The sequence below is a fragment of the Streptomyces sp. NPDC059832 genome, assembly GCF_042731715.1.
Taxonomy (GTDB): Bacteria; Actinomycetota; Actinomycetes; order Streptomycetales; family Streptomycetaceae; genus Streptomyces.
In genome coordinates, this window is record NZ_JBHWIY010000019.1 from 22,910 (window position 1) to 80,580 (window position 57,671).

Consider the following 57,671-nt stretch of genomic DNA (forward strand, 5'->3'; position numbering starts at 1 on the left):
GGAGGAGACCCTCCGTTGCCGGGGGGGGTGGCCCCACCACCCCGGGCAGCGGAGGTCGTGCGGGACGCGGACGCGACTCAGAAGGTCACATCCGAGCAGGCGTAGAACGCGTTGCCGGTGTCGGCGATCGTCCAGACTCCGAGGATCAGGTGCTTGCCCGACTTCTGCGGCAGGACTCCGGCATGGGTCACGGTGGATGCCGGCAGGCGGCCGCCGAAGGGCACGGTCAGGAAGGGCTGCGGCTCCAGGTCGGCCCGGGTGAGGGGCTTGGCGGGGTCGTAGCCGTCCTTGGTGATGTAGTAGCGGAAGTCGGTCGTGGCGTGCCGGGCCGTGATGCGCCAGCGGAAGGTGTAGCTCTGCCCGCCGGTGACCTGCGTCGCGGGCCAGGCGCCGCCGCGCGGGTCGTCGAGCTCGGAGAACCGGTCGTTGCCGCCGGCGCAGATCGTGCCGTCGACCGGGCCGCGGGCGGGGAAACCCTTCGGGCCCTCGACGCTCGGCGGCTCCCACTGGATCTGGCCGCAATTGCGCACGGTGCCGTTGCCGCAGAGCTGCTGACGGCTGACGGGAGCATCGGTGTAGCCGTGGCTCTGGGCGCTGCCGGTGGTGACGAGGAGGGCTGCTCCGGCGATTCCGAGGCCGAGAACGAACGAGGTGATCCTTCTGCGCATGCTTCGCTCCTGAGGGAGGTGTGGGGGCGCTGCGAGACGAGTGGGGAGGGCGCGCTCCGCCCCGCTAGGTCTAGACCAACTTCGAGACTAGCCAGGGCAATTGGTCATGTCCATACCAGCAATGCACCGCCGGGTGACCTGCCGGTAACCCTTCCGATCGGGCCGAAGGGGTGCCATCGGCATGGTGGCCGGTGGGCAAACCAGGCGTACGCTGGCAAAAACGCCTGTACACCGCGAATGAGCGATCGAGGCGGCCCATGACCGACCCGCACGGCTTCCTCAAATTCCCCCGCCGACCCGTCCCGGCACGCCCCGTCGAGGAACGGCTGAGCGACTGGAACGAGGTCTACGCGGGCCAGGCGAGGCTCCCCCTCGTGTCCGAGCAGGCCGGGCGCTGCATGGACTGCGGCATCCCGTTCTGCCACAGCGGCTGCCCGCTGGGAAACCTGATCCCCGAGTGGAACACCTACGCGCGGCGGTCGGACTGGCGGGCCGCGGCCGAGCGGCTGCACGCGACGAACAACTTCCCGGAGTTCACCGGGCGACTGTGCCCGGCCCCGTGCGAGGACGCCTGCGTACTGACCATCAACGCCGACCCGGTGACCATAAAGAACGTCGAGCAGTCCATCGCCGACCAGATCTGGGAACGCGGGTACGCGTCACCGCGACCGCCGGAGCGCCTCAGCGGGAAGACCGTCGCCGTCGTCGGCTCCGGGCCGGCGGGTCTGGCCGCGGCGCAGCAGCTCACGAGAATCGGCCACACCGTCGCCGTCTACGAGCGTGCCGACCGGATCGGCGGACTGCTGCGCTACGGCATCCCCGAGTTCAAGATGGAGAAACGCCATCTGGACCGCCGCATCGAGCAGATGCGGGCGGAGGGAACCAAATTCCGCACGGGGGTGGACATCGGTGGCGACCTCGACGCCGCCGAGCTCGCCGAGCGACATGACGCGGTCGTCGTCGCCGTCGGTGCGCGAGGTCAGCGGGAGCTGCCCGTTCCCGGCCGTGAGCTGTGCGGCATCCACCAGGCCATGGACTATCTGACCCTGGCCAACCGGGTCACCGAGGGCGACTGCGACGCGCCTGCCGTCACCGCCGAGGGCAAGCACGTGGTGATCATCGGGGGAGGGGACACCGGCTCGGACTGCATGGGGACCGTACTGCGCCAGGGGGCCGCCTCCGTGGTGCAGCTGGACATCAATCCGGAGCCCGGCGGCACCCGTCGGGACAACGAGCCCTGGCCCACGTATCCGAAGGTCTACCGGATATCCCACGCCCATGAGGAGGCGCGGGGGCGGAAGGGCACCGATCCGAGGGTCTTCTCCTCGGCCACCCTCCGCTTCGAGGGCGACCGGTCCGGGCGGGTGCACGCGTTGCGCCTCGCGGAAGTGGAACCCGAGGCCAGAAGGCCGCGCCCGGAGACCGAGCGGGGGATCCCGGCGGATCTGGTGCTGCTCGCCCTCGGCTTCTACGGCCCCGAACACGGCACGGGGCTGACGAGGCAGCTCGGGCTCACGCTGGACGACCGGGGCAACTTCGCCCGGAACGCCGGCTTCGCGGCCGAGACGGCGGAGCCGTCCGGGCGGGCGGCCCGTACCCGCAGGGACGGGATCTTCATCGCCGGTGACGCGGGGCGTGGCCAGTCCCTCGTGGTGTGGGCCATCGCGGAGGGGCGGTCCGCCGCCGCCGCGACGGACCGCTACCTGACCGGCTGCACAGTGCTCCCGGCCCCGATCGCACCGCAGGACCGGCCTCTGATGGCTTGAGTGCCCGGCACCGATCGCACCGCAGGGCCGGCCGTGGTGGCTTGTGCGCCCCGCCGCGACCACATCACCGGGCCGACTCTGGCCGCTTGTGCCCGGCCGCGCGAATCCGCCGATGTGCGGAACGGCCGCTGTCAACGCCCTTTGCTCGCCGCGTACTTCAGATCCCTCGCTTGTCCGGAGCGCCGGTGGACGCTCCGCAGACGGACTTCAAGGAGTCGGCCAGCGCGGCCGCGTGCAGTCCGTCGAGGTGCCTCTCGTGGCTCACGCGTTCCGCCGAGGCGGCCAGCGCGACGCGGCACAGCGGAGCGGAGCGGCGGTACGGTGCCGCGTCGGCGACGGCCCGGACGAGCGCCTTGTTGAGGCGGTCGACCGCCTTGCGCACCTCGTCGAGGCCGGGACGCTCGGTGGGTGCCTCGGACGGCCGGTCCCGCCACAGCCGGCGCAACCCGCGCTGCACCGCCTTGTTCGCCTCGATCTGGTCCCGGAAGACCAGCCTCATCAGCCGTGGGTCCGCTCCGATCCTCCTGGCCTGCTCGGCCACGGAGTTCAGTACCCGCTGTTCCCTGGCGGGGTCGTCGACCGGGGCTCCGGTGCCCCACTTGGCCGCGGCGACCAGGTCACCGGTGGCGATGCGCCGGGCGGCGAGCTCGGCCACGGGGAGCAGGGGAGGCCGCCGGGCCGAACCGCCGGGACTCGTCGCAGCCGTGGAGAGCGGTGCGGCCGCCACTCCGACGAGCAGCACCGCTGTGATCGCCGTGCTGGTCAGCAAGGGGTATGAGGGTGAGGTCCGTTGCACAGGTGTTCCTGTCGATCCGGGAGCACTTGCTCGAAAAAACGAAAAAGCTTATTGGTATTACTGATAATTCATATTCATGGCGGTCCGAATGGGCGGGGTGTCACCCGCGATTCTCGCCATGCTCGCCGCAGCGTATCGCCACGAGGCTTGAATTCGACGGTTGAGGTAGTCGATCGGGGAAAAATAAGTAGGGCGGCCCCCGGTGACGACACTCGGGTCCGCGGGGCCCATGAGGCGGCTCGCATTACACTTCAGCCCATCTTCCTCGCGCGTGACAGGTAACGTCCGGTGTGCCGGTCACGCGCGTCCGCGGTTAGTATTCAGTTTCTCTTTCACGGTCCGTGCACCCTTCTGTGCACTGCTCCGTGCTGGTTCCTTTCGTAAGGGTGCTGTGAGTGGAAAGTTGTGAACCGCTGCCCGGTGGTGATCCGGAGGTGAATTCCGGTAGGGTCCGGGGAAAAGTGGTGCCGGTACCGTCCGTGCGCGCTGTCCTGCGTGTGTCGGCGTACCCATTTCTGCTGGCGAGCACGGTTTCGGTGGCCGCTGCGGCGTTGTGTCTCGATTGGGATCCCGACCGTGTGAGCCCGCTCTTCCTGCTTGGCGTCATCTCTTATCTCACCGTGCTCGAACGTCTGATTCCGCACCGGTGGGCCTGGCACCCGAACGCCGGTGAGTGGCGTCGGTACGGGGTCTATTTCCTGTTGACGATGGTGGCCAGCGCCTTTGCCCAATATCTGGTTTCCACGGTCGTCTCCGTGGTGTCGCCGAACGAGTCGACGCTCAATCTCTGGATGGAAATACCCGCGGCGTTGCTGACCGGTTCACTGGCCAGTTATCTGGTGCACCGGCTCGGTCATACCAACGCGATACTGTGGCGACTGCATGGTGTGCACCATGTGCCGGAAAAGGTCAACGTCGCCAATAACGGTGTCAACCACGTCCTCGATATCGTTCTCGCGCAGGGAACCGTTCAGCTGGCTCTGGCGCTGGTCGGATTCTCCCGTGACTCCGTGTTCGTGGTGGGGCTTTTCGTGGCTGCCCAGGGCTATTTCGTCCACGCCAACATCGACGTGCGCATCGGGCGGCTCAATCATGTGCTCGCCAGCCCCGAACAGCACCGCCTGCATCACAGCACCGATCTGTCCGAGGCGGGCCACTACGGCTCGGACCTGTCGATCTGGGACCACTTCTTCGGCAGTTACACCTGGCGGCCCGGCCGCGAACCGGTCGCGGTCGGCCTGGGCGATCCCGCGTCCTTCCCCCGTACGGGGGAGATCGTTTCCAGCCTTCTCCACCCCTTGCGCCGTGCGAAGGGGCCCGGGACCGGTTCTGCCTGAACTGCCCTTCCATGCCGTGCCGCGGCGCCACAATCTAGGAGTACAGCCTTGCCCGACGTGAACAGTGCCTCTGTGAGCGACAAAGTAGCGATCATCGGCATGGGGTGCCGACTGCCCGGCGGTGCGTCGGACCATCGCGCTTACTGGCAGAATCTCATGGAGGGCAAGGACTGCATCACACCGACACCGGCCGATCGCTACGACGTCGGCAGCCTCGGCAGCAGACACAAGGAGAAACCCGGACGTCTGATCGGCGGTCGCGGGGGATACATCGACGGTTTCGACGAGTTCGACCCGGCCTTCTTCGGGATCAGCCCGCGCGAGGCCGACCACATGGACCCTCAGCAGCGCAAACTGCTGGAGGTCGCCTGGGAGGCACTGGAGGACGGCGGCCAGCGGCCCGCGGAGCTCGCCGGCAGCAACACCGCCGTGTTCGTCGGCGCGTTCACGCTGGACTACAAGATCCTTCAATTCTCCGACCTGGGCTTCTCGTCACTCGCCGCCCACACCGCGACCGGCACCATGATGACGATGGTCTCGAACCGTCTCTCGTACTGCTTCGACTTCCGCGGACCGAGCCTGTCGATCGACACCGCGTGCAGTTCCTCCCTGGTGGCGGTGCACCTCGCCTGCCAGAGCCTCAACAACCGGGAGAGTGATCTCGCGCTGGCCGGTGGCGTCCTGCTGCACATGGCGCCGCAGTACACCATCGCCGAGACGAAGGGCGGTTTCCTTTCTCCCGACGGCCGTTCACGCGCGTTCGACGCCGCGGCCAATGGCTACGTACGGGCCGAGGGCGTCGGCCTGGTCGCGCTCAAGCGACTGGACGACGCCCTGCGCGACGGCGACCCCATCCACGCGGTGATCCTCGGCGCGGGGGTCAACCAGGACGGCCGGACCAACGGCATCACCGTGCCCAACGCGGATGCCCAGGTCTCCCTCATCCGACGCGTCTGCGGCGAGGCCGGCATCACGCCCGGCGACCTTCAGTACGTGGAGGCGCACGGCACCTCCACGCCCGTCGGCGACCCGATCGAGGCGAACGCACTCAGCCGGGCGCTGGCCGTGGGCCGCCGACCGGACGCGCCCTGCTACGTGGGCTCGGTCAAAACGAACATCGGGCACACCGAAGCGGCCGCGGGCATCGCCGGCCTGATCAAGACCGTGCTCTGCCTCAAGCACCGCATCATCCCGCCCCACATCAACCTGGAGCAGCTCAACACCGCCATCGACCGGAGCTCCGCCCCGTACCGCATCCCGACCGAGCCGACCGCATGGCCCGAACACGAGGGACCCGCACGGGCCGGGGTGAACTCGTTCGGATTCGGTGGCACCAACGCGCACGTCGTGCTGGAACAGGCACCGGACAGGGACGCACCACCGACCGAGACCGGCGAACGAGCCTGGAATCTCCTCCCGTTGACCGCCCATACCCCGGAAGCCCTGCCGGAGCTGGCGGCCGGCATCCGCCGCGAGCTGGCAGGTGTCCACGGGCCGGGGGTGTCGCTGCCCGACCTCGGCCACACACTGGCCCACCGCCGTCAACACCTGGAGTCGCGACTCTCCGTCGTGTACTCCTCGCGGGCCGGACTGGACGAGGCACTCGCCGCCTTCCAGCGCGGTGAACCGCATCCGGGAGTCGTCCACGGCAGGCAGCTCGAAGCCGAACAGCGCGGGCTGGTCTGGGTCTTCACCGGAATGGGGCCGCAGTGGTGGGGGATGGGCCGCCAGTTGCTGGAGGGCGACGAGGTGTTCCGGGACGCGGTCACCCGCTGCGACCGGGCCATCCGCTCGATCGCGGGCTGGTCCCTGCTCGATGAGATGAGGGCCGACGAAGCCGGATCGCGGATGGGCGAGACATGGCTCGCACAGCCGGCCAACTTCGCCGTCCAGGTGGGCCTCGCGGCGATGTGGCGCCAGTACGGTGTGCGGCCCGACGCCGTGGTCGGTCACAGCACCGGGGAGGTCGCCGCCTTCTACGAGGCAGGGGTCTACACCTTGGAGGACGCGGTGCGAGTGGTGGTGCACCGCAGCCGGCTCCAGCAGAAGCTGACCGGCACCGGCACCATGCTCGCCGTGAGCCTGCCCGAGAAGGAGGCGCAGTACCGGGCGGCCGTGTTCGGGGACCGGGTGTCCGTGGCCGCGGTCAACAGCCCATCGGCGGTCACACTGGCCGGCGACCGCGAGGCGCTGGCCGAGCTGGCGGACGGGCTGCGCTCCGAGCAGATCTTCGCCAAGTTCCTCACGGTGCGGGTTCCGTACCACAGCGCGGGCATGGAGTCGATCAAGGACGAACTGCTGGCCTCGCTGGACGGTCTCGATCCCCGGCCGGCCAAGGTTCCGGTGTACCTGACCGGGCAGGAAGGCACGGCGCACGGCAGCGAGCTGGACGCGGACTACTGGTGGAAGAACGTCCGCCACCGGGTCCGGTTCCGCTCCGCCGTCGACCGGCTCGCCGACGACGGGTACGGACTCTTCCTGGAAATCGGCCCGCACCCGGTGCTCGGCCACTCCATCCGCGAGTGCCTCGAAGGCAAGCCGACAGCCGCACGGACCCTTCCGTCGATCCGCCGCCAGGAGAACGAACCGGAGCGCTTCGCCGTCTCGCTGGCTGAGCTGCACAACCTCGGCGTCCCCATCGACTGGGACACCCTGCACCCGGCGGGCAGACCGGTGGTCCTGCCACGCTACCCGTGGCGGCGCGACCGCTACTGGACGGAGCCCGCACCCGTCGCCCAGGTCCGCCTCGGCCGCGCCGACCATCCCCTGCTGGGCCGCCGCACCGTGGACACCGAGCCGACCTGGCACACCACACTGGACACCGAGCGGCTGCCCTACCTCGAGGACCACCGCATCCAGTCCACAGTGGTCTTCCCGGCAGCGGGGTATCTGGAGATGGCCACGCAGGCGGTCCGCTACCTGACCGGCGGCACCCATGTCGTGCTGACGGACATCGAGTTCCGCAAGGCACTGTTCCTGCCCGAGGGCGAGGACCGGGCCGTTCGGCTGACCCTCTCCTCGCAGAACGCGGCGTTCACCATCGCGTCGGCGGGGCAGGAGGAGGGCGGCCGGGCGGTGCACGCCAGCGGCGTCGTGCGCTCGGGGCAGCCGCGCCCGGCCGGGCGCCCCGCCGACACCGAAGCCCTCCGGGCGCGCGCCCGGCGCCGACTGGACGGCGAGGACTGCTACGCGGCGCTCGCCGCCCTGGGCTACCACTACGGGCCCGCGTTCCGGGCCATCGAAGAGGTGTGGATCGGTTCCGGAGAGGTCCTCGCCCGACTCCGTCCGCCTGCGGCGATCGGCGACGACGCCGCCGGACACCACATCCACCCCGTGCTGCTCGATGCCTGCTTCCAGTCGCTGCTGACGACACAGCTGCCCGAAAACGGAACCGAGACCGAGGCCGGCGTTCACGGCACGGGCGAATCGGAACGGCAGACCTCCGGGATCCGCCTGCCCCTGTCGATCGACGAGCTGTGCCTCGCCCCGGTGGGAGACCGGCCGATCTGGGTGCACGCGACGGTGACCCGCGGCGACGCGGACGAGCTCGTCGGGGACATGGCCGTGTACGCGGACGGCGGTGAGCCTCTCGGCGGCATCCATGGCTTCCGGGCAGCCGACGTGGAGAAGGCGTCCACCACGGTCGGCCTCGGCACGATCGACTCCTGGCTGGCCGAGACCGTGTGGATCGACAGCCCCTTCGATCCCGCCGCGGTTGAGGGCGGAGTCGGCCCCGACTCCCCGAGCCCCGTGTCCGCCGGTGGCGACTGGCTGGTGTTCGCGGACCGCCAGGGCGTCGGCGACGCCCTGAGTGAACTGCTCGCCGCGCGCGGTGAGCGCTGCCACCTGGTGCGCCCGGGTGACACGTACCGAAAAGGCGGCGAAGACAGCGGGTTCACGGTCGAACCGGGGTCCGTCACGGATCTGGAGCGGCTCTTCGCCGACCTGCACGAGGACAGGGACGGCGCAGACGGTGGCGGGGGGCCCGTCGGCCCCATCGTGCATCTGTGGAACCTCGACCTGCCCCAGATCGCCGAGGCCTCACCGCAGGACCTCGCACGGCACAGCGGCACCGGGGCCTACTCGCTGATCGCCCTCGCCCGGACGCTGCTCCGCCGCGAGTCGGCCGGCCGACTGCACATCGTGACCCGCGGCGCGCAGAACGTCGAGCCGGGCGAGGCCGTCGAGCCGCTGGGAGCGCCCGCGTGGGGAGTCGGCCGGGTACTCCGGCACCAGGAGCTGCTCTCCCATCCCGGCAAGCTGATCGACCTGGACCCCGGCGCGCGGAGCGACGAGGGACGCCGGGCCGAGGCACGGGCGCTGCTGCGTGAGCTCCGGACCGACGACGAGGAGGAGATCGCGCTGCGGGGCGCGGCTCGCCTCACCAGCCGGATCCGGCAGGCCGAACAGCTGACGCACCCCCTTCCGCTGCGCCTGCGCACCGATGCGAACTACCTGGTCACCGGTGCTTTCGGAGCGCTCGGCCGACTGCTCTGCCGCACGCTCGTCCGGCGTGGGGCGCGCAGTCTGATTCTGATCGGACGCACCGCACTGCCGGAGCGCTCCGCCTGGCGGGACCTGGACCCCGGCAGCGCCGCAGGCCGTGCCACCGCCTTCGTCAAGGAGCTGGAGGCGCTCGGGGCACGGGTTGTGCTGGCGCCGCTCGACATCACCGACGAAGCCGCGTTCACCTCCTGGCTGGATGCTCACCGGCGCACCGATCCGCTGCCCGTCCGAGGCGTGTTCCATCTCGCCGGCCAGGTCCGCGACACCCTCGTCGAGGACATGGACCGTCGGACGTTCGCCGAGGCCCACGATCCCAAGGCCGTCGGTGCCTACCTCCTGCACCGCCACCTTCGGGACGAACCGCTGGACCACTTCGTCCTGTTCGCCTCGATCGCCTCCCTGCTGACCACCGCGGGCCAGACCAACTACGCCGCGGGCAACGCGTTCCTGGACGCGCTGGCCCAGCACCGCCGGTCACTCGGGCTGCCGGGACTGAGCGTGGACTGGGGCCCGTGGGCCACCGGCATGATCGAAGAGCTGGGACTCGTCGACCACTACCTGCACAACCGGGGGATGAGTTCGCTCGCACCGGACGTCGGCATGGCCGTGCTGGAACGCGTCATCGGCCAGGACCGCGCCCAGCTGCTCGTCGCCACGGTCGTCGACTGGCCGGTCTTCCTGGCCTGGTACGCATCACCGCCCTCACTGGTCACCGATCTGGCGGCGGCGGCCCCCGCCGGAACGGCCACCGGGCCGGGCGAGGGCATCCTCGACACCTTCCGCGACGCGGACCCGGCGGAACGTCTGTCCCTGGTGACCGGGCGATTCATCACGCTGACCGCCTCGGTGCTGAGGACGGGCCCCGACCGGATCGATCCGCAGGCGGGACTCAACGCGCTGGGACTCGACTCGCTCCTGGCGATGGAGCTGCGCGCCCGCATCAGCTCCGAGCTCGGCGTCGCGCCACCCGTGGTGGCGCTGCTCAGCGGAACGCCCGTCGTCGAGCTGATCACCCAACTCCACGACGCTCTGGCCGAGTTGGTCGCCCACGAGGCCGGCGGTGCCGAAACGGCCGTGGTGGAGGTGTTCGAGGACGAACTCCGTCACCCGCTGACGCAGAACCAGAAGGCCCTGTGGTTCCTCAGGCAGCTCAATCCCGAGGGCTACGCGTACAACATCGGCGGCGCGGTCGAGGTCCGGGTCGCACTCGATCCCGACCTCATGTTCGAGGCCGTCCGCCGTCTGGTGGCGCGGCACCCCGCCCTGCGTACCAACTTCCTCACGGTGGACGGCGTCCCGCTGCAACAGGTGTCGCCGGAGGCGAGCGCGGACGTCGAGCTGTTCGACGTGCAGGACCAGGAGTGGGAGGACATCCACCGCACGATCGTGGCCGAGTACCGCAGGCCGTACGACCTGGAGCACGATCCGCTGTTCCGGTTCCGCCTCTTCAAGCGCGCCGACGACCGCTGGGTGATCATGAAGGCGGTGCACCACATCGTCTCCGACGCGATCTCGACGTTCACCTTCATCGAGGAGCTCCTGGCGGTGTACGAGGGGCTGCGCCAGGGCCAGGCCCCCTCGCTGCCGCCCGTCACCGCCCGGTATCTGGACTTCCTCAACGCGCAGAACCGCTTCCTGGCCGGACCTGCGGCGCCGCGCATGCTCGACTACTGGCGCTCGCACCTGCCGGCCGAGGTCCCGACCCTGGAACTGCCCGTCGACAAGCCCCGTCCCGCCGTGCAGACACACAACGGCGCCTCGGAGTTCTTCGTACTGGACACCGCGCTCACCGCCCGGGTGCATGCCCTGGCCCGCGAGCACGACGTGACCCCGTTCATGGTGCTGCTGAGCGCCTACTACGTGCTGCTGCAGCGCTACTCCGGCCAGGACCAGGTCATCGTGGGCAGCCCGGTGACCGGCCGTACCGAGCAGGAATTCGCCTCCGTCTACGGCTACTTCGTCAACCCGCTCCCGCTGCACGCGGATCTGTCCGGCGACCCCTCGGTCGCCCGGCTGCTGCAAGAGGTCCGCACCACCGTGCTGGGCGGCCTGGACAACCAGGAGTACCCGTTCGTCCTGCTGGTCGACGAGCTGGGGCTCCAGCACGACCCCAGCCGCTCCGCGGTGTTCCAGGCCATGTTCATCCTGCTCACCCACAAGGTCGCCACCGAGAAGTACGGCTATCGGCTCGAGTACATCGAACTTCCCGAGGAGGAGGGGCAGTTCGATGTGACGCTGTCGGTGTACGAGGACGAGGCGGAGCGCCGATTCCACTGCGTCCTGAAATACAACACCGACCTGTTCCTGCCGGAGACCATGCGGCGGATGGCATCGCACTACACCGAACTGCTCGACAGCATGACCCGGGCTCCGGCGGACCGGCCCGTCTCCCGGCTGGAGATGCTCGGCGCCCAGGAGCGCGAGCGGCTGGTCGGCGAGTGGAGCGGTGCCGGGCGCACCGCCCTGCCCACGGGGGCGGGGGACGGCGAGGCGGACGGCTTCCGCCCGGTGCACCGGCTGATCGGTGAGACCGCCGCCCGCTGCCCGGACGCGGTGGCCGTCACGGTCCCGGCGTACCACGGGCCGGCCCACCGGCTGACGTACGCGGAACTGGACCGCGGGTCGGATGAGTTGGCCAGGAGCCTGCGCGGGCTCGGGGTCGGTGCCGGGTCGGTGGTGGCGCTCTGCCTGGACAAGTCGCCCGACCTCGTCGTCGCACTGCTCGCGGTCCTCAGGGCCGGCGGCGCCTATCTCCCGATCCCGGCCGACCACCCGGCCGACCGGGTAGCCCACACCGTACGCGCCGCGGGTGCCTCCCTCGTCGTGGCCGAGGGCGGCGCCTGCCGCGACCGGATGGCGGAGCTGCCGGTCCGGACGCTGACGCTGCGGGAACTGCGTGAGGCGGCGCCCGCGGCGGACGACCGGCGCGGGACCGGATCCGGCGCCGAGGACCCTGTTGATCCCGACGCGCCCGCGTACATCATCCACACCTCCGGTTCGACCGGCCTCCCCAAGGCCGTGCGGGTCAGCCACCGCAATCTGTCCTCGGCGTACGAAGCCTGGCTCCAGGAGTACCGGCTGGACCGCGACGTCCGGGTGCACCTCCAGATGGCCGCCCCGTCGTTCGACGTCTTCACCGGAGACGTCGTGCGCGCGCTCTGCTCGGGCGGCAACCTGGTGCTGGTCGACCGGGATCTGCTCTTCGACACCGAGCGCCTGTACACCACGATGCGCCAGGAGCGCGTCGACTGCGCGGAGTTCGTGCCCGCCGTCGTACGCGGCCTCATGGATCACTGCGAACGCCGGGGACTGCGACTGGAGTTCATGCGCCTGCTGGTCGTCGGATCCGATGTGTGGAAGGTGGGCGAGTACCGGAGGCTGCAGGAACTGTGCGGCCCGGAAACCCGTCTGATCAACTCCTACGGGGTCACCGAGGCGACCATCGACAGCGCCTGCTTCGAGGGACCCGTCGACGACCTGGAACCCGGGCGGACGGTGCCGATCGGACGGCCCCTGGGCAACAGCACGCTCCATGTGCTCGACCGGCACGGCGAACCGGTGCCGCCCGGCGTGCCGGGCGAGCTGTGGATCGGCGGCGACGGCGTCGCGCTCGGCTACGCGGGCGACCCCGAGCTGACGGACCGGCGCTTCGTCACCCGGACCCTGAGCCGGGAACAGGATGCGGGCCCCGTACGCCTCTACCGCAGCGGTGACGCGGCACGCTGGGACGCGGACGGCCGGGTCCATCTGCTCGGCCGGGCCGACGACCAGATCAAGCTCCGGGGCCACCGGATCGAACTCGGCGAGATCGAGGCACACCTCGCCCAGTGGCCCGGACTGACCCGGACGGTCGTCACGGTGCGCCCCGACGCCCGGGGCGAGGACGTGCTCTGCGCCTACTGCGTACCCGCCGAAGGGGCGGCACCGGACCGGCGTGCCCTGCGCCGGCACCTCGCGGACCGGCTGCCCACGTACATGGTTCCGGCGCACTTCGTCACCCTGCCGGAACTGCCGCTGACCGCCAACGGCAAGGTCGACACCGCCGCCCTGCCGGCACCCCGGTTCGACGCGGACGACGAGCCCGAGGAGAAGCCGCGCACACCGTTCGAGGTGAGCATGGCCCGGCACTGGAAGGAACTGCTCGGACTGGAGCGGGTCGGCCTGACACACGAGTTCTTCGAGGTCGGCGGCAGCTCCATCAAACTGATCGAGCTGATCCACCGGCTGCGCAAGGAGTACGGCGTCGGCATCCCCGTCAGCCTGCTGTACCGGGTGACGACCCTGCACGGGATGGCCGCGTCGCTGGAGCGCATCGCCACCGGCTCGGACTTCGACGACCTGCCCTGCCTCAGCTTCAACAGCGATCAGGAACGGACCGTGTTCTCCTTCCCGCCGGCGGGCGGCCACGGACTCGTCTACCGGGAGTTCGCCGCCAAACTGCCCGAGTACCGGCTGATCGCCTTCAACTACGTGCCCGGCATGGACAAGGTGGCCCACTACGCCGACCTCGTCGAGTCCCACCGGCCCGAGGGCCGATGCCTGCTGCTCGGCTACTCGCTCGGCGGCAACCTCGCGTTCGAGGTGGCCAAGGAACTCGAAGGCCGGGGACGCGACGTCGCCCATGTGATCGTGCTGGACTCGCACCGCATCCTCGAACCGTACGTACCCGGCCCCGAGCACATCGAGTTCTTCGAGGCGGAACTGGCCGAACACCTGCGCAAGCACACCGGATCGGACGCCGTCGCCCGCGAAACCCTCGATCACGCCGCGGAGTACCTGGCCTTCTGCGGCCGCACACCGAACCTGGGAACGGTCTCCGCGACCGTCAGCGTGGTCACCGACGAGCAGAAGACGGATCTCTACGCCGCCGACGCACGCGGCACCTGGCACGGCAGCTCGATCACGGCCACGGCCGTGCTGCGCGGCTCCGGGACCCACGCCGACATGCTCGACCCCAAGCACGCGGCCCGCAACGCCGAGCTGGTGCGCGGCATCCTCCAGGACGGCGGCGCCGATGTCCGATGAGGCGGAGGACGAGTGGAGCACCCGCGACCCGGCGGGAGACGGCGGCCCCCGGGTCATCGTGATCGGCGCCGGCGTCGCGGGAATGTCCACCGGGTGCTACGCGCAGATGAACGGGATGCGCTCCCGCATCTTCGAGCGGCACGTACTGCCCGGCGGCTGCTGCACGGCCTGGTCGCGCGACGGCTACATCTTCGACTACTGCATCGAGTGGCTGATCGGCACGGCCGCCGGCAACGAGGCCAACCAGGTGTGGCGCGAACTGGGGGCGCTCGACGGCAAGACCATCACCAACTTCGAGATGTTCAACCGGGTCGTCGACGAGACCGGCCGTTCCGTGACCTTCTACAACGACCCGGACCGGCTGGAACGCCACCTGCTCGAAGTCTCGCCCGCCGACGCCCGGCTGATCCGCTCGTTCTGCCGTGACCTGCGCCGGTTCATCGACATCGAGCTGTACCCGTTCCTGACCGCCCCCGCCTTGCGGACCGTACGCGAGAGAGCGGCGCTGCTGCGCACCGTCCTGCCCGCGTTCCGGCTCTTCTGGCGCACGGCCGCGACGCCGATGCACGAATTCGCCGACCGGTTCCAGGACCCGCTGCTCCGCAGGGCGTTCCGCAACATCTTCTTCCAGGACCCGGAGGGCTTCCCGCTCCTCCCGTACCTGTTCAACATGGCCGGTGCCCACCACCACAACGCCGGTTTCCCGCAAGGAGGTTCGCTGGGCCTGTCCCGGTCGATCGAGGAACGCTACACATCGCTCGGCGGTCGGATCAGCTATCGGGCACGCGTCGAACGGATCCTGGTCGAGGACGGGCGCGCCATCGGGATCGAACTGCGCAACGGCAGACGGTACTACGCCGACCACGTCGTCTCCGCCTGCGACGGCCACACCACGATCCACGGACTTCTGCAGGGCCGGTTCACCGGTCCCCGGATCGACAAGCTGTACGACGAACTGCTGCACCGCCCCGGCACCCTGTTCCCCGCGGTGGTCTCCGCCTTCGTCGGGGTCCGCGGTGAGCTGGGCCCCGGCCGGCCCCACAGCACCACGTATCTGCTCACCCCCGAGGACGCCGTACAACTGCCCGGCGCGCTCCAGAGCAGTGTGGTGGTCCAGCTGCGCTCCGACTACTCGGACGGATTCGCCCCGCCCGGCAGCTCGGTCGTCCACTGCACCTACTTCAGCGACTTCGCGTACTGGAAGGCGCTGCGCGCCGCCGACCGCAAGGAATACCGCGCGAAGAAGCGCCAAGTGGCCGACTTCGTCAGGGAATTCCTGGAACGCCGGATGCCGGGGGTGGGCGAGCGCATCGAGCTGGTCGACGTCGCGTCCCCGGCGACCACCCGGCGCTACACCGGCAACCACGACGGCTCCATCCTGGCCTGGAAGGCGTTCTCCGAGGCCGACGACATCGCGGCCAAGCTGGTCGGAAAGGACCGCATGCGCCTGCCCGGTCTGAGCGGATTCTCGATGGCCGGGCAGTGGGTCGGCATGGGCGGACTGATCCGCGCCGCGTCCACCGGGCGCTTCGTCGTCCAGTACCTCTGCGACGAGCTGGGACGCGGGTTCACGGCGTCCGAGAGCCGGGGCACCGAGCCCTGGCACCCCGGGAAGCTGGGCCGACTGCCCCAGCTCGACAAGTGGTCCATGCGTGGTGAAAGCCGCACATGAACACCGAGGAGAACAGGTTCATGCCGCCTTCCGAACGACAGTCGATGATCATCATCGGCGCTGGGCTGGGCGGTCTCTCCACCGGCTGCTACGCCCGGATGAACGGCTACCGGACCCAAGTCCTGGAGATGCACGAACTGCCCGGCGGTTGCTGCACGGCCTGGGACCGAGGTGACTTCAGGCTGGACCCCTGCGTCAGCTGGCTCCTGGGCAGCGGCCCCGGCAACGAGATGCACCGGATCTGGCTGGAGCTCGGTGCGTTGCAGGGCAAGGAGGTGCGGCACTTCGATGTGTTCAACGTCGTGCGCGGCACGTGCGGCCGGGCGGTCTACTTCTACTCCGACCCCGACCGGCTCCAGGCCCACCTCACGGAGCTATCGCCCGCCGACTCCGCCCTGGTCAGGGACTTCTGCAAGCAACTGCGCGCCTTCCGTGAATGCCTCGCCGTCTATCCGTTCCTCAGACCGGTCGGACTGATGCCGGTGATGGAGCGCTGGCGCATGCTGGCCTCCTTCATCCCGTACTTCAACGTCGTGCGCAAATCCATCGGCGTACTCATGACCGACTACTCGGCGAGGTTCAAGGACCCCCTGCTGCGCGAGGCGTTCAACTTCATCCTGTACGAGAAGCATCCGGCCTTCCCCGTACTGCCCTTCCACTTCCAGCTCGCCTCGCACGCCAACCTCTCCGCGGGCGTCCCCGAAGGAGGATCGCTCGGACTGGCCGAGTCGATCGAGCGGCGCTACCGCAGGCTCGGCGGCGAAGTGACGTACAACGCCAAGGTCGAGGAGATCGTGGTCGAGGACGACCGCGCGGTCGGCGTGCGGCTCAGCGACGGGCGTGAACTGCGCGCCGACATCATCGTGTCGGCCTGCGACGGACGTACCACGATGATGGACCTGCTGAAGGGCCGCTACCTCAACGAGGCGTACCGACGTCTCTACACCCGGACCATCGAACAGCCCGGCATGGTGTTCCCCGGATACTTCACGCTCTTCCTCGGCCTGCGCCGCGAATTCCCCGATGCCGACCCCTGCACCACCTATCTGCTCGACGAGACGGAAGCGGCCGGACTGACCGGCATCCGGCACCCCAGCATCAACGTCCAGTTCCGCAACAGGCACTACCCCGAGCTGTCCCCGCCGGGGACGAGCGTCGCCTACGTCACCTACTTCTGCGACATCGCACCCTGGCGCGCCCTGGACGAAGGCCCCGAACAGGCGACCCGGACCCGCGGCGGGCAGGAACTCCACACGCTTCCGGTACGCCACGGACGCGGCTACTACGCGGCCAAGCGCCGGGCCCGCGAGACACTCGTCGCGTTCCTGGAACGGCAGCACCCCGGCATCGCCGACGCCATCGCCGTACGCGATGTGTCGAGCCCGCTCACCCAGGTCCGCTACACGGGCAACTACGACGGCACGGTGCTCGGCTGGCAGCCCTTCGTGGAGAGCGGGGAAACGCTGGAGAAGCTCATCAAGAAGCACGGCCCAGGCCTGCCCGGACTGCGCAACTTCTACCAGTCCGGCGTCTGGGCCACCACGGGTGGCCTGATCCGCGCGGCGGCGGCCGGCCGGCACGTCGTGCAGTTCATCTGCCGTGACGACGGCCGCGCATTCACCGCGTCCGTGGACGAGAGCGGTCCGCCACCGACCCATCGGGTCATCGAAGTGTCGCCCCGGCCGGTGTCACGGTCCGTCGTGGAGGGCCGCCCGGTCCTCGCAGAGAGGAAAGGAACCGGATGAGGGCCAGGAAGTGGGTGGTGCGCGAGCACATCGAGGGCGTCCCCGATGTCGAAAGGGTCTACGGACAGGTCGAGGAGGACATCGATACCGAGCTGGCCCCGGACGAGATGCTCCTGAGAACGCGCTACGTATCGGTGGACCCCTATCTCCAGGGCATCGCGCTGGACACCCCGCTCGGTGCGCACATGGGGGCCGACTCGATCATGGAAGTGCTGGAAGCGGGTCCGCAGGCGGCCCACCGTCCCGGTGATCTGGTGCAGGGGTTCGGCGGCTGGCGCACCCATCTCGTGAGCAACGGCGCGCCCACCCCTTGGCAGACCGGGACGTTCCCGATGGTCTTCCCGGCCTTCCGCCGCCTGGACCCCGGCTGGTACGACGACGCGCTGCCGCTGCCCACCGCGCTCAGCGTCATGGGCGGCCCCGGCATGACCGCCTGGGGCACCCTGACCAAGTTCATGTCGGTCCGCCTGGGGGACACCGTCGTGGTCAGCGGCGCCTCCGGCTCCGTGGGCTCGCTGGTCGGCCAGCTGGCCAAGCGCGCGGGCGCCCGGGTCGTGGGCACCACGTCGACGACGGAGAAGGCGGACTACCTCGACGAGCTGGGATTCGACGCGGTCGTCGTCTACCGCCACGGAGACAACCGCGAGGCCGTACGGGAGGCTCTCCTGTGGGCCGCGCCGGACGGCGTCGACAAGTACTTCGACAATCTGGGCGGCACCGTCACCGACGCGGTGTTCTCCATGCTCAACATCGACAGCCAGGTGGCCGTGTGCTGGCAGTGGGCCACCCAGGTGGGCCGCGACGTCACGGGACCGAGACTGCTGCCGTACATCATGTTCCCGCGCGCACACGTACGCGGCATCTTCTCGCTGGAATGGTTCACCGAGGAGAACTGGCGCGCGCTCCACGACGAGCTCGGCGGCCTGATCCGGCGGGGCGATGTGCGCTGCGGGCACACCCTCCACCACGGCTTCGAGAACATCCCCGATGCCTACCGGAGCCTCTACCAGGGCACCGGAGCCGGTCGGGGCAAGGTGCTGGTCGAACTCTGACGCCGGCCGCGCAACACCGCTTCCCGCCCTTCCCCGCCCAGCAGTTCGCCGTACTCGCGCAAGCCAGGAGGTTCCGTGTCCTGCCCCGCCGACGCCCATGTCCGCCCCGGCCCGTCCACGCCCCCGCTGCACCGGCTGGCGTTCGATCCACCCGGACCGCCCAGGCCCGTCACGTTACCCGACGGGACTCGGGCCTGGCTGGTGAGCCGCTACGCCGACGTCCGCAAGGTCCTGAACGACAGCCGATTCGGGCGCGCACGGCTCCACACGCCGGACTCCCCGTCCCTGTCCGGCGAATCCGGCCTGGTGAGCAGCACCGACCTGATCTTCAACCAGGACGGCGAGGACCATCTGCGCCTGCGCCGCACCATGCGGCGAGCCTTCACGCCGCGGGCCGTCGCCCGCTGGCGGCCCTGGATCGCGACGATCGTCGAACAGCGCCTGGACGAACTCGCGGACAGCGCACGCCCGATGGATCTGGTGGCCGGCTTCACCCTCCCGCTCCCGGTCGCGGTGATCAGCAGACTGATGGGTCTCGACACCGAGGCCCGGGAACGGCTGCGCCACTGGAGCCAGTACGCCTTCTCCGACGGCTCCCACCCCGAGGAGGAAATGGCGTCCGCGCTGACGGAGTTCGCCGCCTTCGGAGCGGAGCTGCTGGCTGAGCGACGCAGCGCACCGGGCGAGGACCTGACCAGTGTGCTGGTCGCCGCGGCCGATGCGGAGGGCGGTGTCCCGGAGGGGCAACTCGTCGACCTCGTATGCGGATTGGTCGTGGGCGGTCACGACAGCACCATGACCATGCTCGGCAATTCGCTCCTCTATCTGCTCGGTGAACGGCCGGAGGTCTGGTCCCGGCTCGGGGCGGACGAACAGGCCGCCGGGACACTGGCGGAGCGTCTGCTGCACCTGATTCCGCTCGGCGACGACCGGGGGACCGCGCGCTACACCGCCGCCGACACGGAGGTCGGCGGCGTGACGATCCCGGCGGGTTCGGTGGTTCTCGCCGACTGCGGCATGGCCAACCGCGACCCCGATCTGTTCGCGCCCCGCCAGCTCGACGACCTCTTCGCGCCCTTGGAGGCGCCCACCCTGGCGTTCGGCGCCGGCGCGCACTACTGCCTGGGCGCCTGGCTGGCCCGGCTGGAGCTCCAGCTCGCCCTGCACCGGCTCGCCGCCCGCTTTCCCGGCCTGCGTCTGGCACAGCCCGCCGACACCGTCGAGTGGCACGTGGGCACCACCTCCCGCAGCCCGCGGCGGATCGCCGTCACCTGGTAGGGGCGCTCGTACGCGGTGCGGGAGTCACGCGGGGGGCTTCGGCCAGTCCTGGGCGTCCGCCCACGTGGTGTAGGAGGTCCAGGGGACGGTGGGGAACTGTGTCCGCAGCGCAGCCATGTCCACCCGGTAACCGGCGTTCGCGAAGAAGCTGTACATGGCAAACATATCGGGGTCGGTGATGCGCAGGTCTTCCAGCGACGACTGACGGAACGCGACCGTGCCGCCCGCGGCCCGCCCGATCTCCGCAGCCATCCGGACCAGCGTGGGATCGTCGCCCGCCACCTCGATCCGCTGCCCGATCCAGCGGTCCGGATCGGCGACGACCGCGGCCACGACACGGCCCAGATCCTGCCGCGCCACCTGTTGCAGGTGAGTGCCACCGGGGACCGGCATGGTGAGGAGGCCGGCCGCCACCTCGTCCACGGAGCCCAGGGCATTGTCGTAGAAGTAGGCCGGTGCCACCACCGTCGCCGGCAGTCCCGAGGCGGCGAGCAGTTCCTCGGTCCTGGCCTTGGTCTCGAAGTGCGGGACACCCGTGTCCTGGTCCGCACTGGCGACGGATGCCATCACCAGATGCGGCAGCACCTTGCGCCCGGCGGCCTGTTCCGGTGCCATGAACGAGGGGTGCCGATGGTGACGCCGCTGCCGGTGAGCGAGGTCGCGTCGGCGGCGTGGGCGATCCGAGATCGATGACGCGGGGACCGTCGGCGGCGAGCAGCACATTGGACGGCTTCAGGTCACGGTGGACGATGCCCGCGGCGTGGATGACGTGCAGGACTGCACCTCCTGGGAGAACCGGCGGCGGAGTTCGGTGTCCTCGCCGAAGTCGGGCCGGATCACCTTGATGGCCACGGGCCGCCCGCCGGGTGTGTACGACAGGTACACCTTGCTCATACCGCCCGCGCCGAGCTTGGCGGCGAGCCGGTATCCGGCGATGGTGGTCGGGTCGTCTCCACCGAGCGGTTGGAAGACTTGAGAGGGCCTTCCCGGGTCGGACTGCTGACCACTCATGACTTACGTCTCCCATGCAGAACGCCGATATCGAACGGCACCTTGTACAAGGACGGGCTGTCGGTGCCCGTTCCGGCCAAGTGCTCAGAACCGGGAGGACGTTGTAGGGGATGGGCCCGGTTGCAGATCCGGGTTCTGAGGCAGCCTCCGCGCGGCGTACGTGCCCGCGCCCGCCGCCAGCAGCATCACGCAACCCGTGAAGATCAGCCCGGCCTGACGCAGTCCGAGCCAGGTGGCCATGGCGCCGACCCCGACCACCGGCACGGAGATCCCGGCATAGGCGACGACGAAGAACGCCGAGATGGTGCCGCCGCGGTGCTGCGCCGGGGCCACGCCGCTGATCAGGGTGAGCGCGGCACGGAAGGCAAGTCCCTGGCCGGTGCCGCCGCACAGGGCGCCCAGGACGAGCAGGATCAGGGATTCGGCGATCAGCGACGACGCCACCAGCAGCAGGCCGACGACGAGGATGCCGCAGCCGACCGGGAGCGCGCGGCGTGCGCCGATCCGTTGGGTCAGGGACTGCCCGACGGTCGAGGCGAGGAAGACGGAGAAGACCACGGCACCCGCGACAGCCAGATTGTGCACACCCAGCGTCTTCGAGGCGAAGCTCGGTGCGACCGCGGTGAACAGGCCGAGAAGAGCGAAGCCGGCGAAGGCCGCCAGAGAGGCGGGCAGGAAGACGCCCTTCACCTCGGGTGGAACGGACAGTCCCTGCGGCTTCAGGGGCGGGCGGCGCTTCGGCGCGGCAACGGTCTCCGGCAGGAGCCAGGTGATCCCGCAGGCCAGCACCACCAGTCCCAGGTGGACCCAGAACGGAAGGGTCAGCGGCCAGGGCGTGTACTGCGCGAGGATCCCGGAGAGCAACGGACCGCAGCCCAGACCGCCCATGTTCGCCGCGGTGGCGGCGAATCCCGCACGTGCCTTGTGCCCAGGACCCGCCAGTTCGATGACGGCCGCCGTCGCAGCGCCGCTCAGCAGCCCGGCCGCGCAGCCGGACAGCAGCCGCCCCGTGAAGAGCAGCGGCAGACCGCTTTCCAGCAGGAAACACCCCGCGCTCGCCGCCGACAGCGCCATGGCGCACAGGAGCACAGGTCTTCGGCCGACCTCGTCGGAGTAGTTACCCGCCACCAGCAACACCGTGATGACCGCGACGGCATAGACGGCGAAGACGACGGTCACCATCAGCTCGGAGAAGCCGATCTTTTCCTGGTAGAGCCCGTACAACGGGGTGGGCAGGGTGGTCCCGGCCATTCCGATGGCGAACACCAGTGCAGCGGCGACATAGCCCGGCCGCCACCTACCACCGACGTTCCATGCGCATTCGCGAACATTCACGCACATCACCTCGCGGCCGGTGTCCCGTCGCGGCCGGGCCCGGGACGGGTCAGTCCCAGAGCTCGTGTGTCACGACCCGCTCCGTGTGCGCCGGCCTGCCGTCGGTGTAGACGAGGTGGAGCCGGGTGAACTGCCGCAGTCCCGGATGGGTCTTCCAGGCCTCCGGGCGGTCGAGGCGCACGATGACGGGGTAGGTGTGGAACTTGCCGGCCGCGCAGTAGGGCTGGCAGTCGTTCACCGCGTCAAGTGCCGTGCCCGCGGCGGATGTCGGTCCCCAGTGGGACCAGTGGATATCGATGAGGCGGTTGTTGCCGTCCCCGCAGGCGAGCAGGAAGTCGCCGGGGCGCACCCGTGCACCCGAGAAGCAGTCGACAGCCACCACGTGAGCTGATGGGCGGGACTCCGAGGACGCGGATGCGGCTGCTGATGCGGAGGTGGCTGCGGAAGCGGATGCCGGTACGGGAATCGCCGCTGCGAGCGCTGTGGCGGCGCACAGCATGACCGCTGTCCTGAGGTTGCGTTTTTGCATGTCGGCTCCTCGGCTGCCTCATGTCGAGCCCACGCCGCCCGGAGCAGCCGTCGGTCGTGGCGCCCTTCTTCCAGCCGTCGTTCCTGAATCGACAATATGGCCACACCCAGTGATACACCACCCGTACGGGTCGGAACAGTGTAAAAATGGTGCGAAAGGTGTTCGATTCGTAGCCGGACGTCATTCGTTACCGGTCAGGAGAACCTTCCGGTCACTCCCGTCACTCCGGTCGTTCAGGTCGTTCAGGTGGCGTGGTCCGGATGTCCCATGGCCGACTCCCACTCCGCACGTGCGGGGCCGTCGAACGCGGGCGTGAAGTCCGGGTGTTCGCCCAGCCAGTGCGCCAGACGGGCGCGCACCTCTTCGGTGCCGTATGCCTGATCGGCGGTCAGGACGAGGTGGCGGACCTTCGCTCGTGCGCGCATGACCAGCGGGTCGTCGAAGGCGCAGGCGGCGAGGGCGGCCCGCTCGCGGCCGGCCGCGGTGGGAGGTTCGCCCGACACCCTTGTGGGATTGCTGAGTTGAGCCGCACTGGCCCGGTCCGCGGTGACCTGGACGTCGAACCACGGGCGCAGGGCTCGCGCGGCCCATCGGTGGTATTCGGCGGTGAACGACGCCGGGTCCGAGGCGGTGCCCGCATGGTGGGACACCCACTGTCCCGCCCGCAGGGCCATGGCGACTCCCTGCCCCATCGTGGGATTGGTGTACGCGAGTGAGTCCCCGATGCCCACGAGGCCGGTGACCACGGGCCCCTCGGCGTCGGCGAGCGCGGTCCAGCGATTGTGCAGGCCACCCATCGCGAGCACTCCGGAGACCGGCTCGGGCTCCAGGTCCAGCCAGGCCGCGATGGCGGGAAAGGTCCGGGCGGCCCGCTCGAACACCACGGGGTCCCGCAGGGCCGCGCGGGTGGGATCGGCGGTGGACACCGTCAAGGACGCCGCGAAGATGCCGTTGTCCGACGGGAACACTCCGCCGACCGCGAAGGCCGCGAAGGAGCCGGGTCTGACGTGTCCGGGGTCGCGCGGTCCATCGGGCCGCAGCCGGTACCAGCGGCAGAAGTAGGCGATCGGGACGCGGTGGTTCTCCACGACCGCCTCCCGGCAGCCCGCCTCGGTGAGCCACCGGGGCACCGGGGACCGGCGCCCGCCGGCGTCGAGCACCAGCTCCGCACGGTGAGCCCCCGATGCGGACCGCACCCCCGTGACCCGCGGAATGTCGCCGTGCCGGTCGACGAGGAGGCCGTCGACGGGCTCCCCTAGCCGCACATCGACGCCCGGCTCGCGGTGCACCGCATCGTGCAGAGCGGCCTCCAGCACGATGCGCCGGGTCCGGATCGTCACCAGGTCCTCGTCTCCCGCGCGGGCGGGCGGACGCTCGGTGAACCAGGCGAATTCGTTGTGTTCGCGGGCTCCCATGCGCAGCATCTCGCGGTACACGTCCGGAGCCTCCGCGCGCAGCACGGTCCGGACCGGCGCCAGGAGTCCGTGCGGCTGGACCGCGTGCGGCACACCGGGGCGGTGCCAGTCGAAGAAGTCCCTGTCGAGATCGCGGCCCGGCCGGTGGCCGTCCCGCTCGAACAGGGTCACCTGATGGCCCCGGCGCCCCAGGAACAGTGCTGCGGCCAGGCCGCCCATCCCGCCGCCGACTATCGCAACCCGCGTCAATGTGGTCCCCTCCACGCCGTGTTGCCGACCCACCGTATCCCAGGGTCCCAGGGGGAGCCGCCCCGCGGGGCGTCGGAGCACTCAGCCCCGTTCCACCAGCCGCTCGGTCGCCGACAGCGCCATGCGCAGTGCACTCGCCCGGTCCGCTCCCCGCTGACCGAGGACGACGCGCGTACTCAACCCGTCGAGCAGGGCGAGGAGTTCGGAAGCGCGTGCCGCCGTGTCGAGGTCCGCGGCGAAGCGGCCCTGTCGTACGCCCTTGGCGAGGAGTGCTTCGAGGTCCTCCTGCCAGCCGCGGTCGATCTCGGCCTGGGCCTGTCGCAGCGGCTCGTTCGACGCCGTGCGCGCCCACAGCTCGATCCACAGCGTCCAGCGCGGATCGCGTGGCCCGCGGGGAAGGTACAGCTCAAGGAACTGACCGAGCCTGCGTTCGGCACCGGCCCGGCCGGTCAGCAGTGCCCGGCGCTCCTCGGCGAGCGCGCTCTCGCTCCAGCCCAGCACCTCCAGGAGCAGCCGGTCCTTGCTGCCGAAGTAGTAGAGGATGTGGCCGCCGCTGGTGCCGAGGCGCTTGGCGAGTGCCGACATGGTGAGTGCGGCCAGTCCGTCCTCGGCGATGGCCGCCATCGCCTCCTCCAGCATGCGTTCCCGGGCCAGGTGCCCGTCACGCCGTCGCGCCGTCGCTGCCACGCCACCCCTCCGCCCCTCCACTTCGATGAACCCGGTGACGACCTTAGCCGCCGATTTCGGCAGAGGTCTTGACGGGCCCCCGGAAACGCATCTTGAATGCCGTTCTAACTTTTAGAACGGCATTCAAAGTACTGCTCCGGGGCTCCCGGAGTACGCACGGATGAGGGGCAGGCCGCATGACGCAGCAGGAGACGACCGCGAGGGCGCCCGGCGGGGCCATGGCCACGGACCAGGTCTTCCAGGTCGAGACACACGGCATCGACCCGATTCCCGACGAGGACCGCCACGGCAGCGCGAAGGACCTGTTCTGGCTCTGGTTCGGCTCCAACCTGACCTTCACCTACGTCATCAACGGCGCCCTGGCCGTCGCCTTCGGGCTGTCCTTCTGGCAGGCGACCGGTGTCGTCGTCCTCGGCGGACTCGCGTTCTTCGCCATCAGCGCCGCCGGACTGAGCGGTGTGCGTACCGGCACCGCCACCCTGGTGATCTCCCGGGCTCCCTTCGGCGTACGCGGCAACTGGCCCGCCGGCATGCTCAACTGGGTGGTCAGCATCGGCTACACGATCCTCAACACGGTCGTCGGCACGCTCGCACTCGAAGCGTTCCTCGCCGATCCGGGCTGGGCGTCCGGCCGCACCGGGCGGGCCCTCGCCCTGCTGATCACCCTTGCGCTGACCTTCCTCGTCGCCCTCTGGGGCCACGCCACCGTCCAGTTCGCCGAGCGCTGGATCGCGTACGTCCTCGCCGTCGGGTTCGCCGCCCTCCTCGTGTTCCTGCTGCCGGGCGCCGACACGGGCGGGGCGGCGGTCCACCCCGGCGCGTCCGGGTGGAGCCTGGCCTTCGTGGTGATGCTGGCCGGGCCGTTCTCGTACGTTCCGATGCCCGCCGACTACACGCGCTACCTTCCGAGGACGACCTCGATGCGTTCGCTCACCTGGTACGGAGCCCTCGGCGGCTTCGTCTCCTCGGTCGCTCTGGGCGTGGCCGGGGTGGCCGCCGCCACGCAGACGGACATGACCGACGCCGTGGCGGGCACCGAGAAACTGCTGCCGGGCTGGTTCCAGCCGCTCTTCCTCGCCCTCGTGCTCGGTGGCTCGGTCACCAACTCGATCGTCACGCTCTACTCGTCGAGCCTGAACCTCCAGGTGCTCGGCGTCCCCTGGAGCCGCTCCAAGGCCATCATCATCAGCGCGGCCGTCACCGCGGCCGGCTCCCTGTGCGCGCTCTTCCTCACCGACTTCACCAGCTCGCTGCTGTCGTTCCTCTCCCTGCTCATCATCGTGTTCGCGCCCTGGGGCGGCGTGTTCCTCGCGGACATGCTGATGCGCCGCTGCCGCTACGACGCCCCGGCACTGCACGCCGGACCCGACGGTGCCTACTGGTACCGGTCCGGCTACCACCCCGCCGGCATGACCGCGCTGCTCGCCGGCATGGTCTTCGCCGCCCTCACCTGCGATTCCGAGCTGTGGACCGGCCCGCTGGTCACACCGTTGGGCGGCGCCGACCTGACGCTGCTCGGCGCGGTCGTCTCGGGGCTCGTCTACTGGGTGCTCGCCCGGCGGGCCGTCGCACCGCACACCGACCCTTCCTGACCGGCCGCCACGCGACGCCCACCGGCCCGCGTGGCGACGCGCCGCCCGAACCACCGAACCACCGGACCGACCGCACCACCGCACCACAAGGAGTCACCTCACATGGCCAGCCCCGCCCGTCCCGCCCATCTCGTCCTGCGCAACGCCCGCATCCACACCGTCGACCCGGCGTTTCCCGAGGCGCAGGCCATGGCGGTGGTCGACGGCCGCATCGCCTGGCTCGGTGCCGACGAGGACGCCAGGGGGTGGACCGGACCGGAGACACGCGTGATCGATGCCGAAGGCAGGCTCGTGCTCCCCGGGTTCATCGACGCCCACAACCATGTCCGGCTCGGCTCGGACGACGCCTGCGTCCAGCTCTCCGGTGCCCGTACCCTCGACGAGGTCCACGCCCGCATCCGCGCCTGGCACACGGCCAACCCCGACGCCGAGTGGATCGAGGCGGAGGGCTTCGACTACTCGGCCATCCCGGACGGCCGGATGCCCACCGCCGCGGACCTCGACCCGGCCACGGGCGATGTACCGGCCTTCGTGCTCAGCTACGACGTGCACACCGCCTGGGTGAACACCGCCGGCCTGCGCTGTCTCGGAATCGACCGCGACCGCACCCACCTGCCCTTCGGTGAGGCCGCCACCGACCCGGCCACGGGTGAACCCACCGGCTTCATCAAGGACTTCGCGGTCAAGGGCCTCTCCCGCGACGGCCACCGGGCCCTGCGCGAGCTGGGTCTGCCGTGGGCCTCGCCGGACCGGCAGTACGGGCGACTCGCCAAGTCCCTGGACGACGCCATCGGCTTCGGCATCACCACGGTGGTCGAACCCCAGAACTCGCTCGACGACCTCCCCCTCTTCGAGCGCGCACGCGCCGAGGGCCGGCTCAAGTCCCGTATCGTCGCCGCCCTCTTCCACCCGCGCGGCACCACGGACGCCGACCTCGACGACTTCGCCGACGCCGCCCGGCGCCATGACGACGACCGGATCCGGGTCGGACCGCTCAAGCTCTACATCGACGACGTGGTGGAGCCGCGGACCGCGGCCCTCCTGGAGCCCTACGCGGGCTGCCGCCACCACCGGGGCGACACCTTCTACCCGCCCGAGGAGTTCGCCGAGCTGCTGACGAAGCTGGACGCCCGCGGCTTCCAGTGCTTCGTCCACGCCACCGGCGACAGGGGGATCCGTACGGTCCTGGACGCCGTCGAGCGGGCGCGCGCGGTGAACGGGGCGAGGGACGCCCGCCACCAGGTCGTCCACGTCGAGTGCCTCGACCCCGACGACACCCCGCGCTTCGCCGCCCTGGGCGTGGTCGCGTGCATGCAGCCCCGCCACAGTGCCCCGGAGGTCGCCGGCCCCGGAAAGGACTGGGCGGAGAACGTCGGGGCCGAGCGCTGGCACAAGGCATGGCCCATGCGCAGCCTGCACACGGCCGGGGCCGTGCTCGCGCTGTCCAGCGACTGGAACGTGGCCGAGATGGACCCGATGGTCGGCATCCACACCGCCGTCACCCGGCGTCCGCTGAGCGGTGGGGAGCCCTGGATGCCGCAGGAGACGATCAGCGTGGAGACCGCGGTCCACGGCTACACGATGGGTTCGGCCTACGCCAACTTCCTTGAGCACGAACGCGGTTCGCTCACCGTCGGCAAGGCCGCCGACTTCGTGGTCCTCTCCCGCGACATCCTGCGCGCCGCACCCGAGGACATCCCCGGCACCGTGGCGGAGACCGTCGTGGTCGGCGGCGTCGTCGAGCACACCGTGTGAACGGCCCTGACGGCCTCCCGGAGTTCCACGCGTCCGCGCAGCCGGGAGGCCGTCAGGGTTCCATCCGTTCACGAACTCGGCGGGGCGGCCCGAGTTGCGGGCCGCGGATGCCGCACGGGCCGCCCCACCCGTCAGGCTGCCTGGATCTCGTAGACCGCGAAGTTGCCCCACTGGAGGTGGGCGTCGCGGACCGTCAGGCGCAGACGCTCGGTCGTGACCCGCTGCGGCAGGGTGATCGTGCGCTGCTCGACGGTCGACGTGTTGCCGGTCCAGACCAGTTGCTGCCCGGCGACCTGCGTCACCCACGACGAGCCGTTCCAGGTCTGCACGTCGAGCTGCTTGATGCCCTGGCCGGTGGCGAAAGCGGTGTGCAGGGTGACGGAGCCGATGCTGGTGGGCTGCCGGTAGTCCACGTCGATGGTGCCGGGGAAGGCGATGCCTGCGGCCGCGCTGCTCCACGCGGTCGAGGTGTCGCCGTCGGTCATCCGGTAGGGATGGCTGTTGCCGAGCGTGGGGTACGACGTGGTGACGGCCGGGCGGTACGGGGCGCCGGTGAACTGGTGGAAACCCCGGTCGGGAGCGGTGGCCGGGACCGGGTTGCCGAAGTAGTCCTTGAGGCCCTGCGCCACCGCCGCGCCGCGCCCCCGCGCGGGGGAGTCGGCCTGGAGCTCGTAGCCCGCCGGGTCGGTGCCGATGGAGACCGGCTTCGGGTCCGCCTTGATCGCGTTGATGTCGCCGGAAGGGGCGACGGGCGTGCCGGTGCCCCAGTAGAGGTTGGAGTCGTAGACGGTGCCGTTGGCGGTGTCGTAGCCGGCGGTGGTGCGGTTGTAGAAGATGTTGTTGCGGATCTCGATGCCGCTCGCGTTGTTGTAGATGTGCACGATCTTGCCGAGCGGATAGTCGCCGGCCCCGGCGTAGGGCGGGTGCACGGTGACGACCCGGCCGCTCGCGTAGACCGTGTTGTTGTAGATGTGGGTGCCCGATGTCTCGGTGGAGAGGCTGAAGACCTCGTAGCCGTCGTCCTTGCTCAGGTTGTACCGGACCACGGTGTCCTTGGTCGGTGCTCCGTTGAAGGAGACGGTGATGAAGAACCCGCCGTCGTTGTCGTGGCTGTAGTTGTACTGGACGACGCTGTGATTGTTGTCGGCGTCCGCGTCGAAGCCGTGGCCGTCGGTGCCCGGCCCGTTGAAGCCGGTGCCCGACACCTCGTTGCGCTGCACGAGCAGGTCGTCGTTGCCCTGCCACCAGATGGCGACGTTGCCGCCCTTGGTGTTGAGCCGGCCGCTGGCGGCCTTGTGGACGCGGTTGCCCTCGACGACGGCGCCCTTGGTGTGCATGGGAGTGATGCCGCCGGCCGTCACGTCATGGACGTAGTTGTCGCGGATCCTGACGCCGGTGCTGGGCGTCCAGGTGACGACCTCGCTGTCGGGGATGCCGGTCTCCACCGGGTACAGGCTGGTCATGCCGTTGCGCCGGGACCAGGTGGACCAGGTGATGATCCCGTACGAACGGATCCTGCTGACCTCGTTCTTCTCCACCACGAGGTTGTCGAAGTACGTGGGCGTCTGGTTGCCGCGGATGGAGACCAGCAGCCCGGCAGAGCTGACGGTGCTGCCGCCGGGGCCGTCGACGTCATGGATGTTCAGATTGCGCAGAGTGATGTCGGACAGCCTGCCCGCGTCCTTGGCGAAGAGGTTCACACCGGAGCGGGGGGTGGTGCTGTCGCTCCAGTTGGTCACCTCCAGCCCGTCGAGGGTGAAGTCGTGGACGTTGTTGAGCTTGACCGCTACATCGGTCGTGCCGCCGCCCTCGATCACCGGCTTGGCGCCGCTGCCGTACGAGCCGACGAGTGCCGGCGCGCCCACCGCCCCCGCCCCCTGGACGTCGAGCCGTCCCTTCCACCGCTGACCGGACTTGAACAGCAGCTGGTCACCGGGACCCAGCGTCAACTGACTCGCCTTGGCCAGGGACTTCCAGGCAGCGGACTCATTTCGGCCCGATGCGCTGTCGTTGCCGGATTCGGCGTCCACGTAGTACGTGGTGCCCGCCGCGCGCGGATGGTGCTGGGCCGGGGTCGCCGCCTGCGCGGGCCCCGCCGCCACCGCGGAGAGCGGGAGGGCGAGGGCCGCCAGGAGCGCCCCCACGAGATGCCTCCGCGGGGTGGGTGAGGTGCTTGGGATACGTGAGGTACGCAAGTCTCGGTCCTTCCGATCGGATTGCCGGTCTCTGTCGCGCGTTACTTACCGATCCCCGCAGTCATGCCCTCGACGATGCGGCGGCCCAGCCAGAGGTAGAGCACGATCATGGGATAGACCAGGATCACGATTCCGGCGAACAGGGCGCCCCAGTCGGAGCTGTACTGCATGGAGCCATAGAGGCTGAGGAGGGCCGCGGGCAGCGTGCGCTCCTCAGGCGTGGGTGTGATCAACAGGGCGAGCAGCGTCTCGTTCCACAGGCCGATGACGTTGAGGATCAACACGGTCATCACGCCCGGCTTGGCCACCGGCAGCACGACCTGGACGAAGGCACGCAGCGGACCCGCGCCGTCCAGCTCGGCCGCCTCCTCGATCTCGTGGGGCAGCGAGCGCATGTAGCCGGTGAGCACGAACACGGTGAACGGCAGCGACAGCACCACCTGGAAGACCAGGAGCGTGATGCGGTTGTCCCACCAGCCGGTGACCCAGTCGATCATGAACGTGGACACGGACAGCTTGATCACGATGATGGGGATCACGATCGTCTGGACCGGGATGCTCAGACCCATCGCGAAGTACCCGGTGAGCCGCCCCGCGGCGCGCCGGTCGGAGCGGGCCAGGACGTACGCGGCGGGCGCCGACAGCGCGACGATCAGCAGGGATCCGACCAGGGTCAGGACGGTGCTGTTGAGCGCGGCGGCGGAGAAGCCGGCCGCCTTCCACGCCGCGGAGTAGTTGCCCCACTCGACGGTGTCCGGCAGCGCGAACGGAGAGAGCCAGACCTGCCCGGACTCCTTGAGCGACTGGATGCCGACCCAGGCGACCAGCGCGAGGTTGAAGACGACCCAGGCCCACAGCGCGACGGTCGTCGCGCGCGGCACCAGAATGTCGCCGAGTAGGCGCCTCATGACAGCTCCACACGTTCGCGGCGGGTGACACGCCGGGTCAGTACGATGAGGATCGTCGTCACGATCAGGATGACGACGCCCATGGCGGCACCCGAACCCAGCTCGGGCACACCGCCGCCGGCCACCGAGGCGTACTGCTGCACCGCCACGGTGCGGGCCTGGATCGGCGGGCTGGCCGGAGTGCCGGCCGTGGTGAAGGCGATCACGATCTCGAACACCTTCAGGCTGTTGACCACCCACAACACGGCCGACACCGCGAACACGTCCCAGGTCAGCGGCAGTGTGATGTGCCGGAACTGCTCCCACTTGGTGGCGCCGATCAGCTTGGCGTCCTCGTACAGGTAGGGCGGGATGGAGTCGGCGGCCGACATCATCAGGGCCACGTAGAAGCCGGTGCTCGACCACACGAGCCCGGCGACGATGCACTTGAACACCATGTCGGGACCCAGCCACGGCCGTGCCTCGATGCCGACCCAGCCCAGGATCGTGTTGACCGCGCCGTCGGGATTGAGGAGGAAGCCGATGGCGACACCGACCGCGATCACCGAGATGATCATCGGCAGGAAGATCACGGACCGGATGAAGGCCCGGCCCTTGACCTGCCGCAGCACCATCATGGACAGGAAGGTGAAGGCGAAGACCAGGGCTCCGCCCCCGAAGGCCAGCACGAAGGTGTTGACGAAGGCGGTGCGGAAGGCCTCGCTGCGCGTCAGCTCCAGGTAGTTGCCGAGGCCGTTCCACGTCATGGCGGAGCCGGGACCGGCCCACTTGTTGAAGCTGACCCAGAAGCCGAACAACGACGGCAGGACGAAGAGCGCGGTGTAGGCGATCAGCGCGGGGAGCAGGAAGGGCCAGAAGGCCCGTTCGCGTGCCGGCCGCACCCGTTTGCCCGCCTTGCCCGAGACGGGCGGCGCCGCTGTCGTGGGCGGGGTGAGTGTTGCAGTCCCCATGGGGCTCAGCCCTTGCTGGCGAGGTAGTCGGCGGCCTTCTTCTTGCCGGTCTTCACGAAGGTCGCCGCATCGATCTTGCCGGAGAGCAACTGGTCGTCCAGGGGCAGGAAGACGTTGTTCCACCAGTTCTTGTCCGCGGCCATGTCGTCGTAGGTCCGATGGGTGTACTTCGCCTCGGCGACGTCCTTCTGCACGCCCGCCAGATAGCCGGGCGCGGGGACGTCCGGGCGCGCGGGGATGTTGTGGGCGGTGCCGGAGATCTTCTCCTCGTACTTCTTCTGCAGGGCGAAGGCGAGGAATTCCTTGGCCGTCTCCACGTTGTGGCCCTTGGCGTTGACACCCCAGCCGAGCGTGCCGACCTCCACGGAGTTCTTGCCGCCGGCCGGCAGCTGGAACGAGGCGACCTCGGTGCCCTTGGCCAGCTTCGGTCCGGTCTCGGCGGCCAGCCAGGTGCCGTTCAGGTTCAGGTCGTACTTGCCCTGGGCCCAGGCATCCTGCGCGGCAGGGTACTTGGTGGCCATGAAGTCCTTCTGGAAGTAGCCGCCGTCGGCCAGCTGTTCCACCTTCTTGGCCGCCGCGAGAACGGCCGGCTTGTCCCAGGCGGCCGGATCCTCGCCCAGGGCGCTGAGGCTGCCGGCACCCTCGGAGCGGACCAGGGCCGAGTAGAACCAGTACACGTTGTAGAAGTTGACCGTGCCGTCCTGGCCCAGCGGCGTGCGGCCGTCCTTCTTCGCCTCGTCGAGATAGGCGATGAACTCCTTCCACGTCCTGGGAGCGAGCCCCGCGTGCTTGGACGCGTCGTACCAGAGGGCCGTGGAGATCACGGTGTGGGCCATGAAGCGCACATGGCCCTTGTCGGTCGACGCCTTCTGCACGGAATCCGGCAGCACGTCCCGCACCTTCTTGCCCTCGCCCGGCACCTCCATGTCCAGGACGTCGTCGAGCGGCTCGGCGAGATTCTGGGCGACGAAGGCGCCGACGCTGTCGGTGGAGGTGTCGAACAGGTCCGGGCCCTGGCCCGCGTTCATCTCGGTGGGGAGGGTGTCGGTGCCCTTGCGGCCCACGAACTTCAGGTCGACCTTGGTGCCGGTCGCCGCGGTGAAGTCGTCGGCTATCGACTTGATGAGCTTCCCCTGCGGTTCGTCGGCACCCCAGGAGGAGGTGTAGACAAGTTCCTTGTCCGAGGAGCCGGAACCGTTCTTCTTGCCGCAGGCGCCTACGCTCAGGGCGAGAGCTCCGACGGTGAGCATGGCTGTCAACTTACGCACGGGAGTGTGCCTTTCGTGAGGGTGGCTGGTGGGCGCGGGAGTCCGCGGGCGTGGTGCGACGGCCGGGGATCAGTCCGGCAGGAGGGATACGACGGTGCCGGTGCGGCGAGCGCGCTCGGCCGCCCAGACGACCCGGTGCGTGGCCAGGCTCTCGGCGCCGTCGGTGAGTACCAGGGAGGGGTCGTTCCCGCTGATGGCGTCGACGAAGGCGTCGAACAGGGACGCGTCACCGCCGCCGTGCCCCGTGGCTGCCGTGGGATCGCCGTTGGCACCGGTGTCGATGACGGTGATCTCGTCGGTCACGAAGTCGTGCACGCGCAGGACGACGCCGTCGCCGTCGATGGAGCCGCGGGTGCCGAAGATCCGGGTCTTGCGGTGTTCCAGCGCCGCGAACGCGGTGACCGTGCAGGTGGCGGAGGTGCCGTCGGCGAACTCCATGGTCACCACCTGCGTGTCGACCACGTCGTTGTCACAGGTGTACGCGCAGCGGCCGTACGGGCCCTCGCGCAGCGCCGCGAGCACCCCCTCCTCGGTGTGGTCGGCCGTGACCGCGGACAGCGGCCAGAACTCCTTGTCCACGTCCCCCAGGCAATCGAGGTAGATGCGCTTGGCGGAGTACGGGCAGGTGGACTCCACCGGGCACGCCACGCATCGGTCCGCCGCGCCGTCGGGCCGGTTCTCGGCCCGGAAGTGCACCAGATTGCCGAAGGAGGACACCCGTTGGGGCAGTGCTCCCTTGACGTGGGCGATCCAGTCGAGGTCGTGGCAGGCCTTGGTCATCAGCATCGGGCCCGACTCCTCCTGGCTGCGCCAGTTGCCCCGGACGAACGAGTGGGCCTGATGCCACCAGCCGACCTGTTCCAGGTGCTGGATGTTCATCACGTCGCCGATCCGGCCCTCGGCGATGAGCTCCCTGAGCCTGACGGTGTAGGGGGTGTAGCGCATGACGTGACAGACGGCCAGCAGAACGTCATTGCGGTCGGCGGCCGCGGAGATGGCGGCGGCCTCCTCCTCCGTCTGCGCCATCGGCTTCTCCAGGAGCAGGTGGTAGCCGAGCTCCGCCGCCCGCACCGCGGGCGCCGTGTGCATGCTGTCCTGCGTCGAGATCACCGCGGCGTCGGCCAGCCGGTCCCGGGCGAGCAGATCCCGCCAGTCGGCGAAGACGTTCTCGGCCGGTACGTCGTGCGCTGCGGCCATGCTGCGCCTGCGCTCCGGATCGGGCTCGGCGACGGCCACGACACGCGCCGCGCCGGTCTCCAGAGCACGCCGCGCGTAACTCATACCGCGCAGCCCCGCCCCGATGATGGCGAGAGTGACCACAAATACCCCCTCGGACTTGCCACTTACTAATGCAACCTGTTTTTATTTCTCGGGTACAGAGCCTGTCAAGGGAGTGACGGTGACAATTTCCGGAGGCGACACCTCGCGGCTGCGGCGCATCAACCTGGTCACGACACTTCGCGCCCTGCGAGGCCAGGGCCCCCTCAGCCTCACCGAGGTCACCAGGCGCACAGGTCTGTCCCGCCCGACCGTGGAGAGCTTGACGGAGGAGCTGCTCGGCTCCGGATGGCTGAAGGAACTGCCGCCGCAGCCAGGCCACATGGGCCGTCCAGCCCGGCTGTTCAGCTTCCACTCCACCGGCGACTACGTGCTCGGGATCGACATCGGTTCGTACAGCATCAGGGCGGCCGTCGCCGATCTCGACGGCACCGTCGTCGCGTCCCGCACCGAGCGGGTGAGCGCGGACGCGGGGCGTGCCGTGCGGCTGGCAGCCGTGCGCGCGACGGCCGCGGACGCACTGGAGTCGGCGGTGGTCGCACGCGCCCAGCTGGCCGCCGTCTGCGTCGGCACCACAGGGGTGGTCAGCCATGACGGCCTGGTCAAACGCTGTGTCGGCCTGCCCGAATGGGACGGGCTGGACCTCGCGGGCGAGATGGCCGTCGACTTCGACTGCCCGGTCCTGGTGGAGAACGACTGCAATCTGGCCGCACTCACCGAGGGCTGGATCGGCGAGGCCCAGGGCGTCGACGACGTGGCCTTCGTCCTGTCCGGAGTGCGTACCGGGGCCGGTCTGCTGATCGGCGGCCGGGTGCACCGGGGGCGCGGGGGAGCGGCCGGCGAGATCGGCGCACTGTCGCTGGTGGGCTGGCACCGGGCCACCTCGCATCTGACCGGCTATCCGAAGATGCCGTCGGACACCCTGCCCCAGGAGGCCGCCGAGTACGTCTTCGCCCAGGCCCGCACCGGTGAACCGGCGGCCCGCTGGGCCGTCGAGCAGTACGCCCACGACCTGGCCGAGGGCATCGCCGCCCTGGTCCTGGCCCTGGACCCGGAACTCGTCGTGATCGGCGGCGGGGTCTCGCGCTCCGGTGACGTACTGCTGGAGCCGCTGCGGCGGCACCTCGACCCGCTGTGCCTGGAACCCCCGGCGCTCGCGGTCTCCTCCCTGTCCGACCAGGCCGTGGTGCTGGGCGCCGTGCGGCTCGCCCTCGATCACGTGGACGCCCGGCTGTACGACGTCGACGCGGTGCTGCCCGAACCGTCGTCCTGACCGTGCCCGTCGGTGCGGTCCGTCCAGGCACGGTCTTAACCAAAGTCTCTGTATATGTAGGGCGGGTGTCCTCGGGACACGGGCCCGTCGAAAGGAATCGGCAGGAATGACGACCCCCATGTTGCTGCCCCGGCCCGTCACGGTCCGACCCGCCCCGGGAGAGTTCCCGCTCGACGCGGCCACGACGATCAAGGCCCCCGGCGAACTGGCCACGACCGCCGCCTGGCTGCAGTCGGCCCTGCGCCCCGCGACGGGGCTGCCCCTGCCCCTCACCGACGAGGAGCCCGGACCGGGCATCGCCCTGACGTTGCGTCCGGAACTGGGGGCCGAGGCATACCGGCTGGAGTCCGGGCCGGCCGGTGTCCGCATCGAGGGCGGGGACGCCGGCGGGGTGTTCTACGGCTGCCAGGCCCTGCTGCAACTGCTGCCGCCACGGGTCTACCGCAGCTCCCGGACCACCGACGAGCGGTGGGCGGTGCCGGGGACGGTCGTCGAGGACGCGCCGCACTTCCGTTGGCGCGGCGCCATGCTGGACGTGGCCAGGCACTTCCTGCCCAAGCGGGAGGTGCTGCGCTTCATCGACCTGATGGCGATGCACCGCCTCAACACCCTCCACCTCCATCTCACCGACGACCAGGGCTGGCGCGTGGAGATCCTGCGCTTCCCCCGGCTCACTGAGACCGGTGGATGGCGCAGTTCGTCCCAGTTGGGTTCCACGGACGACGACAGGACCGAGGACAGGCCGCACGGCGGCTACTACACCCAGGACGACATCCGCGAGATCGTCGCCCACGCGGCGGAGCGCGGCGTCACGGTCGTACCGGAGATCGACGTCCCCGGACACTCCCAGGCGGCCATCGCCGCCTACCCCGAACTGGGCGTGACGGGCGAGCAGTTGGCAGTCATGACCCGATGGGGCGTCAGCCCCCACACCCTGAACGCGGAGGAGTCGACGATCGACTTCTTCCGGGGGGTCCTCGACGAGGTCATGGCCCTCTTCCCCAGCACCTTCATCGGTGTGGGAGGCGACGAGTGCCCCAAGGACCAGTGGAAGGGCGATCCGCGCACCCGGCAACTCATGGCCGAGCGCGGCCTGCCCGACGAGAAGGCCCTGCAGGCGTGGTTCATCGCCCGGATCGCCGCCCACGTCGCGGAAGGCGGGAGGCGTGTCTTCGGCTGGGACGAGATCCTGGAAGGGGAACTCCCGCCGGGTGTCGCCGTGGCCTCCTGGCGCGGGATGACAGGCGCCGTGACCGCCGCACGCCGGGGCTTCGACGTGGTGTCCTGCCCGGACGACCAGGTCTATCTCGACTACCGCCAGTCGGAACATCCCGACGAGCCGATTCCGGTCTCCGTCCCCGTGACGCTGGAGGATGCCTACTCCTTCGACCCGGTCCCGGACGGCCTGACCGACGAACAGGCCGCGCGGGTGCTCGGGGGACAGGCCAATCTGTGGACCGAGCACATGGACACGCCGCGCATGGTGGACTACTACGCGTTCCCCCGCCTGTGTGCGGTGGCCGAGGCGCTCTGGCGCGGCGCGGGCGACCGTGACTTCGACGAGTTCCGAACCCGCCTGTACGACGCGCACCTGCCCCGGCTCGACGCCATCGGTGTGGAGTACCGGGCGCCGGCGGGCCCACTGCCCTGGCAGACGCGGCCGGGCGTCGTCGGCGCACCCGCGACGAGGGCCGATCGCGAGGCGCACATGAACCGACGTGTGGCGGCCATCCGTTCCTGAGCGGGTGCACGGCCGGTCCTCCGCAACCCGTGAGCTCCTGCGCGGGTTGCGGACCGCGCTCAGAGCGATGGTTCGAGGTGCGCCCAGGGGCGTTCGGCCTCGATTTCGGCCGCGAGCGCGAGCAGCGTTCCCTCGCCACCCAGCGGGCCGACGAACTGCACGCCGAGGGGCAGACCGTCGGGAGTGCGGTAGGTGGGGACGCTCATCGCGGGCCGGCCGGTGATGTTGGCCAGCTGGGTGTACGGGGTCGCCGAGAGGTTGGCGATCACCGCGCGCTCCCACGCCCTGGTCCCGGCGAGGGCTCCCAGCAGCCCCACTCGCATCAGGGTCCGGGCGACGGCACGTACCGGTCGAGGGGTGTCCAGATCACCGATCCGAACGGCCGGCCGGGCCAGGGTCGGGGTGAGGAGCAGGTCGTAGCGGCCGTGGAAGGAAGCGAGTTGCCGGCTGTACGTGTTCCAGCGGTCGTGGGCGGCGTAGTAGTCCGGTGCCTTCAGAGAACGGCCGGCGGCGGCCAGCAGATGGGTGTCGAGTTCGAAGGCCTCCGGCCCGGCGCCGGTCGACCGGCGGATCCCGTCGACGGTGTGGGCGAGCTGAGTGGTCCACATCGCCAGGAAGTCGAGGGCGAGCTGACGCTGGTCGATCTCCGGTTCTGCGGGCTCGACGTCGTGACCGAGGTGGCGGAGCAGGGTGGCGGCGTCCTCGACCGCGGCGACCGCCTGCGGGTCGACCTCGGTGTCGATGGGCGAGCGGGTGGTGAACCCGATGCGCAACGCCCTGGGTCTGCGGGCGAGTTCGGCGTACGGCAGCTCGGGGCGGGCATGCAGGTACGGTCCGGCGGGGTCCGGTCGCGAGGTCAGCACGTCGAGCATGGCCGCGCTGTCGCGGACGCTGCGTGAGATGACGCCGTCGGTCGCGGCACCGTGCAGGTGCTCGGCGACGGACGGACCGGCCGGGACGAGTCCGCGTCCCGGCTTCAGGCCGAACAGGCCGCAGCACGCGGCCGGAATGCGGATCGATCCGCCGCCGTCGTTGGCACCGGCCACCGGCACGATGCCCGCTGCCACGGCTGCCGCCGTCCCTCCGGACGAGCCGCCCGGGGTGCGGGTGAGGTCCCAGGGGTTGCGGGTGGGCCCGTTCGCCTCCGGTTCGGTGATGCCCTTCGCGCCGAACTCCGGGGTGTTGGTCTTGCCGAAGATCACCAGTCCGGCGTCCAGCCAGCGCTCGACCACCTCGCTGTGCCGCTCGACGGGACGGTGGCCAAGGGCCCGGCTGCCGCTGCCGGTCGGCAGCCCGGCGTAGTCCTGCGACAGGTCCTTGATCAGGAACGGAACCCCGGCGAACGGCCCGGTCAGTGGCCCCTTCGCCCGCTCCCGGGCGAGTTCGTGCATGGGCCGGACGATCGCGTTGAGTCTGCCGTCGACGGCCTCCGCGCGGGCGATGGCGACATCGAGCAGTTCGCCCGGTGAGACCTCTCCCCGGGCGACCGATTCGGCCAGACCCACCGCGTCATGGGCTCGGTACTCGCTGTAGTGCATCATCAGGACCCCACCTCCCACTGCGTCCCGCAGCTCATGTGACGTCCAGACGCTCTCACAGCGCGTCCGAGTCGTCACCCCGGATGCGGGCGTGCAAATGCTGGTCGTGTCATCCGTCCGCGTGCAGCAGTGCGCCGCGCATGACGCCTTCGAAGGGGTATCCGGCCTTGTGCGCCACTCGGCAGGAGGCCGGGTTGGCCACCGAGTGGCACAACCGCAGGCGGTGCAGCCCCAGATCCTCCAGGGCCCACTGGCTGACCCGTCCCACGGCCTCGACCGCGACACCACCGCCACGGGCCGCCGGCAGGAGCCAGTAGATGATCTCGGCGCTGCCGCCTTCGAGATCGACGTCGTTCAGCGCGATGAGTCCCGTGGCCTCGCCGCCCGGCCGGGCGACGGCCCAGATCGCGCCCGTCTCGGCCTGCCAACGCCCGTGCATGCGCTCGATCCTGTTGGGCGCGTCCTGCACCGAGTCCACGACGAGGAGGTTCCATCGGCGAATCGCCGGATCCTGGCCGGCGGCTGCCAGCACATCGGCATCGTCCCGGCACCAGGGGCGCAGCTCCAGGCCGTTGGGGAGGCCGAGTACCGGTTGACGGTTGCGGTCCATCCGACCTGCGGGAACGACAGGGGATATGGGTGCACTGGAGATCATCGGGGCATCGTGCCCCAGGCCTTCGGCGCGCGATATCCGATAATCCGCCGCGAAGACAATCCGCCACGGAGACCGCGTACGTGGACCGTCTCGCGCATTGGCAGACGCAGAGGCGCCAAGGGCGCCCGATGAGCAGCTGCCCATCGGGCGCCCTTGGTGGCGCGTCCGGATGATCCTCGTCCCGGGGCGGGCCTACCGGCCCGGGTGAGGGGGAGTCCGCCGGTCTCAGACCGCCGGGGCCGGGTAGGTCGGGTACTCCACGCCGGAGACGTGCTGGACGACGCGGATGACCTGGCACGAGTAGCCGAACTCGTTGTCGTACCAGAGGTAGAGGATCGCGTTGTCGCCGTCGACCTTGGTGGCACCCGCGTCGACGATCGAGGCGTGGCGCGAGCCCATGAAGTCGCTCGACACCGCGTCGGGCGCGGTGGTGAAGTCGATCTGGCGCTTGAGCGGCGAGGTCAGCGACACATTGCGGAGGTAGTTGAGGACTTCGTCACGGGTCGTCTCGCGCCCGAGCCGCAGGCTGAGGATGGCGATCGAGACGTCCGGCACCGGGACACGGATCGAGCTGCCGGTGATCGGCGCCTTGAGCTCGGGCAGCGCCTTGGCGACCGCGGACGCGGCACCGGTCTCGGTGATGACCATGTTCAGCGGCGCGGAGCGGCCGCGGCGGTCGGCCTTGTGGTAGTTGTCCAGCAGGTTCTGGTCGTTGGTGAACGAGTGGACGGTCTCCACGTGGCCCCGCAGCACGCCGTACTCGTCCGCCATCGCCTTCAGCGGCGGCACGATCGCGTTGGTGGTGCAGGACGCGCAGGACAGGATCTGCTCGTCCGGCTTGATCGTGTCGTGGTTGACGCCGTGCACGATGTTGGGGACGTCGCCCTTGCCCGGAGCGGTCAGGACGACCTTGTCGATGCCGGGACGCAGGTGCTTCGACAGACCCTCGCGGTCGCGCCACTTGCCGGTGTTGTCGATGAGGATGGCGTTCTTGATGCCGTACGCCGTGTAGTCGACCTCGGACGGATCGTTGGCGTAGATCACCTTGATCTCGTTGCCGTTGGCGACGATCGTGCTCGTCGCCTCGTCGACGGTGATCGTGCCCTGGAACTGGCCGTGGATCGAGTCGCGGCGCAGCAGCGAGGCACGCTTGACGATGTCCTGGTCGCCGCCCTGACGGACGACGATGGCGCGCAGCCGCAGCCCGTTGCCGGAGCCGGCCTTCTCGATGAGCAGGCGGGCGACGAGGCGGCCGATACGGCCGAAGCCGTAGAGGACGACATCGCGTCCGTCACCGCGCTCGATCTTGTTGGCACCCGTGGCACCGGCGACGGCCTCGGCGGTGAACTCCTTCACCGAGAGACCGCGCTCGTCCGCCGCGTAGGTCGCGGCGAGCATGCCGATGTCGATCTGGGAAGGGCCGAGGTCGAGCGTGGTGAGGGCCTGGAGGAACGGCAGCGTGTCGGTGACCGAGAGCTCCTCACCGGCGATCTGGCGGGCGAATCGGTGGGTCTTCAGGATGCTGACCACCGACTTGTTCACCAAGGAGCGGCTGTGGAGCAGGACCGTTACGTCCCGCTCCCGGTGCAGTTTCCCGATGACCGGGATCATCGACTCCGCGATCTCCTCGCGGTTCTTCCAGCTGGTGAACGAGTCGTCATTGACAGTCACAGGTTTATCTTTCGAGCTAGGCGGCGCTCATATGGTAACCCCTCGCTACTTTGATCATCCAAACGGGTCACCCGGGCCTGGTGCCGTGATCGCCCCCTTTCCCGGACCTCGCTCGGCTCCTTCTCCGGCCACCGGCCTCCGGCCTGGCGGGGTGGCGAGGTGCTTGGGCATGGCGGGCTCGGGCAGGGTGCGATACAGCAGCCAGCTCAGGGCGGGCATCAGGATCAGCGGCGTGAGGGCCGTCTGCAGGGAAGTGGCGTCGGCGATGCTGCCGATGACAGGGCTGATCAGGCCGCCGATGCTGACGGTCAGCCCGAGGGTGATCCCACTGGCGGTGCCGAAGCGCGAGGGCAAGTAGTCCTGGGCCAGGGTGACTTGCAGTGAGAACGGGACGTACAGGCCGACGGAGGTCAGGACGGTGAACAAATAGATCGACGGGCCGGGGACGAAGACGATCCCGGCGACGGCGCCGACCGTGATCAGATACGACGTGCGCACCACCGCGACCCGGTCCCACCGGTTGGCCAGGCGGCTGCCCAGCACGGTGCCCGCCGCACCACCCAGATAGAGGACGAAGAGCGCGGCCGTGCCCGCCGCCGCACCGCCTCCCGTGCGCTGCCGGGCGTAGAACGAGATGAAGGTGCTCAGGCCGACGAAGGCGATCGATCGGCAGACCACGGCTAGCGACAGCTTCACGAACGAAGCCTTGTCGTCGGTCCCCGCCGTGGCCGCGGCCCCGGGGCCGTTGGATGTCGATTTCTCCGGTGCGCGCAGGACGGGCAGACACAACACACTGCCGACGACGGCCGGCACCACGAGCAGTGGGGAGAACCGCAGCCCTCCGGTGGCCACGACGGCGGTGACCATGAGGGGGGCCGCAGCGAAGCCGACGTTGCCGCCGAAGGAGAACCACCCCATCGAACGGTGGCTCCCCTTGCCGACGAGCCGTGCGACGCGGGCGGATTCGGGGTGGTAGGCGGCGACCCCGATTCCGGACATCGCCACGAAGAGCAGTGTCAGTGGGTACGAATCGCTGAGGCCGCTGAGCGCGACACCGAGACCGCCCAGGGCTGTGCTCACGGGCAGCAGCCAGGGTATGGCCCGTCGGTCGGTGAGTGCACCGAACACCGGTTGTGCCACCGAGGACAGCAGTGATGCGGCGAGCACGATGCCCGAGGCCGCTGCGTAGGAGTAGGCGCGCTCGGCGACGAAGAACGGGACGAGCGACGCCACAGCACCCTGATAGACGTCCACGCACGCATGTCCGACCGAAAGTAGAACGATTGATCTATTCCTTGGCGTAACGCGATGGTCGTCGCCGAGTGTCGCGTCGCGCTTCCGATAATCTGCCAACCATTGCCGGAAATCCGCCCTCGGATGCGTGGCCAACTCGGTGTGCTGTGGGGCCTGCTGGCGAATCGGCGACGGTGCGTGCTCGTGCCGGGCCGCGCCCGTGCTCTCCGGGCTGTGATCAGTCAGGGCCGGCGGTTGTGGGTGCCCGGGGTATAGCCGAGAGCGCGGCGGAAGACATCGATGAACGCGCTGGTGGACGACCAGCCGCATCGGTGGGCGACCGTGGTCACCGGTACGTCGTCGGCCAGCATGCGAAGGGCGTGGTAGAGGCGCAGTTGAGTGCGCCACTGAGGGAACGTCATGCCCAGTTCGCGACGGAAGAGGCGGCTGAGGGTGCGCTCCCCGGCTCCTGCCGCGGTCGCCAGGGCGGCCAGTGTGCGCGGGTCCGCGGGGTCGTGGTGCAGGGCGTCGCAGATGGCTCTGAGGCGGGGATCGGTGGGGGCGGGCAGTTGTACGGGCTGCTGGGGTGAGGTGCGCAGCCGGTCGAGGAGTACCGCGCGCAACCGCAGCCGCTCGGGGGTGTCGTCGTGGGGGCTTCGGGTGCAGGCGAGGATCAGTTCGCGCAGCAGGGGGTCGACCGAGAGGACGGTCGGGGCGTCGAGGCCGAGGGGGTTGGTGTCGGCGGGCAGGCCCAGCAGATGCAGGGCGAGGTGCCCGTGGGCGCGGTGGGCGTGGACGCAGCCGGCCGGGACCCAGATGGCCCGGGTGCCGGGGGCGAACCAGGTGCCCGTGTCGGTGGTGACCGCGAGGACGCCGGAGCCCGCGTAGACGACCTGGTGGTCGTCGTGCCGGTGTGCGTCGATGTGCTCTCCGGGCGCCATCGCCTGGGTGCGGGTGGGCGCCTCGGGGGAGTGGCGGAGATCCGGCATGAATGAAACTCCATCGGAAGCGCGCCGGACCGTACGGCGTCGTTGTCGTCGAACCGGGCTCGGGCGTCTCGAAATGGCCCCGGAACGGCCCTGTGGATGTGATGCCACCCATAGGGGCCAGGTCACATCCTAGGGAGAGTAGTAGGAACGGAGCCGCCCGAACAGCACGGAATCGGCATAGAGCGGTTCATTTCGGACATTACTCCGTATTGGGGTAGTACGTCACATCATTGACCCCCACCCCGGCCGCCGCTAACCATGGCTGTCGTTGCGGGGAACCGCGACCGGACCGCACGGACACCGCCGGACCGCTCGCCCCTCCCGCACCACGCAGGGCCCCGCCCCGCACCCCCGCCTCCGGCACCGGACGGCGACACCACACCCACAGGAGAGTCACTTCCGCATGACCACGCAGACCCGCACCGGCCGCATCGCCCGCATCCGCACCCTGTCCGTCGCCGCCCTCGCCACCACCGGCGCAGCCGCCGCAGCCCTCACCCTGACCTCGACCTCCGCACAGGCGGCCGAGACGAAGCAGAGCGCCCCCGTCGTCAAAACCGCCCCCGCCGGCGACGTCCAGGACACCCAGAAGACCGGCAAGGGCTACGCCAACAACCTCGACGGCTGGATCAAGGAATCCCTGGCCATCATGAAGGCCAAGGGCATACCCGGCAGCTACGAAGGACTGCACCGCAACATCATGCGCGAGTCCGGCGGCAACCCCAACGCCCAGAACGGCTGGGACATCAACGCCCAGAAGGGCACCCCCTCCAAGGGCCTGCTCCAGGTCATCCAGCCCACCTTCAACGCCTACCACGTCAAGGGCACCCCCCACGACCTCACCAACCCCGTCGCCAACATCACCGCGGCCGCCAACTACGCCGCCGACCGCTACGGATCCATCGACAACGTCAACTCCGCCTACTGAGCCAGGTGTGCTTGAGTGCCCGGAAGCGACACCGTGTGGACTGTTCGATGGGCCGTGGTGAGGCCCGACGGGCCTCGCGGTCCTGCGCACCGGACTGCTGGACGGGCGGGGTGGGAGCATGGGAATGATCGAGCGGCTGTGGGCGGCCGGGGAGATGCCCTTCCTTGACGGGCTGTACCGGCCGGACGACACCTGCGTCGAGGTGCATGTGGACGGCCCCGGGGCCTACCACCCGGACGCCGGGCAGCCGATTCCCTTCCGCCTAGGGGAGCCGTTCGACGTGGCCCGTGCCATCGAGGAGAGCGGCACCAACGAGGTGGACACGTACTTCGAGACCCCGCTGCCGGATGGATCGGGCCGGATGTCCGGCGGTGGCAGCGGGATGGGCAACATCGGCTGCCTGGCCCGTCTCGACGCCGACCGCTCCTTGCGGTGGCTCGCCGTGATGTTCTGCTCCAACCCGTTCGTGGGCGTGCACCACGAAGGTACTGCCGCGGTCTTCACCAACGACTGGAAGCACCGGCTGACCCTCGACCTCACCGCCCCCGCCCTGGCCTGACCCAGTGGCATGCCGCCGATGGCGCAATGCGAACCTGACCCGGCGAGCCCGGTCGACCTCCCGGGCCTCGGCCCGGACGGGCACGTGGCACTGCTGCTGCACCGGGTGGAGGACGTCACCGAACTCATCCGCGCCCGCATTGGTCACAACGGCGGGGACCGGGCCAGGGTGCTGGAGGCCGGCCTTTGCACCCGGGCCAGAGAACTCCAGGAAGTGAACGAGCGGCTCCGGCGGGCCCACGCCCGCGAACGCGCGGTCGCCCCGACCCTGCAGGCCGAGATGCTGCCGACTTCCGGCCCGGCCGGCCGCCGCCGGGCAGCGGTGCGTCACCGGCCGGCCGACGGTTCCCTGAACGTGTGTGGCGACCGGTACGACTTCGCCGAACCGGCGGGGACCGGATCGCGGCGGCCGTCAGGGACCTCGTCGGGCACAGCCCGTACGCGGCCGGAGCCATGGGCCGGCTCCGCAGCGCGCTCAGCGCCGCCGCGCGCGTGGCCGACGGCCCCGCTCGACGCACGCGGTCTGCAGCCCGGCCCCGAGCCTGCCGCGCCGCGATCCTCGACGGCACCGAAGCACCCCCCGTTCCCGGGCGGAACCCCGTACGGTTCTCAACCGGGCTGCCGCTCGCGCATGTTGACACCCATCGATCCGGTCACGAGTTGCGGGCCGTCACTCCACCGCGTGTGCGCATATGGCACAGTCGTGCCGTGGATGCACTGCGACCCCAGGACCCGGCGCGCATGGGCGCCTATCACCTTCTCGCCCGTCTCGGCGCGGGCGGCATGGGGCAGGTGTATCTCGGCAGGTCGCCCGGCGGACGGCTGGTGGCCGTGAAGGTCATCCGCGACGAGATCAGCGACCACCCCGAGGCGTTGGCCCGGTTCCGGCGCGAGACCGCGACCGTCGAGGCCGTGCGCAGCGCCTACACCGCGCAGTTGATCGAGGCTTCGCTCGACGCGCCTCCCTACTGGCTGGCCACCGAGTACGTGGCAGGGCCCACTCTCCGCGGTGCCGTGGGCGCGAGCGGTCCCTTCCCGGCGGACAGCGCCCTGAGACTGCTCGCCGCGCTCGCCGAGGGACTGGCCGCGGTCCACGCCCATGGAGTCACGCACCGGGACCTGAAACCGCACAACGTCATCCTCTCCTCGCAGGGACCGCAACTGATCGACTTCGGGATCGCGCGAGGACTGGAGCAGACGATCCTCACCCGGGACGGGATGGTCTCGGGGACACCCGGCTACACGGCACCCGAAGTTCTCCTGCGGAACGAAGTGGGCCCGGCGGCCGATGTCTTCGCACTGGGCGCGACCCTCGCGTACACGGCCACGGGCCGGCCTCCGTACGGCACGGGCGAACCGGCGGCGGTGAGCTACCGGACCGTGCACGAGGACATCGACCTGGCGGGGGTACGGCCCGCGCTGGCCGAGCTCATCCGGCAGTGCGTCGCCAAGGACCCGGCGGACCGGCCCGAACCGGCCGCCGTGATCGCCCGGTGCGCGGTGGACTCGCCGCTGGCGTCGGACGCCCACTACCGGATGCTGGCACGTACCGCCGAACCCGTCCCCGAATCCGGGTGCGTGGACACGCCGCCCGCATCGTCCGGCGCGCACACGGAGCCGGAGACGGGGACGGAGACGGGGACGGTCCGGGCACCGCGGAGCGAGGCCGGGACACGGCCGAAGCACCACGAGCCGGTCGTCGAAAGGGCGGAGCGGGCCGCTACCACCGTACCCACGGGCCTGTCGGACACCGCACCGGACGACCGTCCGGATCCGCAGCGACGCCCCGGCCAGGCCGCACGGGGCAGAGCCTGGCTCGCGGTATGCGCGGTGGCGCTCGCGGTGCCCATGACGGTCTGGCTGCTCCCGGAATCGGACACGAGGGACACCGGCGCCGCCCCCACGACGGAGGTCACCACGTCCGGGCAGCCGACCGCGCCGCGGACGGCCACCAGAGGCCCGGCCAGTGGACCGCCGGACCACATCGTGAACGATCGCGTCTCGCAGGACCGCTGGACCCTGTCCGACGAGCCGGAGCAGGCGGCCCAGGGCATCGGTTCCTGCGATCTGTCCAGCCTCACCGATTCCTCACCGCCCTCGGGACTGCGGTCCTCCGTCTCCCACACCACGGGCACGGACACGGCCTCGCTGGAGCTGCGCCCCAAGAACGCCGGGGAGGGGAAGAGGCCTGCTCCGTACTACATAGCCGTGGGGGTGCGTCCCCCGCACGAGACGGACCGTGCCACCGGACGACCCCTCCGGTCCGTCAGCAAGGGCATCGGCTTCACCAGCAAGCCCGTCGACATCTACTCCCGTTGGACCTCCGGCGGAACCGTCAAGTTCAAGTACCCCGCCGACTTCCGTGCCCACTTCGGCGAACGCACCGTCGACGCGCTCCCGGTGGGAGACGACAGGGGCGACTGGACCGTGGTGCTGTACCACGTCGAAGGCGGGCCCACGAAGTACACCTCCGTCGTGTGCAACGGCTTCCACGCCTGAGACGCGGCGCCTCGACGACGCGGGCGGTGCGGCCGGTGCGGAGCGGGCGGTCGGTGGGCTTCTCCCGGACCGGGGCGCGTTATGTCCGGATACGTCATGGGTGCGTGGTGTGCACCGGAGAGGGGCTGTTCCGCCATGTTTCATAAGGTTGTCCCCATTCCGGGAACCGGCGCTCGTCCAGGGCGTCCAGGCACGACAACAGACCATGAAACGAGTGATCACCGGAACAACCGTGGCCCGCGGTCGACTCGCAGGGGAGTGCTGCGTGACGCCCGACCTGTGCAAGCGGCACGGGAGAACGCGAACGCGCTCACTCCGGGCAACTCCTTCCGGGTCCGCGGCTTCGCGACAGCGCCCCGCACCGACCCACTCGACCCGGCACCAGTGGCAGCCGCGCCGGCCGCGCTCGCGGCCCCACAGGGCAATACATCTAGAGCTGTCGAAGATGATCACGCAGTCTGCGGGCCACCTGCGCCATGAGGGCGTCGGCGCCGGGCTGGACACTCGCCGGGACGAGTGACTCGGTGAGGACGGCGATGGCGAAGGCCTGGCCGTCGGAGTGCTCGACGACGCCGATTTCGTGCCGGAGGTTGAGGAGAGTGCCGGTCTTGGAGGACCAAGTGGCGGCGTCGGAGCTGAAGTCGGGGGCGAGCCGGTGCCGGATGAGGTTGTGGGCCATCAGGCCACGTACGCGTTCGGCCACGTCCGGATGGATCGCGGACGGCGTCCACAGGGCTTGCAGCAGCTCGACGTAGGCGCGTGCGCTGCCGCTGCTGGCGCGGGTGGTGTCGAGCTGGGGCACCCGATGTCCGCGACCGCTGGTGCCGGCGTCGATGGCGAGGGAGAGGGCGAGATGGGCCTGGGAGGCGTCGAAGCGTTCCAGGGGGGTGTCGGTGAGTTCGTCGAGACTGTGCCGGACAGTGATGCCGCGGAGACCGAACTCACGGAGCATGTCGGTGACCCGGGCGGGCGGTGTGAGACCGAACAGCACGTCGGCGGCTGCGCCGTCACTCACGCAGGTGCTCATGTAGAGCAGGTCGTCGATCGCGATCCTGGCGGGGTGACGGAAGCGGCTCAGCCCGGTGGGGCCGGGTGCGGTCGTGCGCCGGGGGTGTACGTCGAGCATCGTCGCCCCGTCCAGTTCGCCCCGGCGGATGCGCTCCGCCGTCGCCAGCGCGAGCGGAACCTTGACCAGGGACGCGGCGGGCAGCTGGGTGTCCGGGGCGATTCCCACTTCGTCGCCCGTGTGGAGCTCCCGCACGAGCAGACAGCCGTGCAGTCCGCCGTCGTGCAATTGCCGACGCATCTCGCTCAGGAGTGCTTCGGTGCTCACGCCGCCGCCCCTCCCGCACGGTCCGCCCCGGTGCCTGCGCCCAGGCAACGGCCGATGGCCTCGCCCAGCCGCGCCTCGATGTGTTGGGGATTGCCGCCCGCGGCGGCGACCAGCGCGAAGCCCCGGCTGAGTGTGATCTCACCGATGGGCCGCCAGTTCAGGGCGAGTTCCTCGGCCTGTGCGGGGGTGCACAGCAGCAGGTCGCCCGTGCAGAGCACTTCCGCCGCGGCTGTCGTCAGGTCGGTCGCGGCAACGAGCTGCGCGGGCCGCAGACCGACCGCGTCCCGCAGCCGGGTGAGCGGGTCACGGATGTGCGGCACGTCGTCCTCCGGCTGGATCCAGATCCGGCGGGCCGGGCCCGTCGACGCCCGCCCGACCCGTAGCGTCTCGATGTAGACGCGCCGCACGCCGGGATCCTGGGCACCGGCGAGCCCGAGCGGCAGGGACCACGTCGCCTCGTCCGCGGGCACGGCGAGCAGCGCGGCACGTACCAGTTGCGAGTGGATGAACTCGACGCGCTGCGCGGGCGCGGCGATACGGAGATCGAGTGTGATGCCGTGTCCCCGTGCCTCCGCGATCAGACGGGCGAGACCGGCTGTCGAGCAGAGGCCGGGCACCGCGAGCCGCCAGGGTTTGCACTTGGCGGCATCGGCCTCGTGCAGCAGCACGTCCGCCGCCTGCACGAGCTGCCTTGCCGCCGGCAGCATGTCCCGGCCGAACGGCGTGAGCACGGCCCGCCGCGACATCCGCTCGAACAGCTGCTCGCCGAGGCGCTCCTCCAGGGCGGCGACGCGACGGCTGGCCACCGGCTGGGACATCCGGGCCGCGGCTGCTCCCACGGTGAAACCTCCGTGCTCGCTGACACTGACGAATGCCCGACACGCTCCGACCAGATCCACAGTCCGAACCCTAACGCCATGCCGGATCGGCATGAAACAGCGCGTGGGCGTATTGGACCGCATGGCAGTCGGACGGAGAAGGTGGGCCCGGCACTCATGACCACACCCCGGGATGGGGATCTGCCGCTCCATCCCCTATGCGCCCCGCCCGCGGGGTGACCTGGAGGTCCGGACCCCATGCAGCAGCACAGTCCTGCCCGCCGTGCCCTTCTCGGCATGCTGGCCGCGCTCGCCCTCGTACCGCTCGTGGCGTGCAGCGGAGAGGACCCCCGTCCCTCGTCCCCCTCTTCCCCGGTGGCGTCATCCCCGCACGCCGGGGCGACGGGACCGACCGGGGCCGTGAAGCCTGTCGACCGACGGTTCAAGGAACTTGAGCGCAAGTTCGACGCGCGGCTGGGCGTCTACGCCATCGACACCGGCACCGGCCGCGAAGTCGCCTACAAGGACGGTGAGCGCTTCGCCTACGCCTCGACGTTCAAGGCGCTGGCAGCCGGTGCCGTATTGCGCAAGTACTCCGTGGGCGGGCTGGACGAGGTGGTCACGTACTCCCGGGACGATCTGGTCAGCAACTCCCCGGTGAGCGAGAAGCATGTCGGGACCGGGATGAGCCTGGGCGCCCTGTGCGACGCCGCCGTCCGTTTCAGCGACAACACCGCGGCCAACCTGCTCCTCGACCGACTGGGCGGTCCCCGGGGCCTGGATGCCGTACTCGCGGGGATCGGCGACGACGTCACCCGGATGGAACACCAGGAACCGCAACTCAACCAGTGGTCTCCGGGTTCCGTCTCCGACACGAGCACGCCGAGAGCACTCGCGGGCGATCTGCGCGCGTTCGTCCTCGGAGACGTTCTCGGCAAGGGCGAACGCGCGCAGCTGACGAAGTGGCTGCGGAGCAACACCACCGGGGACGAGCTCATCAGGGCCGGGATGCCGAAGGGCTGGGTGATCGGTGACAAGACCGGGGCCGGCGGCACCTACGGCACCCGCAACGACATCGCCGTGGTGTGGCCCCCCGACGCCGCCCCCATCGTCGTGGCGATCCTGTCGAACCGGACCAGGGAAGATGCCGAGTACGACAACGAACTCATCGCGGAGGCGGCATCCGTGGTCGCCGACACGTTGTCGTAGCAGGGAGTGTGTTCTCCGGCGGGGAGTCTGTTCCCAAGCGGTGCGCGAGGGTACGCCGTGCCGGATCCGGACGTTGGGCCCGACGTGGACGGCGTGATCCTACGTGGTGTCGCAGTTCACCGGAGCCAGGGCGCCGGGTACGTCGACATACCCGTCCCGGTCGAACGGCAGGACGGTCCCCTGCTGCCACCGAGCCGGCGAACCGCTGACCGTCATCGAGGCGGGAGCGACCTTCCTCTGCCACGACGGAGCACTTTGCACGGGCCGACACCGGGACCAAAGGCGAGTGAACCGTCGGTCGCCACGCAACGACTGGCGGCCGTTGCGGCCGTGGTCCGCCACCGCGCGCGGGCGCCGACACGTGGATACGGCAAGGCGGGGACACCCCGTCCCGCCATCGTCGGCCCAGGCAGAAACCTCCGCGCGGTCATGGCGCTTCGTCGCCTACGGTTGACCACCGGCCGGCAGCCACCGCGATGCGGGGGCACGGCCGGGCCATGACGGGCCGCCCGGATCGACGTGGCGGGGACGACGCACGGCGGAGCACCTACGGAACGGTTGGTCGGATGGTCCACAACGCCAGGATCGCGATGGCGCAGGCAGCCACGGACAGACAGGCCGCGCACTTCCACAGGCTGCTCACCTGGGCGGTCTCGCTGCTGCCGTCCGACGCGCGCCCACCCGCTTCGGCAGAGTTGAACGACACCGCCCTCGCCGCCCGGAGCCGACGCTTCGACGCGCCGCTGCACAGCGGCGAGGACGGGACGGCGGCCCGCGCCCGGCCCGCGCCGACGCCGCAGGCCCGCCCCGAGGAGGTGATCGCCGCACTGCGTGCCGCCGGCACCGTGCTGGATGCCGACCTGGTAATCGCCGCAGGCCCCGTCGACTGGCCCGCGCTGGCTGCCGCACACCGGCGTGAACCGTTCGCACGCACCCAGCGACGGGCCCTGATAGCCCGCGCCGACTGCCCGGACGACTTCACCGCCGCCCTCCTCACACCCTGGGACCCCAGGATCGCGAACCGACTGGTGGCCCGCCGGCAGGAGCTGCCCACCTCCGCATGGTGGCCCTGCCTGGAGCGGATCGGGGAGACCCGGCCCGCACTGCTGCGCCACGTACTCAACGGGGCGAACCTGCCCGAGGTGCTGCGTTCGGTGCGATACCTCGACCACCTGGTGCGCGCCGTGAACGGCTACGACCACAACAACTTCCCCGCGGCCGAGGCGTTTTGGACGGCGGTCGGCGCGGTGCTGCACGCACGACTGGGCGACGACCCGCGAAGCTGGTACGTCGCCGCCCAGCGCTTCCCCCTTCATCACGGCACGTTGGAGCGGCTGATCCAGGGGCTCGGCGAGCCTGCGAAGGGTGCGGAACGGCCCTTCCCCGATCTGCGCGTCCTGCTGACCGCTCCGGCCGCGGTGGTGGTCGCCATCGTCGCCGGACTCGACGACGAGGAGCTGGAGCAGGCGGCCGAGGACTCCTGGCACGGGGTCCGCGACCAGCCCTCGTTCCGGTCGGCCGTCACCCCGCGACTGCACGCGGCCGGTGTTCCGCGCCGGGCACTGTTCGCGCGCTGGGCCGCACTGTACGGAAGCTCTGCGGACTGTCTCTGGCTGTACGGCCTGGACGACCGGCTGGACGAGCGCCTCGTCAGGCAAGCGGATCACGACCAGGCACTGCGCCGGGGGCTCGCGGCCCTCGGACGGCCCTTGCCCCTCAGCCTGGACCTGGTCGCGGAGCTGCGGCCCTGCACCGATTCCGTCGCGGCGCAGGCCGTTCTGGACGGTGCCTGCGGCGACGCCGCGACCCCGTGGCCGGAACTGGTCCGCGCCCATGCCACCGAGCCGCTCCCGCTGCCCGTGCTGTACACGCTGGCCGCGCGCCCGGGATTTCCCGACGTTCTCGCGCAGGAGCTGCCGGGCTCGACCCGGTTCTACTGGTCGACGCACGGCCCCGCCGCCGCCCGGTCGGCGCTGTCCGACGTAGGCGATGCGTTCATGTCCGACCATGTGATCCATCGGGTCCGCGCGTCCGGCGTGCTCGACGACGAGTCGGTGGTGGCCGCCATCCGGCCCGCGAGCGCGGCCCTGCGCCATGGATACGAACAGCCACGGGACACAGCGGGCCGCGACGCGTGGCGGACCGTGTGCGCGCAACTGGTCCGGCGGGCCGCAGACCGGGGCGGGCCCGGCCTGTGGCGCGTACTGGCGGAGCGGCTGCCCGACTGCGAAGGCACCCTGCCGGAACTGCTCGCCGAAGCCGCCGCCGAAGCAGGCGCGGGCTGAGCGACCGGAGCGGTGCCCGGGACCGGACGGTGATCCGAACGAGAACGGCTACGGCCGCTCGCCCCTGAGCCACTGAAGGATCTCGGGGGTCACGGGGTCGGTGATGTCGGCGAACTCGTCATGCTTCTTGAGGTACTTGGCCACATAGGGGCAGTCGGGAACAATGCGCATACCGTTCCTGCGTACGTCGTTCAGGGCCTCTGTCACGAGAGTCGAGGCCAGGCCCTGTCCGGCGAAGGCGTCGTCGATCTCCGTGTGGTAGAAGACCCGCTGTCCGTCCCGGTCTCGGTAGACGGTGAAGCCGGCGGTCGCACCGTCCACCTGGATCGCGTACCGGTGCTTCTCGTCGATTCGCTCCACGACGGGCGCGGAGGCATTCTGCGTCATGGCGTTTCCCATTCCTTCAACTGGTTGCGGAGGCTGGTGGTTCAACGGCGCGACGGGTTCCCGCGCGGCTGGATGGTGGCGTTCGGCAGGACGGGTGCGGGGAGGCGGTCACCGGCGTAGCCGTGGACGGTGCCAAAGCGTTCGGAGGCGCCCTCCCAGTCCTCGCGCGCTTCGACGATGTCCTTGTGGCTACGGCCGATGAAGTTCCACCACATGACGATCTCCTCCTCGAACGGTGTGCCGCCGAGCAACAGCAGCCGTGCCGTGTCACCGGAGGTATTGGTGAGCGTCAATGTGTCGGGTCCGGGGCCGACGTAACCCAACTCGGCCCGGAGCACGGGGGATTCACCCAGGCGGATGCTTCCCTGATCGACGAGCACGCCGTGCTCGAAGCCGGTGTTCACGGCGAGGGTGACTCTCGCGTGCGGGTCGAGGAGGAGTTCGGCGCCCAGCAGGGGGGTGAAGGTCCGCACCGGGGATGCGTTGCCGGCGAGTGTTCCGAGGAAGACCCTGGCCTCGCCCCCGTCCAGGCGGACGGGCTCGGGGACGTAATGCTGGAAGTCGCGCTCCGCGTGCCGGTGTTCCTCGGGCAGCGCCACCCACAGCTGGGCACCGTGCAGGATCGTGGTCCCCGGGGTCGAGACCTCCGTGTGGCTGATGCCGTGCCCGCCCGTCATGAGGTTGAGCTCACCGGGACGCACGAAGGCGTGGCTGCCCATGCTGTCGCGGTGCTCGATCTCCCCGCTGAAGAGCCAGGACACGGTCTGCAGCCCGGTGTGGGGGTGGGGCGCGACATCCATGCCGCCCGTCTCGGCGACGTTGTCGGGGCCGTAGTGGTCGGCGAAGCACCAGGCGCCGATCAGAGTGCGGCTCCGCTGCGGCAGGGTGCGCCGCACCGTCATCGCCCGCGGGCCGCCCAACGGGACATCGCGCGCGGACAGCACCTCGACCTGCGGCGTCCCGTCGCTGTGCCCTTCGTCCGGCGAAGCCGCGCAGCGTGTCCCGACCGGCTCGGTCTCAGCGTCGTTCATCGTGGGGCACCCCCGGCGCAGTACTTGTTGGATATTCAACTATCATGGTTGGATCCTAGAGCACCGGCGTCCGAAGCGCACGGCAAGGGCGGGCGGACCGTTATGGCCAGAAGGAGAACCGAGTGAGCGACGTGACGGCAACACCGGGCAACCGACGGGTCTTCGTCGACAAGCAGTCGCCCAAGGCGTACCACGCCCTGGTGCAGACCTCCGAGGCGGTCCGTGCGACCGCCGCCGACGCGGGCCTCGACCGTGTGCTGGTGGAGCTGATCAATCTCCGCGTCTCGCAGCTCAACGGCTGCGCCTACTGCCTCGACGTGCACACCAGGGCGGCGCTCCGCGCGGGTGAGTCCACGCAGCGCCTCGGGGTGCTGGCGGCCTGGCGGGACACGGAGGTGTTCACCCCGCGGGAACGCGCGGCGCTCGCTCTGGCGGAGGCGACCACCGATCCCGCGAACGCCGCCGCGCAGGAGGCCGCCTACGGTGCGGCTTGTGAGGTCTTCGGTGACGACGAGATCTCCGCGGTGATATGGGTGGCGATCACGATCAACGCCTTCAACCGGGTCTCCATTCTGAGCAAGCATCCCGTACGCAGGGCACCCGGAACGTCTGCCTCGGGACGCTGACTCCCTCGCGTACGCACGGCGGTCCGGGTTCTCGCGTTCCCGTAGTCCCTGGCGGGCGTGCGACGACAGCTACGGCACCTCGCCGCGTTGTCGGAACGCCCGAATACATCCAGTATTCGAAGGCCCCTCCGCCTTGCGACGCACCGCATCCGACGCCGCACGCTGATCCACCAGGGATTACGGGACAGCCCTTGGCCAAAGCCTGGTGCGCTTCAGGCAACGTTCGCCCCCGACAGGCGTCGGGACAGGCCGAGGCGTTTCCGAAAACGAGTGGCCCCGAAAGCGGGGGCACGGCTAACGTCGCGTCCGTGGATATCAGGGAACTGGACCGCCGTGCTCTCGCCACTCTGGGAGCGGTGATCGCGCAGATTGGCCCGGATCAGCTTCGTCTTCCAACGCCGTGTGCCGACTGGACACTGCACGGCCTGCTCCGCCACCAAGTGAGCGAGAACCTCGGCTTCGCGGCCGCCGCAGCAGGCGTCACCGGTGACCTCCGGGCCTGGGACCAGGGCAACCTGGGTGGGGATCCCTACCAGGCGTACCTCGACTCGGCCGACGCCATGACGACGGCGTTCGCCGAGGATGTCCTGGACCATTCGCTCCAGATCGGGGAGTTCGGGTTCTTTCCCGGCCGGGCCGCGCTCGGTATGCATGTGCTCGACTGCGTAGTCCACGGTTGGGACGTCGCTCAGACCATCGGCGTTGCCTACGATCCGGGCGCCGACCTCGTCCGCCACTCACTCAAGGTCGCGGCGCAGATCCCGACCGGAGCACCGTCCGACGACCGGGCAAGGACTGCGTTCGCCCCGGCGGTCGAGATCTCCGCGGGCTCTCCCGCCCTGGAGCGGCTGCTCGGACTCGTCGGCCGTCGTCCAGCGGCAAGCTGAGCGACGACTCGCCAACGGGTCGTGCACTGACTTCTGCACCGTGGAAACGCCGTCCGGTGTCGCCCGGTGCAGGAATCGACCGGCACGATGCAACGAGGCGAACGTTGCCTGATGCGGCACCAGCTTCCGGAAACCTTCCTCAGCGGCCGGCGCCGGCATGACGGCGCCGGCCGCACCGCCATGTCCTGGCGCCGCCGGTCCCGGTCGTGCGGCGGTAGGGCGAGGGCCGGGAGTTCTCCGTCCGTTCCTCGTGACGGCGGCATGGGTGCACCTCGATTCGCCGAAGCGCCTTGACCAAAGCCTCTTTGGAAGCCCCCCACCCATGGCCGAATCCACCGTTCCCCCTGCCGGGTCCCGCCGTCCGCAGCGCGGTCTGCTCCAGATGCCCGCCATGGAGCGGGTGCCTCCGGGACGGACGAAGGCGAGCAGGCCGGACAGCCGGGTGCAATCGATCGCCCGGACGAGCTCGTCGTCGGCATGGGCCCGCGCAAGGGCAGCCCCCGGCCCGGCAAGCCCGCAAGCCTCGTGCGCATCGACTTCCACGACTTCCGCGTACGGCTGCGCACACCTGGTCCGGCTCGACGCACCCGGCATCGAGTGCCGCCGGGGGGCCGGCCCGCTCCCGTGGCAGGGCCGGCCCGGCATCCCGGCGACACACGCCGACCGGGCCGATTCCATCGACCGACGCGTGGCTCACATCAAGACCTGAGCGCTCCCACGATTCCGTACGTTCCCTGGGCTCAGGCGCCCCAGCGCAGAGCGACGGTGTCACCCGCGTTGATCACCTTGCCGCGGTCGGCTGCGGTGAACGCCGAACCGTCGACGCTGACCCTCCAGGTGTTCGACCCGCTGTTGGACTTGCCGTTGAGAGCGGTGATCGTGCCTGTTCCGGAGGAGGGGGTCACGCCGCTCACGCAGCCGGACGGGGTGGCCGCGGTCGTGGCCGAGTCCAGAACCGCGCCGAGGGTGGTTGTGGTGCCGGTGGGGGTGAAG

39 protein-coding genes and 2 pseudogenes (1 of these 41 cut by a window edge) are annotated in these 57,671 nt (G+C 70.1%); 19 read left to right on the forward strand and 22 right to left on the reverse strand.

Annotation, left to right across the window (positions count from 1 at the left end; all coding sequences use genetic code 11):
* Positions 1 to 77: 77 nt before the first annotated feature.
* Entirely contained in the window at positions 78 to 668 is a 591-nt protein-coding gene (locus ACFV8T_RS28545; RefSeq protein ID WP_385332916.1) for a lytic polysaccharide monooxygenase, read from the reverse strand.
* 257 nt (positions 669 to 925) lie between these two features.
* Here ACFV8T_RS28545 and ACFV8T_RS28550 point away from each other — a divergent pair, with 257 nt between their 5' ends.
* Positions 926 to 2,434 (forward strand): glutamate synthase subunit beta, encoded by a 1,509-nt coding sequence (locus tag ACFV8T_RS28550; RefSeq protein WP_385332919.1) that lies wholly within the window; start codon positions 926 to 928, stop codon positions 2,432 to 2,434.
* 157 nt (positions 2,435 to 2,591) lie between these two features.
* Here ACFV8T_RS28550 and ACFV8T_RS28555 read toward each other — a convergent pair whose 3' ends face one another.
* Positions 2,592 to 3,203 carry a chorismate mutase gene (locus ACFV8T_RS28555; protein ID WP_385332922.1) on the reverse strand — a complete coding sequence of 204 codons (612 nt, stop codon included), beginning with the start codon at positions 3,201 to 3,203 and terminating at the stop codon, positions 2,592 to 2,594.
* A gap of 506 nt (positions 3,204 to 3,709) precedes the next feature.
* On the opposite strand from ACFV8T_RS28555, the gene ACFV8T_RS28560 reads away from it, so the two are divergent.
* From ACFV8T_RS28560 to ACFV8T_RS28585, 6 genes are all read left to right on the forward strand, one after another.
* The gene (locus ACFV8T_RS28560; protein ID WP_385332924.1) at positions 3,710 to 4,567 is read left to right on the forward strand and encodes a sterol desaturase family protein; all 858 of its coding nucleotides are present in this window, start codon (positions 3,710 to 3,712) and stop codon (positions 4,565 to 4,567) included.
* A gap of 48 nt (positions 4,568 to 4,615) precedes the next feature.
* On the forward strand, positions 4,616 to 14,098 hold the full coding sequence (locus tag ACFV8T_RS28565; protein ID WP_385332926.1) for an amino acid adenylation domain-containing protein: 9,483 nt from the start codon (positions 4,616 to 4,618) through the stop codon (positions 14,096 to 14,098).
* Positions 14,088 to 15,770, forward strand: coding sequence for a phytoene desaturase family protein (locus ACFV8T_RS28570; RefSeq protein WP_385332929.1), 1,683 nt, complete (start codon positions 14,088 to 14,090; stop codon positions 15,768 to 15,770). The genes ACFV8T_RS28565 and ACFV8T_RS28570 overlap by 11 nt, the downstream gene beginning before the upstream one ends.
* 20 nt (positions 15,771 to 15,790) lie before the next feature.
* A complete protein-coding gene (locus tag ACFV8T_RS28575; RefSeq protein WP_385332932.1) occupies positions 15,791 to 17,515 on the forward strand; it encodes a phytoene desaturase family protein in 1,725 nt (574 codons plus the stop codon).
* A complete protein-coding gene (locus ACFV8T_RS28580; protein ID WP_385332935.1) occupies positions 17,512 to 18,567 on the forward strand; it encodes an MDR family NADP-dependent oxidoreductase in 1,056 nt (351 codons plus the stop codon). The genes ACFV8T_RS28575 and ACFV8T_RS28580 overlap by 4 nt, the downstream gene beginning before the upstream one ends.
* 75 nt (positions 18,568 to 18,642) lie before the next feature.
* Positions 18,643 to 19,845: a cytochrome P450 gene (locus ACFV8T_RS28585; protein ID WP_385332938.1), complete on the forward strand. Its 1,203-nt coding sequence runs from the start codon at positions 18,643 to 18,645 to the stop codon at positions 19,843 to 19,845.
* Between the two features lie 24 nt (positions 19,846 to 19,869).
* Here ACFV8T_RS28585 and ACFV8T_RS28590 read toward each other — a convergent pair.
* The 5 genes and pseudogenes from ACFV8T_RS28590 to ACFV8T_RS28610 form a co-directional block, all read right to left on the reverse strand.
* Positions 19,870 to 20,856, reverse strand: a pseudogene (locus tag ACFV8T_RS28590) (NmrA family NAD(P)-binding protein).
* Positions 20,857 to 20,940: 84 nt separating this feature from the next.
* Positions 20,941 to 22,197 (reverse strand): MFS transporter, encoded by a 1,257-nt coding sequence (locus ACFV8T_RS28595; protein ID WP_385333128.1) that lies wholly within the window; start codon positions 22,195 to 22,197, stop codon positions 20,941 to 20,943.
* A 43-nt stretch (positions 22,198 to 22,240) separates the two neighbouring features.
* Positions 22,241 to 22,720, reverse strand: a complete 480-nt coding sequence (locus tag ACFV8T_RS28600; RefSeq protein WP_385332941.1) for a hypothetical protein — start codon at positions 22,718 to 22,720, stop codon at positions 22,241 to 22,243.
* Between the two features lie 242 nt (positions 22,721 to 22,962).
* Positions 22,963 to 24,384 carry an NAD(P)/FAD-dependent oxidoreductase gene (locus tag ACFV8T_RS28605; RefSeq protein WP_385332943.1) on the reverse strand — a complete coding sequence of 474 codons (1,422 nt, stop codon included), beginning with the start codon at positions 24,382 to 24,384 and terminating at the stop codon, positions 22,963 to 22,965.
* A gap of 81 nt (positions 24,385 to 24,465) precedes the next feature.
* Entirely contained in the window at positions 24,466 to 25,071 is a 606-nt protein-coding gene (locus ACFV8T_RS28610) for a TetR/AcrR family transcriptional regulator (protein WP_385332946.1), read from the reverse strand.
* Positions 25,072 to 25,247: 176 nt separating this feature from the next.
* On the opposite strand from ACFV8T_RS28610, the gene ACFV8T_RS28615 reads away from it, so the two are divergent.
* Positions 25,248 to 26,663, forward strand: a complete 1,416-nt coding sequence (locus tag ACFV8T_RS28615; protein ID WP_385332949.1) for a purine-cytosine permease family protein — start codon at positions 25,248 to 25,250, stop codon at positions 26,661 to 26,663.
* A gap of 102 nt (positions 26,664 to 26,765) precedes the next feature.
* Positions 26,766 to 28,418: an amidohydrolase gene (locus tag ACFV8T_RS28620; RefSeq protein WP_385332952.1), complete on the forward strand. Its 1,653-nt coding sequence runs from the start codon at positions 26,766 to 26,768 to the stop codon at positions 28,416 to 28,418.
* 131 nt (positions 28,419 to 28,549) lie between these two features.
* On the opposite strand, the gene ACFV8T_RS28625 is transcribed toward ACFV8T_RS28620, so the two are convergent.
* The 5 genes from ACFV8T_RS28625 to ACFV8T_RS28645 form a co-directional block, all read right to left on the reverse strand.
* Complete coding sequence (locus tag ACFV8T_RS28625; RefSeq protein ID WP_385332954.1) at positions 28,550 to 30,562, reverse strand: right-handed parallel beta-helix repeat-containing protein; 2,013 nt, start codon at positions 30,560 to 30,562, stop codon at positions 28,550 to 28,552.
* 92 nt (positions 30,563 to 30,654) lie between these two features.
* Positions 30,655 to 31,521, reverse strand: coding sequence for a carbohydrate ABC transporter permease (locus ACFV8T_RS28630; RefSeq protein ID WP_385332956.1), 867 nt, complete (start codon positions 31,519 to 31,521; stop codon positions 30,655 to 30,657).
* Positions 31,518 to 32,471 carry a carbohydrate ABC transporter permease gene (locus tag ACFV8T_RS28635; RefSeq protein ID WP_385332959.1) on the reverse strand — a complete coding sequence of 318 codons (954 nt, stop codon included), beginning with the start codon at positions 32,469 to 32,471 and terminating at the stop codon, positions 31,518 to 31,520. Before ACFV8T_RS28635 ends, ACFV8T_RS28630 begins: the two co-directional genes overlap by 4 nt.
* A gap of 5 nt (positions 32,472 to 32,476) precedes the next feature.
* Positions 32,477 to 33,739 carry an ABC transporter substrate-binding protein gene (locus ACFV8T_RS28640; protein WP_385332961.1) on the reverse strand — a complete coding sequence of 421 codons (1,263 nt, stop codon included), beginning with the start codon at positions 33,737 to 33,739 and terminating at the stop codon, positions 32,477 to 32,479.
* Between the two features lie 69 nt (positions 33,740 to 33,808).
* A complete protein-coding gene (locus tag ACFV8T_RS28645; protein ID WP_385332964.1) occupies positions 33,809 to 35,059 on the reverse strand; it encodes a Gfo/Idh/MocA family protein in 1,251 nt (416 codons plus the stop codon).
* Positions 35,060 to 35,138: 79 nt separating this feature from the next.
* Between ACFV8T_RS28645 and ACFV8T_RS28650 the strand changes: the two genes are divergently transcribed.
* On the forward strand, positions 35,139 to 36,290 hold the full coding sequence (locus ACFV8T_RS28650; RefSeq protein ID WP_385332966.1) for an ROK family protein: 1,152 nt from the start codon (positions 35,139 to 35,141) through the stop codon (positions 36,288 to 36,290).
* Between the two features lie 106 nt (positions 36,291 to 36,396).
* Positions 36,397 to 38,031, forward strand: a complete 1,635-nt coding sequence (locus tag ACFV8T_RS28655) for a beta-N-acetylhexosaminidase (protein WP_385332969.1) — start codon at positions 36,397 to 36,399, stop codon at positions 38,029 to 38,031.
* Positions 38,032 to 38,090: 59 nt separating this feature from the next.
* Here ACFV8T_RS28655 and ACFV8T_RS28660 read toward each other — a convergent pair whose 3' ends face one another.
* The 5 genes from ACFV8T_RS28660 to ACFV8T_RS28680 all read right to left on the reverse strand — a co-directional run bounded on the left by ACFV8T_RS28660 (position 38,091) and on the right by ACFV8T_RS28680 (position 44,117).
* Complete coding sequence (locus tag ACFV8T_RS28660; RefSeq protein ID WP_385332971.1) at positions 38,091 to 39,572, reverse strand: amidase; 1,482 nt, start codon at positions 39,570 to 39,572, stop codon at positions 38,091 to 38,093.
* A gap of 106 nt (positions 39,573 to 39,678) precedes the next feature.
* Positions 39,679 to 40,179 (reverse strand): GNAT family N-acetyltransferase, encoded by a 501-nt coding sequence (locus tag ACFV8T_RS28665; protein ID WP_385332974.1) that lies wholly within the window; start codon positions 40,177 to 40,179, stop codon positions 39,679 to 39,681.
* A 270-nt stretch (positions 40,180 to 40,449) separates the two neighbouring features.
* Complete coding sequence (locus ACFV8T_RS28670; RefSeq protein ID WP_385332977.1) at positions 40,450 to 41,895, reverse strand: glyceraldehyde-3-phosphate dehydrogenase; 1,446 nt, start codon at positions 41,893 to 41,895, stop codon at positions 40,450 to 40,452.
* A 54-nt stretch (positions 41,896 to 41,949) separates the two neighbouring features.
* Positions 41,950 to 43,179, reverse strand: coding sequence for an MFS transporter (locus tag ACFV8T_RS28675; RefSeq protein ID WP_385333130.1), 1,230 nt, complete (start codon positions 43,177 to 43,179; stop codon positions 41,950 to 41,952).
* A 191-nt stretch (positions 43,180 to 43,370) separates the two neighbouring features.
* Positions 43,371 to 44,117, reverse strand: a complete 747-nt coding sequence (locus tag ACFV8T_RS28680; RefSeq protein WP_385332984.1) for an AraC family transcriptional regulator — start codon at positions 44,115 to 44,117, stop codon at positions 43,371 to 43,373.
* 403 nt (positions 44,118 to 44,520) lie between these two features.
* On the opposite strand from ACFV8T_RS28680, the gene ACFV8T_RS28685 reads away from it, so the two are divergent.
* The 4 genes and pseudogenes from ACFV8T_RS28685 (at position 44,521) to ACFV8T_RS28700 (ending at position 48,102) form a co-directional block, all read left to right on the forward strand.
* The gene (locus ACFV8T_RS28685; protein WP_385330704.1) at positions 44,521 to 45,045 is read left to right on the forward strand and encodes a transglycosylase SLT domain-containing protein; all 525 of its coding nucleotides are present in this window, start codon (positions 44,521 to 44,523) and stop codon (positions 45,043 to 45,045) included.
* A gap of 118 nt (positions 45,046 to 45,163) precedes the next feature.
* Positions 45,164 to 45,604 (forward strand): hypothetical protein, encoded by a 441-nt coding sequence (locus tag ACFV8T_RS28690; protein WP_385332987.1) that lies wholly within the window; start codon positions 45,164 to 45,166, stop codon positions 45,602 to 45,604.
* A gap of 45 nt (positions 45,605 to 45,649) precedes the next feature.
* Positions 45,650 to 46,116: pseudogene (locus tag ACFV8T_RS28695) on the forward strand (protein phosphatase); the annotation flags it as partial.
* 228 nt (positions 46,117 to 46,344) lie between these two features.
* Positions 46,345 to 48,102, forward strand: coding sequence for a protein kinase (locus tag ACFV8T_RS28700; RefSeq protein WP_385333133.1), 1,758 nt, complete (start codon positions 46,345 to 46,347; stop codon positions 48,100 to 48,102).
* Between the two features lie 430 nt (positions 48,103 to 48,532).
* On the opposite strand, the gene ACFV8T_RS28705 is transcribed toward ACFV8T_RS28700, so the two are convergent.
* Both ACFV8T_RS28705 and ACFV8T_RS28710 read right to left on the reverse strand, forming a co-directional pair.
* Positions 48,533 to 49,435 (reverse strand): serine hydrolase, encoded by a 903-nt coding sequence (locus tag ACFV8T_RS28705; RefSeq protein ID WP_385332989.1) that lies wholly within the window; start codon positions 49,433 to 49,435, stop codon positions 48,533 to 48,535.
* Complete coding sequence (locus ACFV8T_RS28710) at positions 49,432 to 50,334, reverse strand: LysR family transcriptional regulator (RefSeq protein ID WP_385332991.1); 903 nt, start codon at positions 50,332 to 50,334, stop codon at positions 49,432 to 49,434. The genes ACFV8T_RS28705 and ACFV8T_RS28710 overlap by 4 nt, the downstream gene beginning before the upstream one ends.
* A 177-nt stretch (positions 50,335 to 50,511) precedes the next feature.
* On the opposite strand from ACFV8T_RS28710, the gene bla reads away from it, so the two are divergent.
* A complete protein-coding gene (gene bla, locus ACFV8T_RS28715) occupies positions 50,512 to 51,462 on the forward strand; it encodes a class A beta-lactamase (protein ID WP_385332993.1) in 951 nt (316 codons plus the stop codon).
* A gap of 566 nt (positions 51,463 to 52,028) precedes the next feature.
* A complete protein-coding gene (locus ACFV8T_RS28720; RefSeq protein WP_385332996.1) occupies positions 52,029 to 53,747 on the forward strand; it encodes a hypothetical protein in 1,719 nt (572 codons plus the stop codon).
* A gap of 48 nt (positions 53,748 to 53,795) precedes the next feature.
* On the opposite strand, the gene ACFV8T_RS28725 is transcribed toward ACFV8T_RS28720, so the two are convergent.
* Positions 53,796 to 54,134: a GNAT family N-acetyltransferase gene (locus tag ACFV8T_RS28725; RefSeq protein ID WP_385332998.1), complete on the reverse strand. Its 339-nt coding sequence runs from the start codon at positions 54,132 to 54,134 to the stop codon at positions 53,796 to 53,798.
* A 41-nt stretch (positions 54,135 to 54,175) separates the two neighbouring features.
* The gene (locus ACFV8T_RS28730) at positions 54,176 to 55,165 is read right to left on the reverse strand and encodes a pirin family protein (protein WP_385333001.1); all 990 of its coding nucleotides are present in this window, start codon (positions 55,163 to 55,165) and stop codon (positions 54,176 to 54,178) included.
* A 122-nt stretch (positions 55,166 to 55,287) separates the two neighbouring features.
* On the opposite strand from ACFV8T_RS28730, the gene ACFV8T_RS28735 reads away from it, so the two are divergent.
* Both ACFV8T_RS28735 and ACFV8T_RS28740 read left to right on the forward strand, forming a co-directional pair.
* Positions 55,288 to 55,791, forward strand: a complete 504-nt coding sequence (locus tag ACFV8T_RS28735; RefSeq protein ID WP_385333004.1) for a carboxymuconolactone decarboxylase family protein — start codon at positions 55,288 to 55,290, stop codon at positions 55,789 to 55,791.
* A 308-nt stretch (positions 55,792 to 56,099) separates the two neighbouring features.
* Positions 56,100 to 56,678, forward strand: coding sequence for a TIGR03086 family metal-binding protein (locus ACFV8T_RS28740; protein ID WP_385333007.1), 579 nt, complete (start codon positions 56,100 to 56,102; stop codon positions 56,676 to 56,678).
* Positions 56,679 to 57,418: 740 nt separating this feature from the next.
* On the opposite strand, the gene ACFV8T_RS28745 is transcribed toward ACFV8T_RS28740, so the two are convergent.
* A protein-coding gene (locus tag ACFV8T_RS28745; protein WP_385333010.1) for a hypothetical protein crosses the window boundary here: on the reverse strand, positions 57,419 to 57,671 show its end. Its footprint extends 1,160 nt past the window's final position; 253 of the gene's 1,413 nt are visible here — the last part of the coding sequence; its start codon lies beyond the right edge, outside the window — the gene reads right to left on this strand; the stop codon is at positions 57,419 to 57,421.

What these genes read in the sequence shown, in the direction of transcription:
- ACFV8T_RS28545 (WP_385332916.1), bottom strand. Translation starts at nt 668, where the DNA reads ATGCGCAGAAGGATCACCTCGTTCGTTCTCGGCCTCGGAATCGCCGGA.
- ACFV8T_RS28550 (WP_385332919.1), top strand. Translation starts at nt 926, where the DNA reads ATGACCGACCCGCACGGCTTCCTCAAATTCCCCCGCCGACCCGTCCCG.
- ACFV8T_RS28570 (WP_385332929.1), top strand. Translation starts at nt 14,088, where the DNA reads ATGTCCGATGAGGCGGAGGACGAGTGGAGCACCCGCGACCCGGCGGGA.
- ACFV8T_RS28575 (WP_385332932.1), top strand. Translation starts at nt 15,791, where the DNA reads ATGCCGCCTTCCGAACGACAGTCGATGATCATCATCGGCGCTGGGCTG.
- ACFV8T_RS28580 (WP_385332935.1), top strand. Translation starts at nt 17,512, where the DNA reads ATGAGGGCCAGGAAGTGGGTGGTGCGCGAGCACATCGAGGGCGTCCCC.
- ACFV8T_RS28595 (WP_385333128.1), bottom strand. Translation starts at nt 22,197, where the DNA reads ATGTGCGTGAATGTTCGCGAATGCGCATGGAACGTCGGTGGTAGGTGG.
- ACFV8T_RS28600 (WP_385332941.1), bottom strand. Translation starts at nt 22,720, where the DNA reads ATGCAAAAACGCAACCTCAGGACAGCGGTCATGCTGTGCGCCGCCACA.
- ACFV8T_RS28615 (WP_385332949.1), top strand. Translation starts at nt 25,248, where the DNA reads ATGACGCAGCAGGAGACGACCGCGAGGGCGCCCGGCGGGGCCATGGCC.
- ACFV8T_RS28620 (WP_385332952.1), top strand. Translation starts at nt 26,766, where the DNA reads ATGGCCAGCCCCGCCCGTCCCGCCCATCTCGTCCTGCGCAACGCCCGC.
- ACFV8T_RS28630 (WP_385332956.1), bottom strand. Translation starts at nt 31,521, where the DNA reads ATGAGGCGCCTACTCGGCGACATTCTGGTGCCGCGCGCGACGACCGTC.
- ACFV8T_RS28635 (WP_385332959.1), bottom strand. Translation starts at nt 32,471, where the DNA reads ATGGGGACTGCAACACTCACCCCGCCCACGACAGCGGCGCCGCCCGTC.
- ACFV8T_RS28655 (WP_385332969.1), top strand. Translation starts at nt 36,397, where the DNA reads ATGACGACCCCCATGTTGCTGCCCCGGCCCGTCACGGTCCGACCCGCC.
- ACFV8T_RS28660 (WP_385332971.1), bottom strand. Translation starts at nt 39,572, where the DNA reads ATGATGCACTACAGCGAGTACCGAGCCCATGACGCGGTGGGTCTGGCC.
- ACFV8T_RS28665 (WP_385332974.1), bottom strand. Translation starts at nt 40,179, where the DNA reads ATGGACCGCAACCGTCAACCGGTACTCGGCCTCCCCAACGGCCTGGAG.
- ACFV8T_RS28680 (WP_385332984.1), bottom strand. Translation starts at nt 44,117, where the DNA reads ATGCCGGATCTCCGCCACTCCCCCGAGGCGCCCACCCGCACCCAGGCG.
- ACFV8T_RS28685 (WP_385330704.1), top strand. Translation starts at nt 44,521, where the DNA reads ATGACCACGCAGACCCGCACCGGCCGCATCGCCCGCATCCGCACCCTG.
- ACFV8T_RS28690 (WP_385332987.1), top strand. Translation starts at nt 45,164, where the DNA reads ATGGGAATGATCGAGCGGCTGTGGGCGGCCGGGGAGATGCCCTTCCTT.
- ACFV8T_RS28700 (WP_385333133.1), top strand. Translation starts at nt 46,345, where the DNA reads ATGGGCGCCTATCACCTTCTCGCCCGTCTCGGCGCGGGCGGCATGGGG.
- bla (WP_385332993.1), top strand. Translation starts at nt 50,512, where the DNA reads ATGCAGCAGCACAGTCCTGCCCGCCGTGCCCTTCTCGGCATGCTGGCC.
- ACFV8T_RS28720 (WP_385332996.1), top strand. Translation starts at nt 52,029, where the DNA reads ATGGTCCACAACGCCAGGATCGCGATGGCGCAGGCAGCCACGGACAGA.
- ACFV8T_RS28725 (WP_385332998.1), bottom strand. Translation starts at nt 54,134, where the DNA reads ATGACGCAGAATGCCTCCGCGCCCGTCGTGGAGCGAATCGACGAGAAG.
- ACFV8T_RS28730 (WP_385333001.1), bottom strand. Translation starts at nt 55,165, where the DNA reads ATGAACGACGCTGAGACCGAGCCGGTCGGGACACGCTGCGCGGCTTCG.